Source organism: Burkholderia sp. SRS-25, assembly GCF_004343765.1.
Lineage (GTDB): Bacteria > Pseudomonadota > Gammaproteobacteria > Burkholderiales > Burkholderiaceae > Burkholderia > Burkholderia contaminans.
This window is the reverse complement of sequence record NZ_PTXM01000019.1, coordinates 1-55,659: the sequence shown is the minus strand read 5'-3', so window position 1 is coordinate 55,659 and position 55,659 is coordinate 1. Positions and strand designations below refer to the sequence as shown.

Below are 55,659 nucleotides of genomic sequence, written 5' to 3'. Positions count from 1 at the left end.
GGCCCAGCGAATGCGCCGCCGCTTCGCGAGCGGATGATCGTCGCGGCACACCAGCACGTACGGATCGCTCGTCAGCGGCACGTTGACCAGTTCGGGATGCTGATCGCCGGCGATGCCGATGCCGAACTCGGCTTCGCGATGCAGCACGGCCTGCAGTACGGACGCCGACGCGTGATCGAGGATCTTCACGCGATCGTGCGGCCGGTGCGCGGAGAACGCGCGCAGGATGCGGGGCAGGTATTGCACGCCGACCGTCGGCACGCATGCAATCGTGACGTCGCCACGCTGGCTCAGGCCGGTTTCGCGAATTTCGGTGAGCGCATCGGACAGCTCGTTCAGCAGCCGGCGCGCTTGCGGCAGGAAACGCCGGCCGATTTCGGTGAGTGTGGTGCGGCGCGTGGTGCGCTCGACGAGCGCGACACCGAGGAAGGTTTCGAGCTTGCGCAGCCGCTGCGTGATGGCTGTCTGTGTGATGTGCAGCGTGTCGGCTGCCTGCCGGAAGCTGCCGCCGTCGGCGATTGCGACGAAGGCCTGGACACCGAGCGTATCGATCTTCATCAGAAATTTGAATCAATCACGATATTAAATTCATTTTACTGAACTCCGTGACGATCGCAGAATGCGTTGCATCGACGGCCCCCGGCATCCCGTCCGCGAAGAAGATGGCCGTCCACGCCGACCAGGAGAAACGACATGACGACCCCACTCGATCGATACGCTGCCCAGTACGTGCAATTCGAGGACGAACGCACGCGGCCGATCCGCGATTTGCTGGCCGCTGTGCCGGACACGCCGATCCATACCGCGATCGACATCGGCTGCGGGCCCGGCAATTCGACCGAGGCGCTGATCGCGCGTGCGCCGCACGCAACGGTCCACGGGATCGATGCGTCGGCGGACATGATCGACGCCGCGCGCAAGCGCCTGCCGGACCTGCGATTCGATGTCGTCGATATTTCGACATGGGCCGATCCCGGCGGCTACGACCTGATTCTCGCGAATGCGGTACTGCAATGGGTGCCCGCGCACGACACGCTGTTTCCGTCGCTTGTCGGCCGGCTCGCGCCGGGCGGCCATCTTGCCGTGCAGATGCCCGACAACCTCGACGAACCCGCGCACCGGCTGATGCGCGAAGTCGCCGCGGCGGGGCCGTGGGCGGACAAGCTGAAGGGTGCGGCACGTACCGAGCGGTTCGATGCACGCTACTACCACGCGCTGCTGTCGCCGTTGTGCTCGCGGGTGGATGTGTGGCGCACGACTTACTACCACCCGCTGCGCGGCGGTGCCGACGCGGTCGTCGAGTGGTTCAAGGGCAGCGCGCTACGGCCGTTCCTCGCAGCGCTCGACGATGGCGAGCGCGCGGCGTTTCTCGTGCGGTATCGCGATGCGGTCGCCGGCCCGGGCGGCTATCCGGCGCTCGCTGACGGTACCGTGCTGCTGCCGTTCCCGCGCCTGTTCATCGTCGCGACGCGGGCGTGAAGCGGCAATGATTCGGCCATGACGCACGGGTGGCCGTGCGTCAGCGCGCCGGCCGCACCGATTCCGGGTCGACCGTGCGGATGCGTGCGGTCTGCCCGTCGCGCAGGTCCTTGTACCAGAACAGCGCCACTTCGCCGTCGTTCTCGTCGTCCGCGTACAGCAGACGATCATGTCCGCCCAGCACGAAGCCCGAGCGGGCATACGTGCTGCACGCGGCGATGTTGTTCGACTGCGTTTCCAGCCGCATGAAGCCGAACCCGTGGCTGCGCGCCCACGATTCGGCGGTCGCCATCAGCAACTGCCCGATGCCTTGCCGCCGACACTGGCGGTCGACGGCCAGCTCCGCGATCTCCGCCATCCCGTTCCAGCTCTGGCCGATGGCCACGAACCCGGCGAGCCGGCCGCCGGCCGTCGCACGAAAGAGCGCCGTCTTGCCGGTCGCCTCGTCCGCCCAGCCGGCCGGATCGAAGCCGTAGTTCTTGCGGCGTGCGGGCAGCGCACGTAGATCGAGCAAGTCCTGATACGGTGCGTTCAATTCCCAGGCGATGTCGAACGAGAAGTCGCATCGGTCCAGTTCGTCGGCGGGCAGCCCGCTCGTCTGTTCGATGCTGATGTGCTCGGCTCGGTCCATGTGTCGGTGTCCTGTCTTCTGCGGGATGCGTGGTGGTGTCCGTGATGCGATCGTCGGCCCGATGATATGCGCCGCATCGAGTGTGTTCCTGCTTCGATTTCTTGCACCTGCACAATTCGCCGCGCGCGAGACAGGCACAGACAGGCTGCGTCGCGCTCAGGCGATGAACCGGACAGTCGCGCAAACGTGTGCGGGGTTCGCGCGCCGGCTGAGGTGCTCGTTCAATCGCCTGATTATGCTGGATTTCGGCATTGGCGCCGTGCTCGCATGCGGCGCCGCATACACGAACATCCGGTTCCCGAACGATGTGCAGCTCGCATTCGGCATGAGTATCGCGAACATCGGCACGCAAGGGGGGCGCGACCTCGAGAGGGGCGGCGTCGGCGCGCGCGATGCGATGCGATCGCGGCGGCTCTCGTGTGGGCGAACCGGATGCGCGCGAAGTTCGTGCCGCTGTCGAGCGAAACGTCGAAAGCATTCGGGCGCAACGGGGGACGTCGCGCCCGAGTGCGCGTCGGCCCCGTGCGGGCGGCCGACGCGGTCCGGCTATGCCGTCAGATCGTGATCGTGACGGGGCCCGCGAGCGGCGTGTAGCCGTCGTCGAACAGGTACCACGCATCGTACTGCCCCGACGCCAGCGTGCTGTTGGCCGTGGACGAGAACAGCAACGAGCCCGTGCTCTTCGGCAGGTACGCCCACGACTTGTAGCTGCCCTTGGTGGGCTGCGCACCATGCGCAAAGATGCCTACCCAGTTCTTCGGGCTGTGGCTCCACGGCGGCGCGACGTAGTCGAACCGCAACGTGCCGAACGTCGAACCCTGCGATGCGAGCGACGCGACGAACTTCTTGCTGGTATTGCCGATCGCCGAATCCGTGAGCAGCGTGCCGGATTGCGTCTGCACGCAACCGGCCACCCGACGCAGGAAGTTCGGATCGTTCGCGTCGCGGATGCTGGCGTCATACCAGCCGCCGTCGCCGTACCACGTGACCGCTTGCGTCGCGCCGGCGGCGACGGTGAACGACTGCCTCGTGTTCATCCCGTAGGCGTTGTCGGTGAGCTGGAACGTGGTTGCGCTGGACCCCGCCGAGTTGTCGAGCGTGATCTGCACGTTGCCGTTCGCCACGTCGTAGCACAGGCTGATTTCGGCGGTCGATCCCGTGTTGCCGGACGAACCGATGCTGCCGCGGAACGTCTGCAGGAAACCGTTCGGCCCGTAGACCGAATAGTCGTAGCCGCCGCCGCTGTTCAGCGCGAGCGAATCCGACAGGTTCGCGCACGGGCCCGAGCCGGCCGCGATCGTGTAGTGGCGGGGGATCGTGCTCGTGCCGTCGACCCATGCCTGCAGGTGCACGCCCGCGGTGCCGGTGTTGGTCATCGTCAGCGCGAGCGCGCGGCCGGCGCGGTTGACCTTGCCTTGCACGAAGAACTCGTAGGGCAGCCGGCAGGCGGTGCTGCGGCCGGCCGCCTGCGCCGGCACCGCGGTGGTGGTCGGGTAGGGGATCAGGACGGCCGGGCCGTTCGGGTTCATGTTGCTCGCGGGCGGCTGGATCGCGGGAACCGCCTGGTCGGCGTTCGAGAAATCGAAGGCCGACGTCAGGTCGCCGCACACCGTGCGCCGCCACGGCGTGATGTTGGTTTCCTGCAGCCCGAAGCGTGCCTCCAGAAAGCGGATCACCGAGGTGTGATCGAACACCTGCGAATTGACCTTGCCGCCCTTCGACCACGGCGAGATCACGAACATCGGCACGCGCGGGCCGAGCCCGATCGGCACGTCGCCGCTGGCCGAGCCGTCCGATGCGGCGCCGTTGCCGGAGACGAATTCGGCGGCCGTCGAGACCGTCGACTGCCCGGTGCCGGCAGCGGAGCTGGCCGGGACGGCCGGCGGCACGTGATCGAACAGCCCGTCGTTCTCGTCGTACATGACGAGCAGCACCGTGCTGGCCCATACCGCCGGATTCGACGTCAGCGCATTGAGGACGTTGCTCACGTACCATTCGCCGCCGCTCGCGGCCCACGACGGATGCTCGCAGTACGCGTAGGGTGCGGCGATCCACGATACCTGCGGCAGCGTGCCGTTGGCGACGTCGGCCCGCAACTGGCTGAAGAGGTTCGTGTCGTATTCCTTGCCGCCGCCTGACGGGTCGATCTGCGTGCCGTTGAGCGCCGGCGCGAGCGGATCGCTTGCGCCGAGGTTCTGGTACTGCCTGAAGTTCAGGATGACGTTGTCGCCGTAATTGCCGTTCCACCAGAGATCGCTTTTGGAGCCGTTGTATTCGCCGTAGCCGTGGCCGGCATCCAGGCCGTTGCCCTTGTCCTGGTAGAACTTCCACGTGACGCCGGCCGTGTTCAGGCGCTCCGGCATCGTGGTCCAGCCGGTGCCCGTCATCGTGTTGTTCGTGTACGGCGAATAGCCGGTGACGTTGCCGCAGCACCCGGTCCACAGATACAGGCGGTTCGGGTCCGTCGGGCCGAGCATCGAGCAGTGGTACGCGTCGCACACCGTGAACGCGCTCGCCAGCGCGTAGTAGAACGGAATGTCGTTCTGCGTGAAGTAGTACATCGTGCCGCTGGTCTTCGCGGCGGTCCAGTTGTCATAGCGGCCGTTGTTCCAGGCGCTGTGCGTGGTGCCCCAGTCGTGAGGGAGGTCGCCGTAGTAGGTGTCGCCGTTCGCCGTGCCGGAGGGCGGGGACGGGTTGAACGGGAACACGTAGGACAGCATCCAGGGCTGCCGCCACACCGGATACCCGCTCGAAATCACGGCCGGCCGCGGATCGCCGAAGCCGCGCGCACCGCCCAGCATGCCGAGGTAGTGGTCGAACGAGCGGTTTTCCTGCATCAGGATCACGACGTGCTTCACGTCCTGGATCGTGCCGGTCACGGTGGCTGCCGGAATGGCCTGCGCGCGCGCGATGCTTTCCGGCAGCATGCCCGTGATCGCGGTGGCGCCGGCGAGCTTCAGCGCGTCGGCGATGAATTGACGTCGTGTCGTGGGTTTGTTTTGCATGATCGCTCTCTGTCGTGGATGGCTGGCGCGGGGGCCGGCGTCGGTCAGTGGCACGCGCTCGCGCAGTGCAGGACGGGCGTGGACGCCGAGCCTGGTGCGGCCGCGCGCGCGGCCGCCATGCTGGCTGCGGTGCCGGAGTCACCGTCGCCGCAGGCGGCCAGCGTGCACAGGAGTGCGATCATGAAAACGCCGCGCCAGTGCGGGAAGCGGCTTTCCGACCGAGACGAGTTGACGATATGCTTTCGATCCGATTCGAGTCGGATTCCTGAATGATCGAGACTGTTGCTGCGTGCTCCGTATTTCATTACCCCTCCAGACATGAAAAATGGACAGCAGAGAATATCGCCCGAATCAGAACAACTTCATGACAGGCCAGCCGCGCGTGCCTGCCACGTGCAACAGCTTCGCGTCGGGATTGGTGGCGACCGGATGCGTGACGTAATCCAGCAGCGGCACGTCGTTGATCGAATCGCTGTAGAAGTAGGTGCGCTCGAAATCGGACGGCGCATAGCCGAGTGATGCCAGCCACTCGGTGGTGCGCACGATCTTTCCTTCGCGGAAGCTCGGCACGCCCGTGCTGCGCCCGGTGAACGCGCCGCCGGGCGTACCGTCGTCGGTATCGAGCTCGATGCCGAGCAGGTGCTCTATGCCGAATTCCGCCGCGATCGGCCGCGTGACGAAGACGTTGGTCGCCGTCACGATGCAGCAGAGATCGCCGTTCTCGCGATGGCGGTCGACCAGCTCGCGCGCCTGCGGCGTGATCGCCGGGCGGATCACTTCGTCCATGAACCGTGCATGCCAGCGTTCGAGCACCTTGCGCGGATAGCGGGTGAGCGGCGCGAGCGTCACGGCGAGATACGCGTCCATGTCGAGCGTGCCGGCCGCATAGTGACCGTAGTGCTCGTCGATCAGCGCGACGTGCGCGTCGTCTTCCCGCCAGCCGACCCGCGTGATGAAGCGGCTCCAGGCCTGGTCGCTGTCGAGCGGCAGCAGCGTGTGGTCGAGGTCGAACAGCGCGAGGTTCTTGTGCATGGGTGGTTCCTTGTGTTGCGTGTTCATGCGCCGATGAGCTTCTCGATCGCGTCCTTCGCGTTCCTGCCGTCGATGGTGGTGACGCCGTCGAGCCACTTCGACAGTACGCCGGGGTTCTTCTTCGCCCATTCCTTCGCCACCGCGACCGGATCCGCGTGATTCATGATCGGCACCATCAGCTGGTTCTCCTCGTCGGTCGTGAACTTCAGGTTGGTCAGCAGCCGGCCGACGTTCGGGCAGCGTTCGAGATAGCCGGGCGTGACGAGCGTATAGACCTTCGCCGAGCCGTAGTTCGGGCCGAATACGCTGTCGCCGCCGTCGAGATAGGCGATCTTGAAGTTGATGTTCATCGGATGCGGCTCCCATGCGAGGAAGACGATCATCCGGTGCTCCTGCACCGCGCGCGTCACTTGCACGAGCATCCCCGCCTCGCTCGATTCGACCAGCTTGAAGCCGCCGAGCCCGAACTCGTTCTTGTCGATCATCCGCTGGACCAGCGCGTTGCCGTTGTTGCCGGCGCCGATCCCGTAGATCTTGCCGTCGAGCTGGTCGCGGAACTTCGCGATGTCGGCAAAACTCTTGAGGCCCTTGTCCGACGCGTATTGCGGCACGGCCAGCGTGTAGCGCGCGCCGACCAGGTTCGGCTGCGGCAGCTGGTGGACGGCGCCGGCATCGACGAACGGCTTCACCGTCGGCGTCATGCTCGGATCCCAGTAGCCGAGGAATGCGTCGATCTGCGCCTTCTTCACGCCGGCCAGCACGATCGGCGGCGACGCGATCGTCTTGGTCGCCTCGTAGCCGAGCCCGTCGAGCAGCATCATCGCGACACCCGTGGTGGCCGCGATGTCGCTCCAGCCGACATCGCCGAGCGTCACCTTCTTGCAGACGTCGCCTTCCGACGCGTGAGCGGGGGCCGTGGCCAGCGCGGCCAGCAGCGTGGCTGCCAGCATCCATGCCTTCTTCATCATGTGGGTCTCCTAAGCAAGTGTTCCGGATCGTGCTGCCTGAATGGTATGACGATTGGTCGTGCTGATCGGATGAAACAAACGAACCTGGGTCTGGCTTTGTAGTTTTGCGTACCGTATATTAGAAAGCACAAAATCGCAAGATCGCACAAAAATACAACTTGCCGGTTGCCGGATCGGGTGACGGGCAGGCGAGGGCAGGAAGAGTCGGGCGACGGCCCAGGCGGGCCGTGCTTCATCGGGTGAACAAGGCAAAGCAAGGAGACCTCGCATGATCAGTCAGCTGGAAATCGTGTCCCGCCTGTTGCTGGCGGCATTGCTCGGCAGCATCGTCGGCATCGAGCGCGAGCGCCTGTCGTGGGCGGCCGGATTGCGCACGCACATGCTGGTGGCGGTGGGCGCCGCGCTCGTGATGGTCGTGTCGGCGTTCGGTTTCGCGGATATCCAGGACGCGAAGAACGTGTCGCTGGACCCGTCGCGCGTCGCCGCGCAGGTGGTGTCGGGCATCGGCTTCCTCGGCGCCGGGTCGATCATGCTGCGCGGCGAGATCATCCGCGGCCTGACGACCGCGGCGAGCCTGTGGGTCGTGGCGGCGGTCGGGCTCGCCGTGGGCGGCGGCATGTACGTGGCCGCGATTGCCGCGACGGCGATCGTGCTCGCGATCCTGGCCGGCCTGAAGCCGATCGAGAAGCGCTTCTTCGCTGCGCGGCAGCGCTGGGGCGTGCGCATCCTCGCGAGCCGCGGCACCGTGAAGCTGACGTCGTTGCAGGCGATGCCCGGCATCGACCAGGCGCGCATCGTCCAGTTCATCATCGAACAGGACGACACCGCGCCGGACGACGACCGCATCCACGTGGTGTTTTCGAAGATGACGAGCAGCGAATTCCAGGCGGTCCGTCAGTCCCTGCAGACCCTCGTCGGCATAAAAAAGATGGAGGAAAGCGCAGCGTAGTCCGCCGTTCGAATAACATTGGCGTTCATTCCAAGGACATTCCATGTGGCAAGAAGAGCGATACCAGAGGATCCGGCTTCTGTTATCGAAGATGCAGCGCGTTTCCACCGACCGGATCATGGCCGACCTGAACGTGTCGCGGGAAACCGTGCGGCGCGATCTCGTCGATCTCGAGGCGCTCGGTGAATTGAAGCGCGTACACGGCGGTGCGGTGCAGGTGGGCGACGAAGCGCCGATCGCCGAGCGCGCGCAGACGCACGTGAAGGCGAAGCTGGCGATTGCCCGCGCAGCGGCCAGGCTGGTCACGGGCTCGCAGACGCTGTTCATCGACGCGGGCACGACCACGACGCTGCTGGCCGAGGAACTGGCGAAGCTGTCGGGCCTCACGATCGTCACGAACTCGATCGACGTCGCGCTGAAGATGCGGTCGAGCGACCCGGGGCAGGCGAGGAACGAGACGATCCTGCTCGGCGGGATGATCGGCAGCCGCGCGGCCGCGACCGTCGGTGACGGCACGGTTGCCGAGATCTTCCGCTATCGCGCCGACCTCGCGCTGCTGTCGCCGGTGGGCGTCGATGCCGTCCGCGGCGCGACCAACTACGACCGGATGGAAACCGAAGTGGCGCGCGCGATGGTCAGCAACGCGGCGGACGTCGCGATCCTGGCCGATTTCAGCAAGCTCGGCACGAACAGCCGGATCGGCTTCTGCGAGCCGGCGCGGATCGGCGCGCTGGTGACGGATGCGAAGGCGGAATCGGTCGACAGCTACAAGAGCCTCAAGAAAGTCATCAAGCGCATCGTGCTGGCGTAGCGTGACGCGCTGCAGGGCACGATCGGCCGCCGTTATGCCGCTCATGCGGCGCACATTCTGTCGGCGCGCTTTTTAGCGGCGCAATATATCCGCCGATACAACGCAGGCTTGCCCACCGGCGCACCGCTGCTGTTCTCGGGCGCCGATCTCCTGCCCGCGCCGCGCCACGTGAAGCGGCTGGCCGGCGTCGTCGCGCGTTGCACCGGCCATCGTGTATGCTTGCCCGCATCGTTCAAAGGGCGGGACAACATGAAGAAACCGGCACACCCCAAGCCTGAGGTGCGGTTCAGGATGCGTATCCAGCAAGCCGACACGATCGCGCTCGGGCCGGGCAAGGTCGCGCTGCTCGAAGCCGTGCGCGAGCACGGTTCGATTTCGGCGGCGGCGCGCAGCCTGAAGATGTCGTACCGGCGCGCGTGGTTGCTGATGGACGAACTGAACCGCTCGCTGAAATCGCCGGCGACGGTGTCCGAACATGGCGGGCAGAGCGGCGGCGGCAGCGTGCTCACACCGGTCGGCGAGGAGATCATCCGGCTGTATCGCGGGATCGAGGCGCGTGCTTACGCGGCCTGCGCCGACGACATCGCCGCGCTCACGAAAATGGTGCGGCGTTGAGGGCGGTCTGAACGTGTGTTCCCGAGCGGCTTCTTCAGGCTGACGACGGGTTTTCACCGACGCGCCGAAGGGCAGCGCGCAACGCCTGCTGCGATACGAACCAGGCCTTAGCCGTGCCGCAGGCAAAAGCGCGACGCGTCGCCCGTGGCGGCATCCGGCGGCATCACATCGCGCGCCTGCGCATCGAGCCGCCCGATCAGCTCGACGAAACTCGCGACGCTCGCCGTCCGCAGCGGGTAGTACGCGATGTGGTGGCGTTCGCAGATGCGCTTGAGCAGGTTCATCGAATCGTGGTCGATACAGTCGACCGGGAACACGACCATCCGTGCGCCCGGTAGCGCAGCGGCCAGCAGGCCCTTGCGATCCTCGATGCCGCCGTCATGCAGCGTCACCTCGCCGCCCGCCGTTTCGACGATCCGCTTGATCGCGCGATTCGAGCCCGGGCGCCCACCGACATACACCAGACGCGTACCCTGAAGGATCGACGGCGGATCGGCCGCGCGTTCGGCCGGATCGTCCGCGGACGCCTGCACCGCCTGTTCGATCGCGCTCGCTTCGGCGCGCAGCGTCTTCACCATCGCCATCAGTTCGTCGAGGCGCGCGCGCATCGCGCGGGCGCTCGCCTGTTCCGCGGCGATCCGCTGTTCGGCCGCCTCGCGGCGGCTCGTGTGCAGCGCGAGCCGTTCGTCGCGCGCGGCCAGTGCTTGGCGCAGTTCGTGGACTTCGTCACGCAGCACGCTTTCTGCCGCCACCGGCTGCGCGTTCCGGCGCGCGGCGAGGGCATCGAGTTCCTGACGCGCCGCGTCGCGCTGCACGCTCATTTCGTGCAGGCGCACCTGCTGCCGTTCGATCGTCGCGTGCAGCGCCGCATTCTCCTCCTCCAGCGCGACCAGCCGCCGGATATCGGCGCGATTGGCCGCGCCCACCAGGTGCGACAGCATGTGCAGGTCGCCGAACGCGGCCTGGCGCACGCCCATCGTCGTGCGCGGATGCGTCATCAGCGCCCAGTACGCGGGCGGAATGTCGCCGCTCTTCAGCGCTTCCTTCCAGCGCGCGAGGAGTTCGTCCGCATCCGTCGCGCTGTCGAACGCGCGGATCGCGCCGGCGTAGCGCTCGTCGAGCGCCTTATGCAAGGCCTTGGCGCCGGCCGTGCCGTCGATGGCGAGTTCGACGGCCGCGTGATGGATCTCCAGGTCGGTCGCGTGCTGGCGATCGAGGTTGGTGAATTTCGGCACGAGCTTGCGCAGTTCGTGCGTGGTCAGGCAGGTGCCGATGATCGAGCAGTGCAGGTTCGCATCGAGTTCGGACAGGCGCGCGCGTCGCTTCAGTTCGGTCAATTGCGCGCTCGACGGCGCGCAGCATGCGTCGATCCGCGTGCCGGCTGCCGCGGGCAGGTTACCGCCGGGCGACGAGAGATCCGCCGTGCGGGACAGGCGAAAGGGCGGAGCGTGCATGTTGACCTCTGTCCGGCAGGGTCGGGCCGGGGACGGATGCGCGAAAGATTGGCGAAATATACCACGGAATATAACGCACGAAATTCCCGGGGAAATCACGGAGCCAGGCCGCGCGGCGCGGTCAGCAGAGCGCGGTTGAGTCGTCGGTGAGCGGCAGTGCGGCGGGGGGCGAGTCTGAGGTTGGGGCTGTATGCGAAACGGGGAGCGATGCCGGCGCGTGATGCGCCATCACATATCGACGCACTGCCCGACGCACAGCACGTCGACGCGCTCCTGCGGCATGCTGCCGGGCACGACGAGGCGCGCGAGGGTCGCGCGCATCCGGCCCGAAGTCGTGAATGCCAATGCGCCTAGTGCCCTCGCGTAACCGCCGCCGGCAGCACCGCGGCCCGCGCGCCCGCCGTCTCGTTCACGGTCGCTCGGCCACCGTCGTGAAAGAACGCCTGCTCGGCGGCATTGTTCATCACGAGGATGCTGATGCGGCGATTGGTCGGCTCGTCCGCCACGTTCTTGTCGAGCGGCAGGACATCTGCAAGCCCGCGCACCTGGAGCAGCTTCTCCTCCCGCAGCCCGCCCGCGACCAGCGCGCGCCGCGCGGCGTTCGCGCGATCGCTGGACAGCTCCCAGTTCGAATAGCCGGTAGAGCCGCCGGAATACGGCGTCGAGTCGGTATGCCCCGCGATCGACACGCGGTTTTCGACATCGTCGAGCGCCGACCCGATCTGGGAGAGGATGGCGGTGGCATAGCTTTCGGGTTGCGCACTACCCGACGCGAACATCGGGCGCTTGAGCGAATCGACGATCTCGATGCGCAGGCCCTCGTTGGTGATCGCGATCCGGATCTGGTCCTGGTACGCGCGCAACGACGGGCTGTGTGCGATCGCCGCGGTCAGCTTCGCCTTCAGGCGTTCGAGCTTTTGCGTATCGACGATGCCGGCGAGTGCCGCGGGCGCGCTGGCCGGCACCGGTTGCGCCTGGGTGTCGATCGCCGGCGCCGGGTTCGTCATGTCGCGGCCGCCACCCTGCACGACGCTCGGGCGCGGCGCCTGCCCGTCTTTGCCGCCGGAGAGGAGGGTCGACAGCGGCGTGTTGAAGTAGTCCTCGATCCCCTGCTTGTCGTACTTGGACACCGAGCCGAGCAGCCACATCAGCAGGAAGAACGCCATCATCGCCGTGACGAAATCGGCGTACGCGATTTTCCAGGCGCCGCCGTGGTGGGCGTCGTGGTCGTCGCCTTTCTTGCGGCGCACGACGACGAGCGGTGCCTGTTTCGGCGGCTTGGAGCGACTGTCAGCCATGGCGCCTCCGTTACGCGGCCTTGGGCGACTTCGTCGCGCGCACGGCCTCGTCGAGCTCCTTGAAGCTCGGGCGATCGGCGGTGAACAGCACCTTGCGGCCGAATTCCACCGCCACCGCCGGTGCGTAGCCGCTCATCGACGCGAGCAGCACGGCCTTCACGCAGTGGAACGGCTTGGCCGCCGCGCGGCCCTTCGCATTGAGCAGATCCGCGAGCGGACCGACGAAGCCATACGCGAGCAGGATGCCGAGGAAGGTGCCGACGAGCGCGCCGGCGATCATCTTGCCGAGCACGGCGGGCGGCGCGCCGACCGAGCCCATCGTATGCACGACCCCCATCACCGCGGCGACGATGCCGAACGCGGGCAGGCCATCCGCCATCTTCTGGATCGCATTGGCCGCGACCGATGCCTCCGCGTGGTGCGTATGCAGTTCCTCGTCCATCAGGTCCTGCATCTCCAGCACGTTCACGTTGCCGCTCGACATCATCCGCAGATAGTCGACGATGAAATCGAGCAGGTGGTGGTCTTCCAGCACGTGCGAATACTTCTGGAACAGCGGGCTTTGCTCGGGCGCATCGACGTCGGCCTCGAGCGCCATCATGCCGTCCTTGCGCGCCTTCTGCAGCAGCTCGTACAGCAGCGCGATCAGTTCGACGTATTGCTGCTTCGTGTAGCCGCCGCCTTTGAAACAGGTGGGCAGGCTCTTGAGCGTCTTCTTCAGCGTCGTGACCGGATTGCTGACGACGAACGCACCGAGCGCCGCGCCGAAGATGCATAGGAGCTCGAATGGTTGAAGCAGGGCCGGCACATGGCCGCCCACGCCGACAAAACTGCCGATCACCGACCCGATGACGACGATCCACCCGATGGCTACAAACATGATTACCTCGTCCGCGACTTGTGCCGCTGCATCCGTTGTTCAAAAGCGAGCGGGGGCCTGGCAACCTCGCTCCATGCCCGCGATGGCGCCGATGCGCTGCAAGACGACGTCGATCGGCGGGTGTTGATGCAATAACGGCGATCGTCCGGACAACTGAACCCGTGATTCCACGCATCGCGCGCGAAGCCCGCGTTGCACACGTTTGCGCATGCCGATCTGCGCGATTTTCTTGATCGAAATCAAAAAATGCACGGCCGTCACGCGAGTTGCCGGCCGGACGAGACTCGGGAAAAGGTAATGAATACCGGAAGGTTGCCCGGCTGCCTGGGGCCTTTTTTCGGAAATCGGTAAAAACGGCACCGTGCAACGAGACACGGTGTCGCCAACGGCCTGGAAGGCCCCACTGGCCAGTCGGCGTCAGTCGATCGCGCGCATCGCGTGGCGCAGTTCCTGGTAGCTGCGCAGCCCTGCCACGCCGAGTTCGCGGCCGATCCCGCTGAGCCCGAAGCCGCCCCAGCACACGTGCGGGTAGATGAGCTGCGGCGCGTTGATCCACACGAGTCCCGCGCGCACGCGCTGCTGGAATTGCTTCGCGATGGCCGCATCGCGTGTGACGACGGTCGCGACGAGCCCGTAGCGCGTGTCGTTCGCGAGCGCGATCGCTTCGTCGTCGGTGCGGAACGATTTCACGCACGCAACGGGGCCGAATACTTCGTCGGTCCACAGCGGGTTGTCGGCGGCCGGCTCGGCGATCACGACGGGTGCCATGAAGAAACCGTCGCCGCCGGCATCCGCCACGCGGCCGCTGAACGCGACGCGTGCGCCCGCCTCGATGCCTTGCTGAAGCAACGCTTCGACGCGCGTACGCTGCGCGGCCGAGATCAGCGGCCCCATCGCGACCCGTGCCGCGGCCGGCGGCGCGACGACGAGCGCGCGCACGGCCGTCTCGAACGCGGCCATGAAGCTGCGGTACACGCTGTCGTGCACGAGGATGCGCGCGGTGGCCGAGCACATCTGGCCCGCGTTCGTGAAGGCGCCCGCGACCGCGAGCGACACCGCGACGTCGAGATCGGCGTCGTCGCGCACGATCAGCGACGACTTGCCGCCGAGTTCGAGCGTCACGCGTTTCATGTCGACGGCCGCGGCCTGCATGACCTTGCGGCCGGCCGCGGTGCTGCCGGTAAACGAGATCTTGTCGATCAGCGGATGCGCGGTCAGCGCCGCGCCGACGTCGGCGCCGCCGTTCACGACGTTGACGACGCCGGCCGGCACGCCGGCCTCGGCGACGATGTCGAGCAGTGCGTGCTCGGTCGGCGACGTGAGTTCGGATGGCTTCAGCACGACCGCGCAGCCCGCTGCGAGCGCGGGCGCGAGCTTCCATGCGGTCGTGACCATCGGGAAGTTCCACGGCATGACGAGCGCCGCGACGCCGACGGAATCGTGGAAGCGTTCGGCCGTGACGGCGTCGCTCGGCAGCGCGACCGGTTCGGCGGCGAAAAGCGCCGGATCTTCGCACAGCTTCGCGTAGTACGCGAACGTCGCGGCGACGTCGCCGACATCGGCGTCGGCCTCGAACGGCGGCTTGCCGCTCACCTGCATCTGCAGCGCCGCCAGGCGATCGCGCGAGGCTTCGACGCGCGCGGCGATCGTTGCGAGAACGCGGCCGCGTTCGGCGGGCGGCGTATCGCGCCAGCCGGCGAACGCATCGCGCGCGGCGCGCACCGCGGCATCGACGTGCGCGGCCGTCGCGAATTCCTGCCAGCCGATCTCGGCGCCGGTCGACGCGTCGAAGATCGGCGCGCCGGGCGCATCGGCCTGCGTGCGCACGGGCTGGCCGGCGATGTGCGCCGCGGGCAGCACGAACGTGGCGGTGGAACGGGAAAGCTCGGCGGTGGACATGAAGGTCATCCTGTCGGTCGGGTTAGCGGTAGGCGACACCCGGCATCACGCAGAGCATCTCGAACGCGAGATTCGCGCCGGTGAGCGCGGTGGTGCCGGTCGGATCGTATGGCGGCGCGACTTCGACGAGGTCCGCACCGACGATGTTCAGGCCCTTCATGCCGCGCACGATCTCGAGGCCCTGCTGGATGGTGAGGCCGCCGATTTCCGGCGTGCCGGTGCCGGGCGCGAACGACGGATCGAGGCCGTCGATGTCGAAGCTCAGGTAGACCGGCGTGTCGCCGACGCGTTCGCGCACCTGCGCCATCAGCGGCGCGAGCGACTTGTTCCAGCATGCTTCGGCCTGCACGACGGTGAAGCCCTGCTCGCGGCACCATTCGAAATCGTCCGCGTGGTAGCCGGTGCCGCGCAGGCCGATCTGCGTGACCTTGTCGCATTGCAGCAGCCCGTCTTCCACCGCGCGGCGGAACGGCGTGCCGTGCGCGATCTTCTCGCCGAACATCGTGTCGTTCACGTCCGCGTGCGCGTCGACGTGCACGACGGCGACCTTGCCGTACTTCTTGTGCAGTGCGCGCAGGATCGGCCACGCGATCGTGTGGTCGCCGCCGAGCGTGATCGGCCGGCAGCCGTTCGCGACGATCTCGTCGTACGCCTCCTCGATGCGGCGCACCGAGTCCTTCAGGTCGTACGGGTTGGTCGCGACGTCGCCGATGTCGGCCACTTGCAGTGAATCGAACGGGGCCGCGCGCGTGGCCATGTTGTACGGGCGCAGCAGCACGGATTCGGTGCGGATCTGGCGCGGGCCGAAGCGCGAGCCCGAGCGGTTCGACGTGCCGAGATCGAGCGGCACGCCGACGAAGCACACGTCGAGGCCGTCGGTCGTCGCGGCCTGCGGCAGCCGCATCATCGTGGCGATGCCGCCAAAGCGCGGCATTTCGTTGCCGCCCATCGGTTGATTCAGTTCGCGGGGCATGGGCCGTCTCCTTTTTTCGAGGTCAAGCGATCGGCCGATGGTAGAGGAGAACACGCGCGCGAAGATCTTGAAGTCGCAACGTTTACATCGACGGGCTTCGATGCAAGCGGCGCCGCCGCATCGACGCGGCGCAACCGAACGCGGCCGTGCGGCGCGGCCGGGTGTGTCAGCGCGGGATGCCCGGCGACGTGGCGCCGTCGTGCGCGCCGGCGGAAGGGAGCGCCGTGGTGGCCGCCCCCCACGCGGCGAGTTCGCGCTTCGTGCGCACGCCGAGCTTCGCGAATGCGCGCTTCACGTACGACTCGGCCGACGCGACCCGCACGCCGAGGATCTCGGCCGTCTCCGGCACGGTCTTGCCGGAGAGCAGGTGCTTGCAGGTTTCGTATTCGCGCTTCGACAGCTTCACGCCGTCGGCCGCGATCCGCGCATCGAATTGCGCGAGCGGATGGACTTCGGGCGTCGGGTGCGCGACGCGCCGCACGGCCGTGGTCGACGCATGCAGTTCGAGCAGCGGGAACAGCACATCGCTGATGCTGCGAAAGCGGTTCATCTCGGCGAGCGTGAACGGCGGCCGGTCGCGGCCGCGCTCCAGCGCGATCGAATGCTGCGAATAGCGCGTGCCGCGCGCGAGCACGCATTCGTGCCCGATCCGCACGTCGTCGAACAGCCGCTGGCGGAATTCGCCGGGCGGGATCGCCGCGATGTCGCGCACCACGAGCATCGTGCCCGTCTTGCCGCGCAGCCCCGCGAACAGCGGGTCGCTGTCGAGAAAGCGCTCGTAGTAGAGCGTCATCACGTCGGAGATTTCGGTGGATTCGGTGTCGATGCCGCTGCTGCCGATCCATTCGCATCGATAGCCGGTGGGCATCGAGCCGTCGACGCGCGAACGTTCGACGTGTGCGACGTCGAGCGGCACGACTTCATTGAGCAGTTGCGTGAGGCGCGGCACGAAGTGCGGCGTGCCGACCGTCTCGATCAGCTCGCCCAGCGCCTTGAACGACACGTTGAAGCGGTCGTTGTCGCGGTGGAAGGGGTTCACGTTGAGCAGCATGCGGTTCCCCGGGTGAAAAGCGGGCGGATTGTAGCGGTCACAACGAAAAACGTCATTAAGGGGAAACACCGTCGGTTGTCCTGCCGACCCGTTCGCCCCGGAAAACACAGCTTGTCCCCCCCGGAGGGGGGCATACCGGGGCAGTGTAAATGAGTAACTTTGTCTCTGCTTTTTTCAATCGAGAGACGAAAGATTCACATGACCAAACTGATCAAGGACATCCTGCCGCTCGGCGCAGGCATCGGCGAATTCACGAAGCTCGACTTCGGCATGGACGAAAGCGACTGGCGCGCGGCGGAAGGCAAGAGCGGCAACTACATCGTCGGCTGGTGGGAAGGGAAAGCCGGCTCGGTGGAGTTTCCGGAAACCGCGGCCGACGAGGCCGTGTGGCTCGTCGAGGGCCGGATCGCACTGACCGACGTCGAAGGCAACCGCAAGGAGTTCACGCCGGGCCAGGGCTACCTGCTGCCGGCCGGCTTCGCGGGCCGCTGGGAGACGATCGAGGACGCGAAGAAGTTCTACGTGCTGCTCGAGCAGTCGTGATGTCCGGGGCCGCCGCCGGGCGCGTCGTCCGTGCGACGCGCGCCCGGCGGCGGTTTCGCGTTTCGCGTGTGATGGCTGGGATCATGGAAATGGAAGTCAAGACAAGAGAGACTGCACCGGAGCAGGCGCACGCCATGCGTGGCGCACCGGTCGCACTGGGCGTCGAGGCGGCGCTCGCGAATACGAAGCTGTTCCCGTACTGGCTCGACAACCCTGCGGCGCCGGCCACCGAGCCGGAACTCGTCGGCGACGTGACGGCCGACCTGCTGATCGTCGGCGGCGGCTTCACGGGGCTGTGGGCCGCCGTGCAGGCGAAGGAACAGATGCCGCACCTGAACGTGGTGCTGATCGAGGCAGGCAAGGTGGCGCACGGCGCATCGGGCCGCGCGGGCGGGATCATCTCGACGTCGGTGATGCACGGGCTGCCGAACGCGGTGCGCGTGTTTCCGAACGACATCGCGCAGCTCGAGGCATTCGGCCATCACAACCTCGACGGTTTCGAGGACACGCTGAAGCGCTACGACATCGACGCCGACATCGAGTGGAACGGCGAGATGACGGTGGCGGTCGATCCCGAGCACATCGCGCACCTGAAGGGCGACTACGACCTGCATCGCGAGTACGGCCACGACGTCGTGCTGCTCAACCGCGAGGAAACGCTCGAGCAACTGAATTCGCCGCTGTTCGCGGGGGCGCTGTGGTCGCGCAATCGCAGCGGCATCGTGCATCCGGCGAAGCTCGCGTGGGGGCTGAAGCGCGCGGCGCTGAAGCTCGGCGTGAAGCTGTACGAGCACACGCCGCTCGTGACCGTGGCCGACGAAGGCAGCACGGTGTTCGTGACGACGCCGCAGGGCAGCGTGCGCGCACCGCGCGTGGTGTTCGGCAGCGGCACCGCGAAGGTCGGGATTCCCGACATCAACCGCCGCGTGATGCAGGTGCGCGACCACGTGCTCGCGACCGAGCCGCTCACCGACGAGCAGCTCGCGCGGATCGGCTGGAAGAACCGCCAGGGCGTGTACGACACGCGCACGCAGCTCAACTATTTCCGGCTGACGAAGCACAACAACATCATCTTCGGCGGGCTGGTGAGCTATCACTTCGACGGCGATCCGGAGCCGCATCAGGACGGCCAGCGCGAAACGTACTACCGGCTCGCGGAAGCGTTCTACCGCACGTTCCCGCAGCTGTGCGACGTGCGTTTCTCGCACGCGTGGGGCGGCCCGATCGACTACTGCTCGCGTGGTTCAGTGTTCGCGAAGCGCTATCTCGGCGACAAGGCCGTGTTCGTCGCCGGCTATACGGGCTTCGGCGTCGCGGCGAGCCGGTTCGGCGCGTTCATGGGGCTGAACATCCTGTTCGATCGCGACAGCCCCGAGCGCGAGCTCGACATCGCGAACCAGAGCCCGAGCTACATCCCGCCGGAGCCGATGCGCTGGGTCGCCGCGAAGATCACGTTCCATGCGTTCGACGGCGCGGATGCGGAAGGCGGCTGGAAGCGCGCATGGATCAGCGGCATCAAGGCGATGGGCTTTCCGATGTAAGCGGCGACGGGGCCGCTCCGCGTCGGGCCGCCCCGTCATGCAGGCACAACAAGACACGATCCCCAGAGGAGACGGTCCGCACCGCGGACACGGAGAGAGACACCAGATGAATGTAGTCAACCTGCAGGATGACGCGCGGCAGGAAAGCGCGCTGTTCGTCGTCGTGATGCTGCTGCTCGGCATGCTCGGGCCGACGGTCTTCCTCGGCTTGCCCGCGATCGTCGGGCAGGTCGAGCGTCATTGGGGCTTCGGCGAAGCGGCGCTCGGGCTGTCGAGCTTCGTCGAGGTGCTCGGCGAATCGACGGGCACGCTGCTCGTCGCGTTCGTGCTCGGCAGCCAGCCGGTGCGGTGGGTGCTCGCGGGTGCGGTGACGCTCGCGGCCGGCGCGAACCTCGGTACGCGTGCTTGCAGTGTCATCTGAATGACGGTGGGGACGCGCGCCGCTGCCGATGGCGACGCGCGTCCGGTTCGGTTCATCGGCGCAGGCGGCGGGCGTGGCGCGCGATGCGCGTCGGGCTCGCCGCCCGGGTAACGCGCACACGCGCAGCGGCTTGAAGCATGTTCTCGAATACCTCCGATCTCGATCTCCGGCTCATCCGGGTCTTTCTGGCCGTCGTCGACGCACGCGGCATCACGGCCGCCGAGGCGTCGCTCGGCGTGCGGCAGTCGACCATCAGCACGCAGCTGTCGGCGCTCGAAGCGCGCGTCGGCTTCAAGCTGTGCGACCGCGGGCGCGGCGGCTTTCGCCTGACGTCGAAGGGCGAACGCTTCGCGGCCACCGCGCGCACGCTCGTCGCAGCCACCTCCGAATTCGTCGCGCGCGTGCGCGACATCGACCGCAAGCTGGTCGGCACGCTGTCGATCGGCCTGATCGGCCAGGCGCCGCTCGTCGAGAACGCGCGCGTGGCCGACGCGATCGGCGCGTTCCGCAAGCGCGATCAGGCCGTCACGTTCGCGATGAAGGTCGCGTCGCCGCAGGAGCTCGAGGAGAGCCTCGTCAACAACCAGCTCGATCTCGCGATCGGCTATTTCTGGCATCGCGTGCCCGGGCTGCTCTACACGCCGCTCTTCACCGAGCAGCAGGTGATCTACTGCGGGCGCGGGCATCCGCTGTTCCATGCATCGCGGCCCGTGACCGCGGATGATTTGCAGCTTCACGACTGGGTGTGGCGCACGTATCCGGTGCCGGAGGAGCAGTATCCGCTGCCCGAGCGGCGCGTGACCGCGAGCGCGGACAGCATCGAGGCCGCGACGATCCTGATCCTGTCGGGCGGCCATCTCGGCTACCTGCCCGCGCACTATGCGGAGCCGTTCGAGCAGCGCGGGCTCGTGAAGGCCGTCGGCCGCACGACGTTCAGCTTCGACGTGCCGCTGCATCTCGCGATGAAGCGCAGCGCGAGCGACAAGCCGATCGTCGACGCGTTCTGCGAGGACCTGCTGCGCGCCTTCAACATCAAGGCGGCCGCGCTGGCCGCATAAGCCGGCGGCGCGCGCTCGGCAGTCGACCGGCACCCGGTCGAACAGCTCGCGGCGCGTGCGCACGCCGAGCTTCGCGAACGCGCGGCGGCGATGTGCGGGACGGCCGGCGATCAGGCCGTCGTGTGTTTTCATCCGGACCTGTCGATGCCCGACACCGCGCGCGGGGAAACACTGTTGACCGTTGGCGTCGATACCGACGCGTGCGCGCTCGATTATGTGGCAGGCAATCCGCACGACCTCGCGCGCGTCGGGGCTCGGCGGTTCTGACGCAACGTGCGGTTAGCGGTAGGGCCGGGCGGCACGTGCGTGCCGCCCTCGTGACGCTTATGCGTCGATGCGTTCGACCTTGCCGACGAGCAGCCCGTACGACACGCTGCCCGCAAGCGCCATCGCGGCGATGTAGGTGATCGCGCGCGAGAAGTCGGCGCCGTCCACCAGCAGCCCGATCACGATCGGCGTCGCGATCGCTGAAAGATTGCCGATCAGGTTGAACACGCCGCCCGTGAGGCCGAGCAGCCGCGCGGGCGCAAGCCCCGACACGAGCGACCACGTGATCGATGCGAAGCCGTTGCCGAAGAACGCGATCGTCATGAACGCGATCACCCAGCCCGTCGACGTCACGTAGTTCGCGCCGATGATGCTGGTCGAGATCAGCAGCCCCGAGATGATCGGCAGTTTGCGCGCGAAGCCCTGCGATGCGCCGCGGCGCATCAGCCAGTCCGACAGCACGCCCGAGCACAGTACGCCGACGAACGCGGCGAGGAACGGCAGCGACGCGAGGAAGCCGGACTTGATGAAATCCATCCCGCGATACTTGACGAGGTAGGTCGGGAACCACGTGAGGAAGAACCACAGCGTCGAGTTCAGCGCGAACTGGCCGAGATAGATGCCCCACAGCTTGCGCCGGCCGAGCACGACGCCGAGGTCGCGCCACGTCGACGGTGCGCGTTCGGTGCGCGCCGCGACGCGGTCTTCGAGATCCACGAGGCCGCCGCCGTCGCGGATCAGTGCGATCTCGGCCGCGTTGACGCCGCGAAACGCGCGCGGCTCGCGATACACCGCATACCAGATCGCGGCCCAGCCGATGCCGGCGAGGCCGGTCGCGACGAACACCATGTGCCAGCCGAGATGCACCTGAAGCCAGGCGAGCACCGGCGTGAGAAACGCGAGGCCGACGAACTGGCCCGACGTGTAGCCGCCGATCGCGCTTGCGCGTTCGCGGGTCGGGAACCAGGTCGTCACGACGCGATTGTTGATCGGATAGGCGGGCGCTTCGAGCGCACCGACTGCGAGGCGCAGCACGATCAGCCCGACGAACGAGCCCGCGAAACCGAGCAGCAGCGTCGCGGCGGACCACAGTGCAAGCGCGCCCGCATACAGCACGCGCGGCGACACCTTGTCGACGAGCCAGCCGCCTGGAATCTGCATCAGCGCGTAGGTCCAGCCGAACGCGGAGAACACGAGGCCCGCGCGCACCGGATCGATGTTCAGTTCCTTGAACAGCGCGGGCGCGGCGATCGACAGGTTGCTGCGGTCGAGATAGTTGATCACCACCGTGACGAACAGCAACGCGAGGATCAGCAGCCGCTTGCGGCTGGGCGCTGTAGTCTGCGCCGCGGCTGCGCGGGCGGCAGGATCGGATGCGATGCCGGCATGCGCGGGCAACTGTTCCGGCGGATTGGCGTGGGTGCGCGACGCGGAATGAGCCACGGTTGTCTCCTGTGTTCTGTGCCAGGCCGTCGCCCGCGAACGGGGCGGCCGAATCGAATGGCGTTGGGGCGAACGTTAGAGCCGTGGCGGGAAGCGCGTCAACATTTGGGCAGGCATCCCTATTAATGGGACGTGATGCGCTCAACATGTGGGAATGAGCGGCGATCACCTCGCAGCGTGCATCAGTTGGCTATCGCTTCCTTCGCGCTGACCCACCCCTGCACTGCACCGGCGTGCGGGTTGCGATAGCGCACCTTCAGCCACTGGAAATCGGCGCTCGTGTCGATCAGTTCGACCGTGTCGCCCGCGACGACGTAACGGCGCGTGGGTGCGTCGTTCATCGCGTCGTGCAGCGGCAGTCGCGCCGGGCGCACCTTGAACGTGACGGTGCCGCCGCCGTACGCGTCGGGGCGGCGCGACACGCGCTTGCCTTGCGCGTCGTAGGTCAGCAGCATCGACGACGGGCCGGAATCGGTGTCGAGCAGGTCGCGCAGGTCGTCGGGGATCGCTTCGCTGGACTGGTACAGATACAGCCTGCCGCCGGCGTCGTAGCGGTACGCATCGGTGTACCAGATCGGGCCGCCGCGGCACGAGCTGTAAAGCGTGCGTTCTTTCGGCTTCGCGGCCACGTTGATCAGGTCGTCGCAGTTGCCATGCGGCATGTTGCCCGCCGGCATGTGCAGCGGCTCGAACTGTTGGCGGGCCGGATCGTACAGGTAGATGCCGTAGTTGTCGTTGACCATGCCGAGTGTCGCGTGCATGGCGAGATCGCGGTGGCCGTCGAAGTTGTAGTCGTCCGACGAGAGGTGATAGCGGCCTTCCTCGTCGCTGGCGGTGACGTCGAGCGTTTGCGTCCTGCCGCTCGGCAGGAAGCGCACGGTGATGTGCGCGCTGTCCGCGCGTTCGACGCGGGCCGTGACGGTGTCGTCGACCTTGAACGCGAGCAGCGGCTTGGCTGCGTGCGCGGCGGGAGCGATCGATGCGCAGGCGGCGAGCAGCAGCGCGGTCGCGGCAACGCGGGGAAGCGGACGGAGTCGAGGGAAGCGCGTCATGAGCAGGCGTCGGAGCGAAGGTCGAGGGTGAACAGGCCAGCGACTGCTTAGCCGCGCGTGCTGTCGTCCTGAAAGCCGTTCTTGCCGACGAAGATCTCCTTCAGCGCGGCGCGCAGCGTGACCGGATCGTATTGACCGGGCGCGAGATGGATCACGTAGCGCGTCTGGCCGTCGAGACGCGCGGCGAGGGCGGGTTCGATCTCGACGTCGATCGCGTCGTCCGTCAGGCGCACCGACAGATCCTTGACGCGCACGTTGACCTGGTCGCGCACCATCACTTCGATCAGCGCGTCGTCCGGAAAGCGCGACAGCGCGAAGCAATAGTCCTGCTCGGCGTCGTGGCAATAGATGTTGGCGAAGCTTTCGTCGTCGTCGAGATCGGACGTCGCCGCGCCGATGGTGGCGTGAAGTTCCATGAACGGGGTTCCTGCGTAAAAGAGTTGGGGGTTATCGGGGCGAATGGAGTGCCGTGTCGATCGCGGCTGCCGCGCCGGGCGTTACGCCGGTATCGCACGATGCACCGGCATCGCGCGCCTTCAGCCACAGCCCGAATTCGCGCATTACGTCGACCACGGGCCGCAGCCGGTCGCCGTCGGCGGTTAGATCGTACTCGACCCGCACCGGCACTTCCGGATAGACGGTGCGCCGCACGAGCCCGGCGTCTTCGAGCGCGCGCAGGTCGAGCGTCAGCATCCGTTGCGAGATGCCGGGCATGTCGCGCCGCAGGTCGCTGAAGCGCCGCGGCCCGTCGAGCAGATACGACACCAGCAGCAGCCGCCAGCGGCCGCCGAGCAGGCGCATCGCTTCTTCAACGGAACATCCGGTCGCACTCGTTTTCATGTTGCCGAATCCTGGTCGGTAAATTTTTTGTGACTACGGCACAAACGACTGCCGTCTTCTCAGCGCTGCGCCGATGCGAGATATTAGCGCCCGCGTCGCGGCGAATCGATACATGGACAACTCAGGAAGGACACGCATGAAGCTCCATCACGCTCCGGGAAGCTGTTCCCAGGCCATCTGCATCGTGCTGCGCGAAGGCGGCATCGACGCGGAGGTCATCAAGGTCGACGCGCGCAAGCATGTCATTGAAGACGGACGCAATTACTACGATGTGACCGAACTCGGCTACGTGCCGCTGCTCGAACTCGACGACGGCACGCTGCTGCGCGAAGGGCCGGTGATCGCGCAGTATCTCGCGGATCTGCGTCCCGATGCGGGGCTCGCGCCCGCCTACGGCACGCTCGCACGCTATCGGCTGATGGAATGGCTCAACTTCCTCGGCACCGAGATCCACAAAGGCTTCATCCCGCTGCTGTATGCGGTGCAGGCCGGGAAATACGTCGACCCGGCGAGAGCGAAGCTCGACAGCCGTTTCGCCTGGATCGACCGTCAGCTCGAAGGCAAGACGTTCGTCACGGGCGACGCGTTCACGGTTGCCGATGCGTACCTGTTCGCGCTGACGGGCTGGGGCAAGGCCGACTGGATGCGATCGGTGTACCACGCGGATATCGACCTGACCCGGTATGCGCATCTGCGTGCGTGGTACGAGCGGGTGCGGGCGCGGCCGGCGGTGCAGCAGGTGCTGGAGGCCGACGGGCTCGCGCGGTAGCGTGTCGCGGCGGTGGCGGAGTCGGCGCATCCTTACGCTTCATCGACGCCCCGCCACACGGCAAAACCCCGCGCTATAATCCCCGCCATGAAATTCCTCCGGACGATCATCCTGCTGCTGCTCTGCGCGGTGCTGCCCATCAGCGGGCTGGCAGCCAGCGGCCTGACCGGGGAATGTCCGATGATGCAGCAGGGCATGTCGATGTCGATGGACATGGACGCCGGCATGTCAGCCGACATGCCGGGCTGCGATTCGATGAAGTCGTCTTCCGTCGACAAGTCCCACGCGAAAGCGAAGGGCATGGCCTGCAAGCTGACGGCGCAATGCCAGTTCGGCAGTCTCTATCATCCGGCCGCTCGCGCCGAAGTCAGTCGCCCCGCTGCATTCGCCAGCACCGTCGCGTTCCACTACGCGCAAATCCTCCCGGTCCGCGATCCGAACGGGTTGTGGCGCCCTCCACGCATCAGCTGATCCCGATCCGATAGGTTCGCCGCATTCGCGGTGAGGTTCGTCCTGTATCAGGACGTGGAATCCCTTTGGGGGTTCCGCCGTTGGGGTTCAACCATGTCATTCCATTTCGGCACGCCGCTTGCGCGGCGTGCGCGTCGGCGCGCGCCCATGCTTTGGGCGGCGCTGCTGGTGGCGGGCGCCGTTCACGCGCAGCCATCGCCTTTCACGCTGGACGCCGCGCTGCAGTCCGCCACCGATCATTCCGCTTCGATGCAGGCCGCGCAGGCGTCGGTGCACGCGAGCGCGGAGGCGGCCGTGAAGGCCGGCCAGCTGCCCGACCCGATGCTCAAGGCCGGCATCGACAACCTGCCGGTCAATGGCGGCCAGCGCTTCACCGTCGGCCAGGACTTCATGACGATGCGCCGCATCGGCATCGAGCAGGAGTGGGTATCCGGCGACAAGCGGCGCCTGCGCTCGGCGCTCGCCAACGAGCAGGTCGGGCGCGAGCGCGCCGGCTATCTCGCGCAGCTCGCGAGCGTGCGCCAGCAAACCGCGACGGCATGGCTGAACGCCGTCTACGCGAAGCAGGCGCTCGCGCTGCAGCAGGCGCTGCTCGATCACATGAACCATGAGCTTGAAGCGACGAAAGCGTCGTATCGCGGCGCGAAGGCGAGTGCGGCCGACGTCGTCCAGGCGCGGGCGATGCTCGCGCAGACGCAGGATCAACTGCTGAAAGCGCAGCAGGTCTACCAGACCGCGCTCATCGCGCTGTCGCGCTGGACCGCCGTGCCGGTTGGCGACGTCGCCGGCACACCGCCCGCGCCGGAGTCGTTCGTGTCGTCGCTGCCGCCGGACGAGCTGCGGCTGTCGCAACCGGCGCTGATCACTGCCGCCGACGATATCGCGGTTGCCGAAGCGGATACCGCCGTCGCGAACAGCGAACGCAGCCCGAACTGGACGTGGGAAGTCGCGTACCAGCAGCGTGGCGGCGTGTATTCGAACATGGTGTCCGTCGGCGTCACGATCCCGCTGCCGCTCAATCGCAAGAACCGCCAGAACCGCGACGTCGCCGAAAAGGCCGCGCTCGCGACGAAGGCGCGCCTGATGTACGAGGACACGCTGCGCCAGGTGCAGGCCGATATCCGCACGCAGTCCGCGACGCTTGCGAGCGGTCGTGCGCGCATCGCGAATCTCGGCGACGCATTGCTGCCCGCCGCCGACCAGCGCGTGCAACTGGCGAACGCGGCCTACCGTGCGGGCACCGGCTCGCTCGCCGATACGTTTGCTGCCCGCCGCGCGCAACTGGATGCGCAACTGCAGGTGCTCGAGCTCCGGCGCGAGGTCTCGCAGACCTGGGCGCAGCTCGAATACCAGGTCGTGCCGTCGACGCTGGCCGCCGCGCAATAAGGGAGAACGACATGACTAAGCAAACATTGGCCCGCGCGGCCGTGCTGGCGTTCGCCGGTGCCGTGCTGCTCGGCACGGGTTATTTCGTGGGCGCCCGCCATGCGGCGACGGTTGCGGCGGCAACGGACACCACCGCGTCGGCATCGCCCGGTAACGCCGACCCGAAGACCGGCCGCAAGGTGCTGTACTGGCACGACCCGATGGTGCCGAACCAGCACTTCGACAAACCGGGCAAGTCACCCTTCATGGACATGCAGTTGCAGCCCGTCTATGCGGACGAAGGCGGCGGCGCGTCCGGCATCCGGATCGATCCGGGCCTGCAGCAGAACCTCGGCATCCGCTACGCGACCGTGCGCAGGCAACAGACGGCGGCGGGATTCGATGCGGTGGGCACCACGCAGTTCGACGAATCGCGCGCGGATGTCGTCCAGTCGCGCGTGACCGGCTACATCGACCGTCTCTATGCGCGCGCACCGATGCAGCGCATCGCGAAAGGCGCGCCGGTCGCGTCGCTGTTCGTGCCCGACTGGCTCGCGCCACAGGAGGAATACCTCGCGCTCAAGCGCGGCAGGATGGACGCCAGCCTGCTCGATGCGTCGCGCGCACGGATGCGGGCGCTGTCGATTCCCGACGGCATGATCGCGAGCCTCGATCGCACCGGCCGCGCGCAGACGCACGTCGTGCTGAGCGCGCCGGAAACCGGCGTCGTCAGCGAATTGAACGTGCGCGACGGCGCGATGGTCGCACCCGGTCAGACGCTCGCGAAGATCGCCGGGCTGTCGACGCTGTGGCTCATCGTCGAGGTGCCGGAAGCGCTCGCGCTGAACGTGCAGCCGGGGATGGCGGTCGACGCGACGTTCGCGGGCGATGCGACACAGCATTTCACCGGACGCATCCGCGAAGTGCTGCCCGGCATCAGCGCGAGCAGCCGCACGCTGCAGGCGCGCGTGGAGATCGACAACGCGACGCTGAAGCTCACGCCCGGCATGCTGATGCGCGTGCGGGTCGCCGCGCGGCAGACCGTATCGCGCCTGCTCGTGCCGTCCGAAGCGGTGATCGCGACCGGCAAGCGCTCGGTCGTCATCGTGAAGAACGGCGATGGCCGGCTCCAGCCGGTGACGGTGACGACGGGCAACGACGTCGGCAGCGACACCGAAGTGCTCGGCGGACTGCGCGAAGGCGACACGGTCGTCGCATCGGGGCAGTTCCTGATCGATTCCGAGGCGAGCCTGAAAAGCGTGCTGCCGCGGCTGGAAAGCGGCGCCGGCGCGAGCGGGGCAGCGGCGACGCCTGCGTCGACGCCGACCGCGGCGGTGCCGATCTACGAAACCACCGGCAAGGTCGAACAGGTCACGGCCGACGACATCACGTTCTCGCATCAACCCGTTCCCGCGCTCGGCTGGGGCGCGATGACGATGGCGTTCGGCAAGCCGTCGGCCACCGCGTTCCCGGACGTGAAGCCGGGCCAGACGGTGCGCTTCGCGTTCACGCAGGGCGACGACGGCTACCGGCTGACGAAGGTCGAACCGCAGGGAGGCGAACGATGATCGCGCACATCATTCGCTGGTCCGTCCACAACCGGTTCCTCGTGCTGCTCGCCACCGTGCTGATTGCCGCATGGGGCGTTCATTCGCTGCGGCAGACGCCCCTCGATGCACTGCCCGACCTGTCGGATACGCAGGTGATCGTGAAGGCGTCGTATCCGGGCAAGGCGCCGCAGATCGTCGAGGATCAGGTGACCTATCCGTTGACGACCACGCTGCTCGGCGTGCCCGGTGCGAAAACCGTCCGCGCGTATTCGTCGTTCGGCGACGCGTTCGTCTATGTGCTGTTCGACGACCGCACCGATCCGTACTGGGCGCGTTCGCGCGTGCTCGAATACCTGAGCCAGGTGCAGAGCCGGCTGCCTGCCGGCGCGACGGTGTCGCTCGGGCCTGATGCGACCGGCGTCGGCTGGGTGTACGAGTACGCGCTCGTCGATCGCACCGGCCGTCACGATCTCGGGCAACTGCGCGCGCTCAACGACTGGTTCCTGAAGTTCGAGCTGAAGGCGGTACCGGACGTGTCGGAAGTCGCGAGCATCGGCGGCATGGTGCAGCAATACCAGGTCGTGCTCGATCCGGACAAGCTGCGCGCGTACGGCATCACGCAGGCGGAAGTCGCGACCGCGCTCGGCAACGCGAACCAGGCGTCCGGCGGTTCGGTCGTCGAGCTGGCCGAGTCGGAGTACATGGTGCGCTCGACCGGCTACCTGCGTACGCTCGACGACTTCCGGCACGTGGTGCTGCGCACGAACGACGCCGGCACGCCGGTGCTGCTCGGCGACGTTGCGCGCATCCAGGTCGGCCCGGCGATGCGGCGCGGGATCGCGGAACTGAACGGGCAGGGCGAGGTGACGGGCGGCGTCGTCGTGATGCGTTCGGGCAAGAACGCGCTGACCACGATCGATGCGGTGAAGGCGAAGCTGGCCGACCTGAAGCGTTCGCTGCCGCCCGGCGTCGAAATCGTCACGACCTACGACCGCTCGCAGCTGATCGAGCGCGCGGTGGGCAACCTGAAGGACAAGCTGATCGAGGAGTTCGTGATCGTCGGGCTCGTCTGCGCGGTGTTCCTGTTCCACCTGCGCAGCGCGTTCGTCGCGATCCTGTCGCTGCCGCTCGGCGTGCTGGCCGCGTTCATCGTGATGCGCTACCAGGGCGTGAACGCGAACCTGATGTCGCTCGGCGGGATCGCGATCGCGATCGGCGCGATGATCGACGCGGCGATCGTGATGATCGAGAACGCGCACAAGCATCTCGAAGCGTACGACCACGCGCATCCCGGCGAACCGATCACGCCGGCCCGACGGTGGGAACTCGTCGCGACGTCGGCCGCGGAAGTCGGGCCCGCGCTGTTCTTCTCGCTGTTGATCATCACGCTGTCGTTCATTCCGGTGTTTTCGCTGGAAGGGCAGGAAGGCAAGCTGTTCGCGCCGCTGGCGTTCACGAAGACCTACACGATCGCCGCCGCCGCGGGGCTGTCGGTGACGCTGGTGCCGGTGCTGATGGGTTATCTCGTGCGCGGCCGCATTCCGCACGAGCACGCGAACCCGATCAACCGCGTGCTGATCCGCGCGTACCGGCCGCTGCTCGAGGCGACGCTCAGGCGCCCGTGGGTTGCAATCGGCATCGCGGTCGTGGCGCTCGTGCTGACGGCGGTACCGCTGTCGAGGCTCGGCGGCGAATTCATGCCGCCGCTCGACGAAGGCGACCTGCTGTACATGCCGACCGCGCTGCCCGGCATTTCCGCCGACAAGGCGAGCGAACTGCTGCAGCAGACCGACCGGTTGATCAAGACCGTGCCCGAGGTCGACACGGTGTTCGGCAAGTCGGGCCGCGCCGATACCGCGACCGATCCCGCGCCGCTCGAGATGTTCGAGACGACGATCCGGTTCAAGCCGCGCAGCGCATGGCGGCCCGGCATGACGCCGGAGAAGCTCGTCGACGAACTCGATCGCACGGTGAAAGTGCCGGGGCTGTCGAACGTATGGGTGCCGCCGATCCGCAACCGGCTCGACATGCTGTCCACCGGGATCAAGACGCCGGTCGGCGTGAAGATTTCCGGGCCGGACCTGGCCGGGATCGATGCGATCGCGAAGCAGGTCGAGGCCGCGGTGAAGCCCGTGCCGGGCGTGACGTCCGCGCTCGCGGAGCGGCTGAACGGCGGCCGCTACATCGACGTCGACATCGACCGGCTCGCCGCCGCGCGCTACGGGCTGTCGGTGGCCGACGTCCAGTCGGTCGTGTCGACGGCGGTCGGCGGCGACGATGTCGGCGAGGTGATCGCGGGGCGCGAGCGCTTTCCGATCAACATCCGCTACCCGCGCGAGGTGCGCGATTCGGTCGAGAACCTGCGGCAACTGCCGGTCGTCACCGCGCGTGGCGCGCAGATCCGCCTGGGCGACGTCGCACGCATCACGATCGCCGACGGCCCGCCGATGATCCGCAGCGAGAACGCCCGACTGTCCGGCTACGTGTATGTCGACCTCCGCGGCACCGATCTGCAGAGCGCGGTGCGCGAGATGCAGCAGGCCGTCGCGCGGCAGGTCGCGTTGCCGCCCGGCTATTCGATCGCGTGGTCGGGGCAGTTCGAGTATCTCGAGCGTGCGGCGGCCAAGTTGCGCACCGTCGTGCCGGTGACGCTCGTGGTGATCTTCGTGCTGCTGTTCCTCACGTTCGGCTCGGCGGCCGATGCATTGCTGCTGATGTCGACGGTGCCGTTCGCGCTGGTCGGCGGCTTCTGGCTCGTGTGGGCGCTCGGCCACGCGGTGTCCGTCGCGACATCGGTAGGCTTCATCGCGCTGGCCGGCGTGGCCGCCGAGTTCGGCGTCGTGATGCTGCTGTACCTGAAGGGCGCGCTGCAGCGCCGGCTCGACGCCGGCGAACCGCTGACCGATGCGCTGCTGCTCGACGCGATCCGCGAAGGCGCGGTGCTGCGCGTGCGGCCCAAGGCGATGACGGTCGCCGTCGTGCTCGCCGGCCTCGTGCCGATCATGGTCGGGCACGGCGCCGGTTCCGAGGTGATGCAGCGTATCGCCGCGCCGATGGTCGGCGGCATGGTCACGGCGCCGCTGCTGTCGATGTTCGTCATTCCCGCCGCATGGCTCCTGCTGCAGCGCCGTCGTGCGCGAAGCATGGGCCATGCGCGGCATTCCGAAGCAGTTCCTCACGGCACGAACGTGCCATCCATCCCAACCGGAGAATCCCGATGAAGAAGTTGATTACCGTTACCGTTGCGACTGCCGCCGTTCTTGCTGTCGGCGCGTTCGCCACCCCCGTCTTTGCAGCCGGCGACATGGCGGGCATGGACATGTCCGCCATGAAGATGTCGTCGGGCGGCGCGGGCGAGTCGAATGCCGCGCTGACCGACGCCGAAGTGAAGAAGGTCGATGCCGCGAGCGGCAAGATCACGCTGAAGCACGGCGCGCTCGAGAACGTCGGGATGCCGCCGATGACGATGGCGTTCAAGGCGAAGGACGCAGCGATGCTCGAGCACGCGCATGCGGGCGACAAGGTCAAGGTGCGGATCGAGAAGGTCGACGGCACGTTGACGATCGTCAAGCTGGTGAAGGCGTCCTGACCTGACGATGTGCTGGTGCGTCGCCCGTCCGTGAGGCGGGCGGCTGCACCGGCGCCATGCGTGCGGGGCCGGACGCGGCTTCATTTCAACAATACTTGAAATATTGAAACGAAGCCGCTATCCTTCGCGCCATGGACTCCAATCTCGTCGTGCGCGCCCTGGGCGCGCTTGCTCATGAAGCGCGGCTGGCCATCTTTCGTGCGCTGGTCGTGGCCGGGCCCGAAGGGCTGCCGGCCGGCGCGATCGCCCAGCGGATCGGGCTGTCGCCATCGAGCCTGTCGTTTCATCTGAAGGATCTGTCGCACGCCGACCTGGTCACCGCGCGCCAGGACGGCCGGTTCATCTATTACGCGGCGAATTTCGAATCGATGAGCGGGCTCATCGGGTTCCTGACCGAGAACTGCTGCGCCGGCGCCGCCTGCGGCGTACCGGCAGCACCCGACTGTTGCGGAGGCAACGCATGACCGGCTCGAACATCGCGCGGCCGCCGGCCGCGGCGGCCCCGCCCGCCATCGGTTTCTTCGAGCGCTACCTGAGCGTGTGGGTCGCGCTGTGCATCGTGCTCGGCATCGCGCTGGGCCAGGCGCTGCCCGGGCTCTTTCAGCATATCGGCCGCATGGAATACGCGCAGGTCAACCTGCCCGTCGGGCTGTTGATCTGGGTGATGATCGTGCCGATGCTGGTCAAGGTCGATTTCGGCGCGTTGCACGAGGTTCGGCAGCACGTGCGGGGGATCGGCGTGACGCTCGTCGTGAACTGGCTCGTCAAGCCGTTTTCGATGGCGCTGCTCGGCTGGCTGTTCATCCGGCAGCTGTTCGCGCCGATGCTGCCCGCCGACCAGATCGACAGCTATATCGCCGGCCTGATCCTGCTGGCCGCCGCGCCGTGCACGGCGATGGTGTTCGTGTGGAGCCGGCTGACGGGCGGCGATCCGCTGTTCACGTTGTCGCAGGTCGCGCTGAACGACAGCATCATGGTGATCGCGTTCGCGCCGCTGGTCGGCCTGTTGCTGGGAATGTCCGCGATCACGGTGCCGTGGGCGACGCTGCTCACGTCCGTCGTGCTGTACATCGTCATCCCGGTGATCCTCGCGCAAGTGTGGCGCAGGCTGTTGCTCGCGAAGGGGCAGGCGGCGTTCGACCGCGCGATGGCGAAGATCGGCCCGTGGTCCATCGCCGCGCTGCTGGCCACGCTGGTGCTGCTGTTCGCGTTCCAGGGCGAGGCGATCCTGAAGCAGCCGCTGGTGATCGCGCTGCTCGCGGTGCCGATCCTGATCCAGGTGTTCTTCAACGCAGCGCTCGCGTACGGGCTCAATCGCCTCGTCGGCGAGAAGCACAGCATCGCGTGCCCGTCGGCGCTGATCGGCGCGTCCAATTTCTTCGAGCTGGCCGTGGCGGCCGCCATCAGCCTGTTCGGCTTCCACTCCGGCGCCGCGCTCGCGACCGTCGTCGGCGTGCTCATCGAAGTGCCGGTGATGCTGCTCGTCGTGCGCGTCGTCAACCGCTCGAAGGGCTGGTACGAGCGCGCGTGAAATCATTCAGGAATACGGAAATGACCGACATCACGATCTATCACAACCCCGATTGCGGCACGTCGCGCAACACGCTGGCGATGATTCGCAACTCGGGCGTCGAGCCTCGCGTCGTGCTTTACCTCGAAACGCCGCCGAGCCACGCAGCGCTGCGCGCGCTGATCGCGGCGATGGGTGTGCCGGTGCGCGACGTGCTGCGTCACAAGGGGACACCCTATGACGCACTCGATCTCGACAATCCGAAATGGAGCGACGACGACCTGATCGGCTTCATGGTCGCTCACCCGATCCTGATCAATCGCCCGATCGTCGTCACCCCGCTCGGCACGCGGCTGTGCCGTCCGTCCGAGCATGTGCTCGACATCCTGCCCGATCCGCAGCAAGGGCCGTTTGCGAAGGAAGACGGCGAAATCGTGATCGATGCGGAGGGCAGGCGTGTCTGAGCGACTGAACGATCTGCCGCAACTCGATGCCGCGCTCTTTCGTGTGCCGGACGCGAGCCGGCTGCAGCCCGCGCAGCCGTCGACGCATCCGCCTCGAATCGTCCTGCTCTATGGGTCATTGCGTACGCGCTCGTTCAGCCGGTTGCTGGTCGAGGAGGCGGCGCGGTTGCTGGCGGCGATGGGCGCCGAAACAAGGATCTTCAATCCGGCCGGCTTGCCGCTGCCTGACGATGCGCCCGACGACCACCCGAAGGTGGCCGAGTTGCGCGAGCTCGTGCAATGGTCGGAGGGCATGGTGTGGTGCTCCCCCGAGCGGCACGGCGCGATGACCGGCGTGATGAAAGCGCAGATCGACTGGATTCCGTTGTCGGTCGGTGCGGTGCGGCCGACGCAGGGCAAGACGCTGGCGGTCATGCAGGTCAGCGGCGGATCGCAATCGTTCAACGCGGTCAACCAGATGCGCGTGCTCGGACGCTGGATGCGCATGCTGACCATCCCGAACCAGTCGTCCGTCGCGAAAGCGTTCATGGAATTCGGCGACGACGACCGGATGAAGCCGTCCGCGTATTTCGATCGGGTCGTCGACGTCATGGAGGAACTGGTCAAGTTCACGCTGCTGACGCGCGACGTGGGCGCGTACCTGACGGACCGCTACAGCGAGCGCAAGGAAAGCGCCGAGCAACTGTCGCAGCGTGTGAACCAGGCGCGCATCTGAATCGCGTGCTGGCTGGCGGCGCGACGATGCTTCGTTCGCGCCGGGCAGCGGGATCGTGCCCGGCGTGTCCATCGAGCAAGTTCAGCGCGCCAGCGTCAGGACCAGATACCCCGCGTACCCCGCGCCGTTCGCCAGCAACGCCCAGATCGCGAGCCCGCGCGTGCGTGCATTGACACGGAGCCACGCCGCCGCCGCGAGCGTGATGATCACGCCGGTCAGCACTTCGGGGCGCGGCTCCCACGGTGTCAGCATGATGCCGATCGCCGGCAGCAGCGTGCCCTGGAACACCATCGCGCCGGTGATGTTGCCGAACGCGAGCGTGTCCTTCCTGCGGCGGATCCACAGCACGCTGTTGACCTTCTCAGGCAGTTCCGTCGCGATCGGCACGATGATCAGCGACAGCAGCAGCGCCGATACGCCGAGCACGTGCGACACGCCTTCCACGCCGTGAATGAAGCCCTTCGCCCCACCGACCAGCAGCACGACGCCGAGGAGCAATTGCAGCCCGATCGTCGCGAGGTTGGTCGGCACACCCAGGCGCGACAGGAACATCGTGTGCGGCGCCGCGGTGCCGTGCCCGGCATCGACGAGCTGGTTCGACGCCCGGAACGTCATCACGACATACATCGCGTAGATACCGACCAGCATCGCCGCGAGCAGCGCACGCGCTGCCCAGTTGTGATGCGGGACGAACATCGCGGCGGTGGCCAGCGAAAACGCGGCGAGAAAGTAGTTCATGTCGCGCACGAAGCCCGTGCGCTCGGGCGCGATCGTGCCGCGCAGCCCGCGCGAGCGGATCACGGCGAGCGTCATCAGGAACGTGGTGAGCGTCGCGAGCATCAGCGGTGCGCCGAGAATCGCGCCGACGCCGATCTCCTCGTTCACGGCCTGGTTCGCCGTGCCGCCGGCGAGCGCAAGCAGCGGCACCATCGTTTCGGGCAACGCGGTGCCGACGGCGGCGAACAGCGAACCGGTGACACCTTCGGAAATCTTCAGGCGCTCGCCGAGATGTTCGAGTGCATTGGTGAAGACCTCGGCGGCGACGAGGATGACGATCAGCATGAACGCCAGTTCTAGGAACATGAAAGTCATGCGGCGCCTCCGCAGGCATGGGCGCGGACGGCGGCGAAATGCGGGGAGAAGGCGGCGGGGAACATGGGGACTCCGTGGTCGGACGCTGACAAACCATGGCGCATCCGCCGACGTCCGACCAGGAACGACGCGATGCGCCAATGGTCTCGCCAGGCCGATCAGGCTGAACGCGCCACGGCCGCAGGCCGAGTGTGTTGACGCGTTCGCTTTCCGGGGACGGAAAGCAGGCTACTCCCCAAAGACGAAGGGCAGTCTAGACGAGCGGGTGGCTTTCGACAAGCCTTCATCTCGAAAAAACATACCCCTTCCCCCTATAGGGGCAGCCTTCCGGATATATACTCCCCCTCCCTATCCAGGAGTCTGTCGGCGATGAGCCATACCGTTCGTGAAAAACAGAAGCTGCTGAACCGCGTGCGGCGCATCAAGGGCCAGGTCGAGGCGATCGAGCGCGCGCTCGGCGAAGAGCGCGGCTGCAACGAGGTGCTGCAATTGATCACGAGTTGCCGCGGTGCGATGAACGGGCTGCTGGCCGTCGTGCTGGAAGACCACATCCGCGAGCACATGGTCGATGCACATGGGCCGGATGAGCACGAAGGCAGCGCGACCGAGCAGCTGATCGACGTGGTGCACAGCTATTTCAAGTAATCGGGGCGGAACATGAGCAATTTCATCGATGACGCGTTCGGCGCGGGGCACGACCATATCTTCCTCGGCGCCGCGCACGAGCAGAACGAGCGGCGGACGTGGATGGTGATCGGCCTGTGCTCGGCGATGATGGTGATCGAGATCGTCGGCGGCACGCTGTTCGGGTCGCTCGCGCTCGTCGCCGACGGGCTGCACATGTCGACGCATGCGGGCGCGATGCTGATCGCCGCGCTGGCCTATACCTATGCGCGCCGGCATGCCGACGATCCGCGCTTCGTGTTCGGCACCGGCAAGCTGGGCGACCTGGCCGGGTTCACGAGCGCAATCGTGCTCGCGATGATCGCGATCCTGATCGGCTACGAGGCCGTCGCGCGATTCCTGTCGCCGGTGCCGATCCATTTCGGCGAGGCGATTCCGATCGCGGTGCTCGGCCTCGCGGTCAACCTGGCGAGCGTGTGGCTGCTGAGCGGTGACCACCACGGCCACCACCACGGGCATGGCCACGGACACGGACACGGGCATGGCCACGCGCACGACGATCACGCGGACGAAGCCATGCGGGTCTTCTCGCAAGCCGGCGTGTTCGACGTATCGGTGTTCGAGGACGGTGTGCCGCCGGTGTTCCGGATCGCGCCGGCAACCGGCGAGTCGAGCGTCGACGGGGTTTCCGCATCGATCACGACCGTCCGTGCCGACCAGTCGCGACAGCAATTCACGATGGTTGCGCGGAACGGCTTCCTGGAATCGCGCGAGACCATTCCCGAGCCCCATGCGTTCGATGCGATCGTGACGCTGAACGGCAACGAGCATGCGCTGACGTTCGTCGAACACGATCATCACGAAGGCGTGCACGCCGCCGCGGCCCGCGATCACAACATCCGGTCCGCCTATGTTCACGTGATCGCCGATGCCGCCGTGTCGGTACTGGCCATCGTCGGGCTGCTGCTCGCCCGTACGTTCGGCTGGGTCTGGATGGATCCGCTCGCGGGCATCATCGGCGCACTCGTCATCGCGAACTGGGCGTACGGGCTGATGCGCGATACGGGCGGGATCCTGCTCGACGTCAACGTCGATCGCAAGCTGGCGGAGCGTGTGCGCCAGGCGATCGAGGCGCTCGGCGACAAGGTCAACGATCTTCACGTGTGGCGGGTCGGGCCCGGGCACATGAGCGCGATCGTGTCGGTCGAAACACGCGACGCCGCGCGTGACGCGCGTTTCTACCATGCGCTCGTCGCGCGCTTCGACGGCGTTTCCCACGTGACCGTCGAAGTGATGGCGCCGGCGAAGGCGGCCTGATCGTGGCCGTGAAATCGCCATGCGTCGAGCTGTGCGCGTTCGACGGCCGCACCGGATTCTGCGTGGGCTGCCTGCGCACGCGGGACGAGGCGCGCGACTGGAAGAAGATGACCGACCATCGCCGGCACCAGATACTGAACGACCGCACGCGCCGGCAGGCGAAGATCCGGCGCGAGACGGCGGAATAGGGCGGCACAAGGCGGCACAAGACGGCATAAGGCCGGCGTGCGACAACCGGTGCGTGCGGTTTCGTCACGGGGCGCAGTAGTATGACGAGCACCGGCATCCAGCGTCGGGAAGCCTGAACCGGGAGCACCCCATGCAAACCGAAACGTCGCCCCGCATTCTTCGCCAGATTCCACGCAGTGTCTGGGTGCTCGGGTGCGTCAGCCTGCTGATGGACGTGTCGTCGGAGATCATCCACAGCCTGTTGCCGATGTTCCTGATGGTGGGGCTCGGCGCGAGCGCGACCGCGATCGGCGTCATCGAGGGGATCGCCGAGGCGACGGCGCCGGTCGTCAAGGTGTTTTCCGGCACGCTGAGCGACTACCTGCGCAATCGCAAATGGCTGGCCGTCGCCGGATACGGGCTCGGCGCGCTCAGCAAGCCGCTGTTCGCGATCGCGCCGACGATCGGCGTCGTCGTGACTGCACGGATCGTCGACCGGATCGGCAAGGGAATACGTGGCGCGCCGCGCGACGCGCTCGTGGCCGACATCACGCCGGTTCACTTGCGCGGTGCAGCCTATGGGCTGCGGCAGGCGCTCGACACCGTGGGCGCGTTCCTCGGGCCGCTGCTGGCCGTCGTCATCATGCTGGTGTGGCACGACGACTTCCGCCTCGCGTTCTGGCTGGCCGTGATCCCCGGGGTGCTGGCCGTGGCGCTGCTCGCGTTCGGTATCGACGAGCCGGCGCGCGCGCCGGGCGACGCGCGCGTCAATCCGATTCGCCGCGATGTCGTCGCGCAACTCGGCGCCCGCTACTGGTGGGTCGTCGCCATCGGCGCCGTATTCGCACTGGCGCGCTTCAGCGAGGCGTTTCTGGTGCTGCGCGCGATGGGCAGCGGGGTGTCCGTCGCGCTCGTGCCGCTCGTGATGGTGGCGATGAACGTCGTGTACGCGTGGTCGGCCTACCCGTTCGGCAAGCTCGCCGACACGACGAGCCACGCGAAACTGATGGTGGCCGGCCTCGTCCTGCTGATCGCGGCCGATATCGTGCTGGCACACGGCACGCACTGGGGAATCGTACTCGTCGGCGTCGCGCTGTGGGGGCTCCATATGGGGATGACGCAAGGGCTGCTCGCGACGATGGTCGCGCAGGCCGCGCCGGCCGATCTGAGAGGGACGGCGTTCGGCGTGTTCAACCTGGTCAGCGGCGTCGTGACGCTCGTATCGAGCGTCGTCGCAGGATTCCTGTGGGATCGGGTGGGCGCCGCGGCGACGTTCTATGCAGGGGCCGCGTTCAGCGCGGCGACCATCGTGTTGCTCGTCTGCGTGCGCACGTCATTCGGCGCCGGCCAGGCGCGCTAGCGCGCAATCTGGCGCGCCGTGCCGCGCGGAAAGTAAAGCGCGAACGTCGTGCGCCCGTCGCGGCTCGCGACCTCGACCTTGCCGCGATGCAGCTCCATGATCGACTTCACGATCGCGAGCCCGAGCCCCGCGTTGCGTGCCGCGCCGTGCCGCGACGAATCGATGCGGTAGAAGCGCTCGAAGATCTTGTCGACCTGTTCGGGCGGAATCGCGGCGCCGCGATTCGTGACTTCGACCACTGCGTAGCTGCCTTGCATGGAAACGGCCAGCTCGATCGTCGATTCGGCTTCCGCATGTTCGAGTGCGTTCGACGCGAGGTTGCTGACGGCACGCCGGAACAGGGTCGCATCGGCGACGACCGGCGCTTCGCCGTGCACGTCGATGCGCACGCCGGCTTCGTCGGCCAGTGCCTGGAAATACGATGCGAGCCGCCGCAGTTCGCTGCCGGCGTCGAGCTCGGTGGCCTTCAGGTGCTGCCGTGCGTTATCGGTGCGCGCGAGGAACAGCATGTTCTCGATCATCCGCTGCAACCGTTCGCATTCCTCGATGTTCGAATCGATCAGCGCTTCGTATTCCTCGGTCGTGCGCGCGCGCGACAGCGTGACCTGCGACGAGCTGATCACGTTGGCGAGCGGCGTGCGCATGTCGTGCGCGAGATCGGACGAGAACTGCGACAGCCGCACGAACGCGCGTTCGAGGCGGTCGAGCATCCGGTTGACCGACGTCGCGAGTTCACGCAGCTCGACCGGGCCGCCGCGCGCGTCGAGCCGTGCGTTCAGGTTGTGCGCCTCGATGCGCGACGTCTGCCGGCCGAGGCTCTCGACCGGGCGCAGGCCGCGCGACGCGACCGCGTAGCCGAGCGCGCCGACCAGCAGCGCGCCCGCGGCCGCGGCGAGCCAGATGTCGACGCGATAGCTTTCGAGCAGCGACTGGCGATCGGTCGCCGTGCGGGCGAGCGCGACCTGGATCGCGTCGCCGGACGGCAGCGTGGCGCGCGCATATACGCAGCGCGACGTGCCGATGCCGGGCGGCACGCACGTGAACGGGATGCCGGTCGCACTGGCCGGATGCGGCGCCGCGATCACCGACGCCAGCGTATTGCCGGCTTCGTCGGAATGCTCGACGAGCGCGTGGTTCTGCGCATCGTAGATGCCGAGATACACGCCCGGGTGCGACAGCAGCACCTCATGAAACACGGCCGGATCGGCACGCAGCGCGGCGATCGAGCCGCTCGCGTGTGCGAGCTGCAGGAACTGGTTGAGCTTGCCGGAGATCTCGATGTCGTCGCGCCGCGTCAGCTCGGCGGACAGCGAGCGATACAGGTACGCGCCGGTCAGCGCGAACACGAGCGCGGCGACGACGGCGAACGCGAGCGTCAGCCGCCGCAGCAGCGAATACGAGGCCGGGTGCTGCGTCACGAACGATCCTCGAGCACGTAGCCCATGCCGCGGATCGTGTGGATCAGCTTCTTCTCATACGCGTTGTCGATCTTCGAGCGCAGGCGCTTGATCGCCGCGTCGACGACGTTCGTGTCGCTGTCGAAATTCATGTCCCAGATCTGCGACGTGATGAAGGTGCGCGTCAGCACTTCACCCTCGCGCTCGGCGAGCAGCTGCAGCAGCGCGAATTCCTGCGCGGTCAGGTCGATGCGAGTGTCGGCGCGGCGCACGCGGCGGCGGATCAGGTCGACTTCGAGATCGGCGACATGCAGGATGTCGCGCGCATTGCGCGGCGCGCGCCGCAGCAGCGAGCGGATGCGCGCCAGGAACTCGGCATACGCGAACGGCTTGAGCAGGTAGTCGTCGGCGCCCAGTTCGAGCCCGGCGACCTTGTCCTCGATCGCCTCGCGCGCCGTGAGCAGCAGCACGGGCGTCTGCTTCTGCGCGCGCAGCCGCTTGAGCACCTCGAAGCCGTCCAGTTCCGGCAGCATCACGTCGAGCACGATGAGATCGAAATCCTCGTGCAGCGCGAGGAACAGCCCGTCCTTGCCGTTTTCCGCGACGTCGACCGTGTAGCTCGCCTCCATCAGCCCCTTCCGGAGGTACGACGCCATCTTGGGTTCGTCTTCGACTATCAGTATCCGCATGGTGAGGCAGGCCGTCCGTGATTCATCCGTGATTCCAGCCGGTCAGTGTAACGCGTGAGCTTAGGGCGCCGCGCGTGCACGAAGCATGACCGCCGGATGACGGAATTGTCATGAAACCCTGGTCATGTTTCGGCCATGTCGTCGTCACCGCGGCGACGATAAGCTGCGGCCGTCGTGTCCCCGGAGCGCGCCGTCGTGGCGCTGCGCCGGCCCATCCGGTCGTTGCCTGCGTGATTCCGCATCCATGTCGTACTGGCGCAAATTCCTCGTCGTCGTGCTGCTGGCGCTGTGCCTGCCGATCCAGTCGTTCGCGGCTGTGTCGATGGCGTGTGCGGGCGCGGATGTGGTCGTGACAATGCCGCACGTGGAAGACGGCGCGCGCGCTGATGACAGGGTCGCGCCGCATGCGATGTCGAGCGCGCATGGTGGCCAGCATGAAGACGAGCACACGCAGGACGACCGTGTGCGACACGCGCAGCCGTGTTCCGCATGCGGGGCCTGCTGCGTCGGTACCGGCATGGCGGACTTCCCCGCGACGCCCGTTGCGTCGGGTATCGGTATCGCGCTCGCCTCTTTCGCGCCGACGCCGGTCGTCGTGTCATTCCTGACCGGCGGCATCGACCGGCCGCCGCGCCGGCTGCTCGTCTAGTCCGTGCCCGTGGCCCGATCGGCCGCGCTCTGCAATCCGCTCCGGCGGCGGCATCACGCCCGCCGGACGACTCACGACGAAACCTGTTCATGCAATTGACTACTGCGGCGCTGCTCGGCGCGGCGGCCCTCATGCCGTCGCTCGCGCTTGCGCAAACCCCGTTGCCCGATCCCGCGGACGCCGCCGCCGCGGTGCCGGATATCACCGTGACATCCGTATTCGACAGCTACCGGCCGTATCGGGACGACGAAGGCCCCGGCTGGAAACAACTGAACCGCGACGTGATGGAACGGCCCGCGAAAGGACGGTCGACGGGCGGCGCGGCCGGAAGCGGCGCTGCCCATTCGAAGCACGGAGGCGCCGCGCCATGACGATGCTTGCGATATCGCCGAGGATCGGTGCGGCCGTGGCCGTGCTGGCCTTCCTCGCGGGCTGCACGACGTTCTCGAAGGACGGTGGCTTCGATGCTGTGTCGTCCGCCGCGTCGGAACGCATCGGGAAAGACGCGGTCGTGGTCAGGACCGACGCCGACCGCGAAGCCGTCGACAAGCGCACGAAGGAGCTGCTTTCAAAGCCGCTGTCGATGGACGACGCGGTGCAGGTCGCGCTGCTGAACAACCGTGGGCTGCAGGCTTCGTATGCGGAGCTGGGGCTGTCGGAAGCCGATCTCGTCCAGGCCGGCCGGTTGCCGAACCCGCGCTTCGCGTTCAGCCGCACCCGCGCGGGCGACGGCGAGCTGACGCTCGGCCGCACGTTCTCGGCGAACGTGTTCGCGCTGCTGACGATGCCGCTCGCGACGAACATCGAACGCCGCCGCTTCGAGCAGACCAAGCTCGAGACGGCCGACGCGATGCTGAAGGTCGCAGCCGACGCACGTCGCGCGTACGTCGAGGCCGTCGCTGCCGAGCAGGCCGCGAACTATGCGCAGCAGGTGCGTGATGCCGGGAGCGCGGCCGCCGAACTCGCGTTGCGCATGCGGCAGGCCGGCAACTTCAGCCGCCTCGATTACGCGCGCGAACAGGCGTTCCATGCCGATGCGGTTGCGCAGCACGCGAAGGCACGCCAGCAGGCCGTCGCCGCGCGCGAGAAGCTCACGCGTGCGATGGGCCTGTGGGGCGAACGCACGCGGTATGCGCTGCCCGGGCGCCTGCCAGACCTGCCGAAAGCGCGGCCGAACCTGCCCGATCTCGAACGGTTCGCGATGAGCAACCGCTTCGACATCCAGGCCGCGAAGCTGCAGACGCAGGGCGTCGCGTCGTCGCTCGGGCTGAGCAAGGCGACGCGCTTCGTCAATGCGGTCGACCTCGGTTACGTGAACAACTACGAGACCGGCAAGGGTCACGAGCACGGCTACGAGATCAGCGTCGAGATCCCGCTGTTCGACTGGGGCGGCGCGAAGGTTGCGCGCGCCGAGGCCGTCTACATGCAGTCGGCGAACCGGCTCGCGAAGACGGCGATCGACGCACGCTCCGAAGTGCGCGAATCGTATGCGGCATACGTGACGAGCTACGACGTCGCGACCCACTATCGCGACGAAGTCGTGCCGCTGCGCAAGACGATCTCCGACGAACTGCTGCTGCGCTACAACGGGATGCTCGCGAGCGTGTTCGAACTGCTCGCCGATGCGCGCGAACAGGTCGGCGCGGTCAATGGCTACATCGATGCGCTGAAGGACTACTGGCTCGCCGAAACCGATCTGCAGATGGCCGTCGGAGGCCGGCTGCCGTCCGACGGTTCCACGCCGCGCGCGACGCAACCCGCCCAACCCGAACCCGCTTCAAACGCCGACGCTGCGCCGCAGCCGGCATCCACCCCCGCGGCGCAACCGGCGCCCGCGACGCAACCGCATCCGGAAGGTCATTGACATGGTGTCCCGTCGACAATTTCTCAGCGGCTCGGGCGCCGCGCTGCTGGGCGCCGCAATGGTCAGCAAGGCCGGCGCCGCGTCGCTGCCCGAAGCGCCCACGATGGCGAAAGCGGCGACGCAGCCGCCGCTCGTGCCGCCGAACGGCCGCCCCTACACGCCCGTCGCGACGCTGAACGGCTGGACGCTGCCGTGGCGGATGAAGAACGGCTGGAAGGAGTTCCACCTGACGGCCGAGCCCGTCGTGCGCGAGATGGCGCCCGGCATGAACGCGAACCTGTGGGGCTACAACGGCCAGTCGCCGGGCCCGACGATCGAGGCCGTCGAAGGCGACAAGGTGCGCATCTTCGTGACCAACCGGCTGCCCGAGCACACGACGATCCACTGGCACGGGCTGCGGCTGCCGAACGGGATGGACGGCGTCGGCGGCCTCACGCAGCCGCATATCCCGCCCGGCAAGACCTTCGTCTACGAGTTCCAGCTGGAAGCGCACGGCACGTTCATGTATCACCCGCACGCCGACGAGATGGTGCAGATGGCGATGGGGATGATGGGCATGTTCATCGTGCACCCGAAGGATCGCGGCACGATGCCGGTCGATCGCGATTTCGTGTTCCTGCTCGCCGCGTACGACATCGATCCGGGCAGCTACACGCCTCGCGTGAACGAGATGACGGACTTCAACATGTGGACCTTCAACTCGCGCGTGTTCCCGGGCATCGATCCGCTGCCGGTGCGTGCGGGGGACCGCGTGCGGATTCGATTCGGCAACCTGACGATGACGAACCATCCGATCCACCTGCACGGCTACAGCTTCGAAGTCGCGGGCACCGACGGCGGATGGATTCCGCCGGCCGCGCGCTGGCCGGAAGTGACGGCCGATGTCGCGGTGGGCCAGATGCGCGCGATCGAGTTCACCGCCGATCGCCCGGGCGACTGGGCGTTCCACTGCCACAAGTCGCATCACACGATGAATGCGATGGGCCACCAGGTGCCGAACCTGATCGGCGTGCCGCAGAAGGATCTCGCGCAGCGCATCGGCAAGCTCGTGCCCGACTACATGGCGATGGGCAGCACGGGCGGCGCGATGGGCGGCATGGAGATGCCGTTGCCCGACAACACGTTGCCGATGATGACGGGCACGGGCCCGTTCGGGCCGCTGGAGATGGGCGGCATGTTCACGGTCTGCAAGGTGCGGCAGGGGCTCGGCCGCAACGACTATCGCGATCCGGGCTGGTTCCGGCATCCGAAGGGGACCGTCGCGTACGAGTACACCGGCGAACTGCCGGACGGCTGAGTAGCAGCATACGGCGGCTGCGTGAGTGCAGCCGCCGGTTTCGTTTCATTTATTCGGGAGTCGACACGATGAAGAAGGGACTGGTTTTGATGGCAACGGGTTGTGCAGTGGCGTTTTCCGCGGCGTCATACGCGGGCGGCGACATGGCCGGCATGGACATGAGCGGCGGCGCGAAGCAGGCAGCCGCGGCGCAACAGGGCATGTCGCACGGCGAAATCCGCAAGGTCGACACGGCCGCCGGCAAGCTGACGATCAAGCACGGCCCGCTGGACAACCTCGGGATGGGCGCGATGACGATGGTGTTCAAGGTGAAGGACCCGGCGATGCTGTCGCAAGTGAAAGCGGGCGACAAGATCGATTTCGTCGCGGAAGACGTGGACGGTGCGCTGACCGTCGTCGAACTGAAGAAGCCGTGACGCGGAGCGTGCACATGAAGATGACGAACCTCACGCGGTTGGCCGCGATCGCTGCGACCGGCGCGATGCTCGCTGCGGCACCGCTCGCGGCATCCGCGCACGGCAAGCTGGAAAGTGCCGCGCCGGCGACGGGCAGCACGGTCGACATCGCGCCCGACACGGTGCGGCTCACCTTCAACGAAGACCTCGAACCGGCGTTCAGTTCGGTGAAGGTATCGGATGCGAACGGCAACGCCGTCACGCAGGACAAGGCGAAGGTCGATGCGGCGAACCCGCGCGTGATGGCGCTCGCGATGCCGAAGCTCGCGCCCGGCGCGTACACGGTGCAGTGGGCGGCGATGACGGCCGACGCGCATCGCACGAAGGGCACCTATACGTTCCGGGTGAAGGGGTGAACGACGGCCTCGTCGGTCTCCTGCGGCTCGTGTCGGTGGCGATCCAGAACGCCGGGTTCGCCGTCGTCGTCGGCGCGCTGCTCGGCCGCCACTGGCTCGCGCGCGGCGCATCCGCGTGGCAGCGCGGCATCGGGCGGCGGCTCGTCGCGACGCTGCGCATCGCGTCCGTCGTATCGCTGGTCGCGAGCATCACCGCGTTCTGGGCGCACTGCGCGCTGATGAGCGAGGTGTCGTTGCTCGACGCGGGGCCGGCCGTCTGCTCGATGCTGGCGGGCACCGGGTTCGGTCATGCGTGGCTGGCCGGCGCGGGGTTCATGCTCATCGTGGTGGTGCTGTCGTTCGTCCGGCGCGGGAACGACACGCGTTTGCCGTTCGCGATGTGGGCCGCGCTCGCGAGCGTCGCACTCGCGCGCAGCAACGGCGGGCATCCGGTGGATGCCGGATTGTTCAGCGTGCCGGTGTGGATCGACTGGCTGCATCTGCTGGCGATCAGCGCATGGGTCGGGCTCGTGCTCGTGACGGCAGTCGGCGTGATGCCGCGGCTCGTCGGCATGCCCGCAAGCGAGCGCAGGACCGGCGCATCGTTCGTGCAGTCGCTGTCCGATGCGTCGACCTGCGCATTGATCGTGCTGTTCGCGACCGGCGCGTACAACGGCTGGCGCGGCGTCGATACGCCCGCCAATCTGCTTGCGTCGGCGTACGGGCAGCTCCTGCTGTTGAAACTCGCGCTCGTGCTGATCGCGGCAGCGCTCGGCGGACACAACCGCTTCTTCGGAATGCCGACGTTGCTGGCCGCGCTGAACGATCCGGCCGCCTCGATGCCGGCCAGCGCGTTGAAACGGTTCGGCACAGTGCTGAGGATCGAGGCGGTCGTGCTCGGCGGCGTGCTGATGGTCGCGGCGGTGCTCGTGTCGAGCGCGTTGCCGGGCACTGTGTAGCGGGGCGGCGCGACGCAGCGGCAGCGAAGGCCCGCGGGGGAGTCGCCTCGTTCACGGCGGATTTTCATCAGACGATTTCCCCGCTTTTTCAGGTGCAAACGTGCGCTCGACGGCGATCGCAGCGCGATCACGACAATTACATCAACCTGTCTCACGATTACCAAAAACTGTCATTGAGCGCCGCTAAGCTTTCGCCACCCTCACAACCGGGATTCCCCGTCATGCGCTCGACAATCCGCCTCTTCACCCCGCTATTGCTGCTCCCGACGCTCGCCGCGCCGGTTCTCGCCGCCACTGCCGCGCCCGTCAGCCCGAACTGCGGCGGCAGCACGACGCCGATCGCCGATATCCAGGGGCCGGGCGCGCCGTCGCCGCTCGCCGGCCAGAACGTATCGATCGAAGCGGTCGTCACCGCCGATTTCGGCGGCACGGACGGCTTCGGCGGCTTCTTCGTCCAGCAGGCCGACGCGCAGCGCCGCAACCAGCCGGGCGTGTCCGAAGGGTTGTTCGTCTACGCGCCGAAGGTGCGTGCGACAGCGGGCGACCTTGTGCATGTGACGGGCAAGGTCGAGGAGAAATACGGCCAGACGCAGCTCACGCAGTCGGGGGCGATCGCGGTGTGCGCGAACAACCAGAGCGTCACGCCCGTGACGCTCACGCTGCCGGTCGACAGCTCGAACGCGTTCGCCGCGTATGAAGGGATGCGGGTGCGCCTGCCGCAGACGCTGAACGTCACCGACAACTACGAACTCGGCCGCTACGGCAGCGTGATGCTCAGCAACGGCCGCCTGCGCACGCCGACGAGCGTCGTGCCGCCCGCCCAGGCGCAAACGCAGATCGATGCGAACGCACGCAACCGCCTGATCCTCGACGACGGCTCGAACAAGCAGAACCCCGCGACCGTGCCGTACCCGGCGCCGGGCCTGTCGGCCGTGAACACGCTGCGCGCGGGCTACACGGTGCGCGACGTCGAAGGCGTGCTCGAAGTGCGCTACGGCGCATGGCGCGTGCAGCCGCTGCCGGGCGCCGCCGTGCCGGCATTCGACGCGCGCACGAACCCGCGCACCCAAGCACCGGCGCGCGATCCGAAATCGAACCTGCGCGTGGCGTCGTTCAACGTCCTGAACTACTTCAACGGCAACGGTCTCGGCGGCGGTTTCGACGACCCGAACAATCGCGGCGCGAAGAACTTCCAGGAATTCCAGCGCCAGGAAGCGAAGATCGTCAGTGCGCTGAAGGCGATCGACGCCGACGTGATCGGCCTGATGGAAATCCAGAACAACGGCTACGGCGAACTGAGCGCGGTGCGCCAGCTCGCGGCGAAGCTCGGCAACCAGTGGCGCGTCGTCGATCCGGGCGTGTCGCGTCTCGGCGGCGATGCGATCACGGTCGCGATGATCTACGACAGCCGCAAGGTCGAACCGGTCGGCCGCGCGGCCACGCTCGCGATCGACGACAAGAACCGCCAGCCGCTCGCGCAGTCGTTCCGGCTGATCAACGGCAACAAGCAGTCACTGACGGTGGCCGTGAACCACCTGAAGTCGAAGAACTGCCCGGACGCCGCGAACGACGATCTCGACCAGGGCGACGGCCAGGGCTGCTGGAACCCGACGCGCACGCGCGCGGCGGCGAAGGTGGCCGACTGGCTTGCCGGCAACCCGACGGGCGTCGCGGGCCAGGGCGTGCTGCTGATCGGCGACTTCAACAGCTACACGTACGAAGACCCGATCCGCACGCTCGAATCGCGCGGCTACCGCAACCTCGTCGCGCGCTGGATCGGCGCGAATGCGTACAGCTACGTGTACAACGGCGAAGCCGGCTACCTCGATCACGCGCTCGCGACGCTGCCGCTCGCCTCGCATGTGAAGGCCGTGCACGAATGGCACATCAACGCGGACGAGCCGCTCGCGCTGCAGTACACGCTCGCGTACAAGTCGGCGGAGCAGCAGAAGACGTTCTACGCGCCGGATGCGTATCGTTCGTCGGATCACGATCCGGTGCTGATCGATATCGCGCTGCCGGGCGGCGGGAAGTAACGGCGGATTGAAAGCAGAAGAAGCGCGGCGTGCGGCGAGGCTGCATGTCGCGCTTCATCGCGACCGGAAGGGCTGGCAGGAAAAAGCGTAAATAATTCCGCTGTTTTTTGAGAACTCGAGAAATCGGTATTTTATGGATGGCGCGATGCGGATAAGCGCAGCGATTGAAGAATGATTGAAGTGACTTGAATCATTGAATGGCAGTCCATGCCTGCCGTCACGCTGAATTAATCGATTCCGGATAATTAAAATGAAAGAATAATTCCGGCGATCTGAAGGCTTTCGAGGTGCAACATCAACACCGGTAAAGGATTGCCGGTTGTGCGACAAAAGCGGCGGATTCGACGGATTAGTGTCGATCGAGCGCGCAATGCACGCATAATCCCGTTTTCTTTCAATTGCCAGACACTGTCCGCCGTTAGCATCATTGCGGGATTTTTAATATCCGAATGATCTTTGACAACGCGGCGCAGCACCGCCTATTTTTGTGTTGTCGTAAATTTGGGTCATATAAAAGTTGTCCAGACTGCAGGGGGCGTCCGAGCACCATTCTCGCCAGCAGTTTGCTGTGTCTGTATCAAGTTCAGTCTCTTAGAAGTCCAATCCCCAACCGCCGACTGCCGACCGTGCAACGCGAGTGGCGGGTCGGCCTGCGCGTTTCGCAGGCGTTGGCGGCCTTTGTGATGCGGTATCCGAACCAAAGGACAGAGATGAAACCAGACAGGAGCTGTACCGGCAGCCGCCGTGGCCGTCACGGCCGGTTGGCCGGGCTAGGTGCATTGACCGTCATGACACTGGCGCTCGCGGCATGCGGCGGCGACGATTCGTCGTCCGTCGGTGCGTCGAGCCTCGCGCAGGCCACCGCCAGCCAGCAGGCCAGTGCGCAACAAGCGGCCGGACAGACGCCGGCCAACCAGCCGTACGTCGACCCGGTCGCGTATTCGATGAATGCGACCGACGGCCTGGCCCCGGGGCAGGTGTCCGAGAAAACCGCCGTCATGCATTACCAGTGGAAAAACGGCGGCACGACCGTCAACTACACGACGACCACCGGCCACCTGACCGCGCAGGATGCGAACGGCAATGCGGAAGCGTCGATGTCGTATGTCGCGTACACCGCGCCGAGCACGAACGGCAAGCCGCGCCCGGTCACGTTCGTCTATAACGGCGGCCCCGGCTCGTCGTCGATCTGGCTGCGGCTCGGCTCGTTCGCGCCGACCCGCGTGGCCACGCCCGATCCGCTGTTCGGCAGCAACTGGCCGAACTATCCGCTCGTCGACAACGCCGAAAGCCTGATCGACACCACCGACCTCGTGTTCATCGACCCGCCCGGCACCGGGCTGTCGGAAGCCGTGTTGCCGAACACCAACCAGAAGTACTGGGGTTCCGATGCGGACGTGAACATCATGCGCGACTTCATCCAGCGCTACCTGAACGTCAACAGCCGCAGCACGTCGCCGATCTACCTGTACGGCGAGTCGTACGGCACGCCGCGTACCGACATGCTCGCGCTGGCGCTCGAATCGGCCGGCGTGCACCTGACGGGCATCGTGCTGCAGTCGGCGATCCTGAACTACTTCGCGGATGCGGTGGAAGCCGTGGCGATCACGCAGTCGACGGAGGGGCTGCTGCTCGAGACCGATACCGTGGCCGGCTACCTGCCGGGCTATGCGGCGGTCGCGGCGTACTTCAACCAGGTTTCGCCGGCGCCGGTGAACCAGGATCTGTACGCATTCCAGACGGAACTGTTCACGACGCTGATCTACAACCAGCTGCAGAAGTACTCGCAGTCGTGGGTGTTGAGCCAGCTCGGCATTCCTGATGCGCTCGGCACGCCGGTGTTCCCGAGCGACGCGACGCTCAGGCTGTGGTCGATCCCGTCGAGCCTCACGCAGCAGGCGCTGCGCGGCTACTTCAACGCGAATCCGTTCGGCACGAGCCTGCTGCCCGGCACGACGATCGGCCGGTATGACGGACGCGTGTCGTTGCCGAATTCCGATCCGCGCCTGCAGAACGACGGCGACCCGTCCGACATCCTGATTTCGCAGCCGTTCACGAACGCGCTCGCGACGCAGATGCCGGATTACCTCGGCTACACCGCTCCGAACGCGACGTACCTGCCGCTGAACGACAACATCATCGGCGTCTGGGACTTCACGCACGACGGCCAGCCGATGCCAGACACGATCCCCGATCTGCTCGGTGCGCTGCAGCTCAACCCGAAGCTTCGCGTGCTCGCGGAGAACGGCTTCCACGATCTCGCGACGCCGTTCTTCAACACCGAGAAGCAACTCGCGCGGCTGCAGACGGTGAAGGGCCTGAATCCGAAGCTGCAGGTGAACTTCTTCCAGGGCGGCCACATGATCTACCTGGACGACGTCGCCCGTCCGCAAATGAAGCGGGACCTGAAGACGTTCTACAAGGGGGCGCGGATTCCGACGGCGCTGACGCTGCACACGCTGCCGCCGCCGTGGCCGGATGAAAACCCGCCGAGCGTCCCGACCGGCAGCGTTCCGGGCGCGACCGCCGGGACGACGCTGGCTGCGGCCCCGTGAGCGACCCTGAGCGACGGACTCCTTGTCAAAGGAACCCTCTATTCATCCATTGAATGCGAGTGATCATGTCCCTAATCAAATTGATGCGGCGTATGTCTCCGTTGATCGTCCTCGGTGCCGTGACGAGCAGTGCCTACGCGTTGCCGCCGCAGGCGGTGGCGCCGGTGAAGCTGCCGCACGGCGGGCGGGGTGTCGACGGTCCGTTCTTTCCGGCCACGAAAGCGGCGCCGGTGTTGCCGTCGACCGGCGCGACGCTGCAGCAGCAGGCGCAGCAGCGTGTCGATGCGCGGCTCGGCGCCAATACGGTGCTGAGCAACGGTGCGGCCGTGACGAAGGCGCAGGCGCAGAGCAGCGGTCTCGGCTTCGTGTCGAAGCACTTCGACGAGATCGATGCGAAGCACACCGGCCGCGTGACGATGAGCGATGTGCGGCAGTTCATCCAGCAGCGGCAGGTGCAGGCACAGCAGGAACAGCAGGACGAGTGACGTAGCAGGCAGGGCGGCGGCCGGTGCGGACTCCTTCGCACCGGCCGCCGGAAGGTGAACGACAGGGCGAACGACGGGCGCTAGATGGCCTGGCGCGCGTACCGCTTCGCGGTGGCCGACGGCAGTTCGCCGAACATCGCGCGATAGTCCTGCGCAAAACTGCTCAGGTGCCAGAAGCCCCACTTGGTGGCCGCGGACGTCACGGAGCCGCCGAGCCGAAGCTCGCGGCGCACGTGGTTCAGCCGCACGGCCCGCAGGTACGCGATCGGGTTCAGGTTCAACGTATCCTGGAACGCGTATTGCGCGGTGCGCCGGCTGACGCCGAGTTCCACGCACAGCTCGGCGATCGACAGCGGGCAGGTCGACGCGTCCTGCAGCCGCTCCCGCACCGCATTGACCAGCGACCAGTATTTCGTCGGGCGCACGATCTGCGCGCCGGCGTCCGGCGTGGCGGCCGTCATCACTTCCGAGATCGCGTACAGCACGGTGCGCTCGAGCAATTCGATCCTGTCCTGCGTCGTCGCGTCGTCGATGCGAGTGGTCTTTACGGCGGCGGCCAGTGTCTGGCGCAGCAGGTCGCGCAGATGATCGGCCACACCGGTCGCCATCGGGATCACCGGCGCGTGGGGTTGCGCGCGCAGCGACGCGGCCACCGTGCGCAGCGCCTGCGTCGACAGTTTCTCCGGCTCGATCTCGACGTTCACGAGCAGATGGCGGTCGGGCGAATAGAACTCGAACTGCGGCTGGCTGGAAAACACGTGCAGGCTGTCGCGCCCGCTCTTCTCGCCGCACAGGCGCGCATGGCCTTCCAGTTCCAGCGGCACGGCCACGGCGATCCGCTCCGTCGGCACCGCGCCTTGCTGCAGGATGACCTTGTCGAGATCCTCGACCAGCAGCTTGATGCCGCCCAGCGACATGATCGACGACGAACCATGAAACCGCCCGCCCGAGATCTGCGTGTAGTTCATGTTCCAGCCGTCGAACGAGCGCGCCTGTTCCTCCACGTCGGTGAACGCGCAGAACGTGACCGTTCGCGCGAACAGCGCGTTGCCGGAGAAATCGCTCGGGTGGGCAGACGGCGTCATCGAGGGCGGGAAGGGGCGGCCGGATCGATTCATTGTAGCCGCTCGCCACGCCGGTCAAAAAGCGCCGGACGAGTGTCACCTCGTCAAAACCCTGACTTGCCGAAATCCGATAGTGGAAAACCTTTCGGCACCCTATCTTTGGCACCAATACGACGCTGGAGAGACGGTGATGGAACTTCCCCGTGGCGGATTCTGGAGAAACTGGGTCGGCAATCAGTCGTGCGTGGCCGCGCACCTGGCATCGCCGGCGAGTGAGGACGAGATCGCGGCGCTGGTGCATGCCGCGACGCGGCAAGGCAAGCACGTGCGGTGCGCGGGGTCGGGGCACTCGTTCACGCCCGTGGTGGCCACCAGCGGCCTGCTGCTGTCACTGCAGGATTACCAGGGCATCGTCGATGTCGACGAAGCGCGCAAGCGCGTGACCGTGAAGGCCGGCACGAAGATCAATGCGGTGACGCGCCACCTGAAGGAACTCGGCCTGTCGCTCGTCAACCAGGGCGACATCGATTCGCAGGCGATTGCCGGTGCGCTGGCCACCGGCACGCACGGCACGGGTGCGACGCTGAGCAACCTGTCGTCGCAGGTCGTCGGGATGCGCATCGTGCGCCCGGACGGCTCGATCATGAAGGTCAGCGACCGGCAGGATCTCGACCTGCTGCATGCGACGCAGGTGAACATCGGGATGTTCGGCGTGGTGTCGGAGATCACGCTGCAGGTGACCGATGCGTTCTGGTTGCACGACCGCGTGTGGCGCGAGGACTTCGACGCGCTGATGGAGCAATACGACGACCTGGCCGCGAAGCACCGGCACTTCGGCTTCTTCTGGTGCCCGACCTCCGCCAGCCGCGATCTCTACTGCCTGCCCGACACCACGAAGGTGTCGAATTCGAAGAAGGACTACGACGTGTGCGAGATCAAGGTGATGGATGTCACCGATGCGCGCACGTTCCACGAAGGCGAGCACGAAAAGATCGCCTATAGCTCGGAGGTGTACGCGATCCACTACGTGCCGAATTTCCACGAGCTCGAGTACGCGGTGCCCGCGCACCACGGCAAGGAAGCGCTGCGCCGCGTGCGCGAGCTCATCCTCACGAAACACCGCGACTGCATTTTCCCGGTCGAGTATCGCTTCACGAAGGGGGATCCGGCGTGGATCAGCCCGTTCAACCACCAGGACAGCGTCACCATCTCATGCTCGGGCGGGCCGAACGGTGTCGACTACTGGCCGTTCCTGAAGGACGTCGACACGATCCTGCGCGACTACGGCTCGCGTCCTCACTGGGGCAAGCTGCATTTCACGAACCGCGAGGATGTCGATCGCTGGTTCCCCAAGGCCGAAGCGTTCCGCGCGCTGCGCCGCAGCGTGGACCCCGAAGGCACCTTCCTCAACGATCACCTGCGGACGCTGTTCAGTTGAGCAGACCGAACGAACCAGACTGGAGAACGAAGCATGAATGTCAAGATTGACGGCCGCCTGGCCGGCAAGGTCGCGATCGTGAGCGGCGGCGCCGGCGGCTGCGGCGGCGCGGCGTCGGAACTGTTCGCCGCCCAGGGCGCGAAGGTCGCGATCGTCGACCGCGACGGCGACGCAGCCGAAACGCTTGCGTCCCGGCTGCGCGACGCAGGCCTGCAGGCGATCGGCCTCGGCGCCGACGTGTCGAAACAGGCGGAAGTCCAGCGAGCCGTGAGCGCCGCGCGCGAGCAGTACGGCAATGCGGACATTCTGTTCAATCACGCCGGCACGCTGATCGTCAAACCGTTCCTCGACATCGAGGAGTCGGAATGGGACTGGCTGATGGGCGTGAACGTGAAGAGCATGTTCCTGATGACGAAGGCGGTGCTGCCGCAGATGCTGGAGAAGGGGCGCGGCAGCATCGTCTGCACGTCGTCGATTTCGGCCGTGTGCGCGACACCGGGCGAAGTGCTGTACGACGCGACCAAGGGCGCGTGCCACATGTTCGCGCGGGCGATTGCGGTCGAGTACCGCGACCGCGGCATTCGTTGCAACGCGCTCGCGCCGGGGTTCATCCGTACGCCGCACGGGATGCGCGAACTTCGGGATCTGCAGGCGATGGGTGTCGACGCGACCGAGGCGGCGATCGCCGTGCAGCAAGGCCGCCTGTGCGAACCGTCGGAAGTGGCGGCCGCCGCGCTGTTCCTCGCGTCCGACGAGTCGAGTTTCGTCAACGGCACGCACCTGTTCGTCGACAACTGCTTCTCCGCCGTCTGACGATCGATTCTCGCAAGAAGCGGAAGGGCAGGCGCCGAGCCTGCCCGGCCGGCACGTTCCGTCGAAGGTGTCGCAGCGATGCGGCCCTTCGATTTTTTTTTGCGTGCGTGGCGCGCGGTGTGTCCTAGCGGAATGTCGGAATCCTTCTAGCTGAACGGACGCGCGTCTGATGGAATGCGAAAGCCGAAACACCATGCAGCCGGCAAGCCGCGGTCAGTCATTCACTCTCAACTGGTCAATCATCATGTTCAATCGCACCACCAGCACCGTTGCCAACGTCGATCCGGAACTTTTTGCCGCGATCGAGCAGGAAAACCGCCGCCAGGAAGATCACATCGAGCTGATCGCGTCGGAAAACTACACGAGCCCGGCGGTGATGGCCGCACAGGGTTCGCAACTCACGAACAAGTACGCGGAAG

Annotated in this window: 56 protein-coding genes, 1 pseudogene and 1 riboswitch (1 of these 58 only partly in view); of the genes and pseudogenes, 36 read left to right on the top strand and 21 right to left on the bottom strand. The window is 66.9% G+C overall.

Going from position 1 to position 55,659, the window contains the following annotated elements:
- Nucleotides 1–558 carry the 5' portion of a LysR family transcriptional regulator gene (locus C5O79_RS25775; protein WP_046549103.1) on the bottom strand. The gene continues 333 nt to the left of window position 1, outside the view, so 558 of the gene's 891 nt are visible here — the first part of the coding sequence; its start codon is at nucleotides 556–558; the stop codon falls past the left edge of the window.
- A gap of 135 nt (nucleotides 559–693) precedes the next feature.
- On the opposite strand from C5O79_RS25775, the gene tam reads away from it, so the two are divergent.
- Nucleotides 694–1,479 carry a trans-aconitate 2-methyltransferase gene (gene tam, locus C5O79_RS25770; protein ID WP_122474745.1) on the top strand — a complete coding sequence of 262 codons (786 nt, stop codon included), beginning with the start codon at nucleotides 694–696 and terminating at the stop codon, nucleotides 1,477–1,479.
- 40 nt (nucleotides 1,480–1,519) lie between these two features.
- Here the strand turns inward: tam and C5O79_RS25765 are convergent, their stop codons facing one another.
- The 5 genes from C5O79_RS25765 to C5O79_RS25740 all read right to left on the bottom strand — a co-directional run bounded on the left by C5O79_RS25765 (nucleotide 1,520) and on the right by C5O79_RS25740 (nucleotide 7,112).
- Nucleotides 1,520–2,110, bottom strand: coding sequence for a GNAT family N-acetyltransferase (locus C5O79_RS25765; protein ID WP_122474746.1), 591 nt, complete (start codon nucleotides 2,108–2,110; stop codon nucleotides 1,520–1,522).
- Nucleotides 2,111–2,664: 554 nt separating this feature from the next.
- Nucleotides 2,665–5,115 carry a phospholipase C, phosphocholine-specific gene (locus tag C5O79_RS25755; RefSeq protein WP_122474747.1) on the bottom strand — a complete coding sequence of 817 codons (2,451 nt, stop codon included), beginning with the start codon at nucleotides 5,113–5,115 and terminating at the stop codon, nucleotides 2,665–2,667.
- Between the two features lie 44 nt (nucleotides 5,116–5,159).
- Nucleotides 5,160–5,297, bottom strand: a complete 138-nt coding sequence (locus C5O79_RS38650) for a hypothetical protein (protein ID WP_223274263.1) — start codon at nucleotides 5,295–5,297, stop codon at nucleotides 5,160–5,162.
- A 169-nt stretch (nucleotides 5,298–5,466) separates the two neighbouring features.
- Nucleotides 5,467–6,147, bottom strand: coding sequence for an HAD family hydrolase (locus C5O79_RS25745; protein WP_122477280.1), 681 nt, complete (start codon nucleotides 6,145–6,147; stop codon nucleotides 5,467–5,469).
- A gap of 23 nt (nucleotides 6,148–6,170) precedes the next feature.
- Nucleotides 6,171–7,112, bottom strand: coding sequence for a choline ABC transporter substrate-binding protein (locus C5O79_RS25740; protein ID WP_226148318.1), 942 nt, complete (start codon nucleotides 7,110–7,112; stop codon nucleotides 6,171–6,173).
- Nucleotides 7,113–7,383: 271 nt separating this feature from the next.
- Here C5O79_RS25740 and C5O79_RS25735 point away from each other — a divergent pair, with 271 nt between their 5' ends.
- The 3 genes from C5O79_RS25735 to C5O79_RS25725 all read left to right on the top strand — a co-directional run bounded on the left by C5O79_RS25735 (nucleotide 7,384) and on the right by C5O79_RS25725 (nucleotide 9,490).
- On the top strand, nucleotides 7,384–8,064 hold the full coding sequence (locus C5O79_RS25735) for an MgtC/SapB family protein (protein ID WP_046549110.1): 681 nt from the start codon (nucleotides 7,384–7,386) through the stop codon (nucleotides 8,062–8,064).
- A 43-nt stretch (nucleotides 8,065–8,107) separates the two neighbouring features.
- A complete protein-coding gene (locus tag C5O79_RS25730) occupies nucleotides 8,108–8,875 on the top strand; it encodes a DeoR/GlpR family DNA-binding transcription regulator (RefSeq protein WP_046549111.1) in 768 nt (255 codons plus the stop codon).
- A 291-nt stretch (nucleotides 8,876–9,166) separates the two neighbouring features.
- Entirely contained in the window at nucleotides 9,167–9,490 is a 324-nt protein-coding gene (locus C5O79_RS25725) for a LysR family transcriptional regulator (protein WP_034188511.1), read from the top strand.
- 107 nt (nucleotides 9,491–9,597) lie between these two features.
- Here C5O79_RS25725 and C5O79_RS25720 read toward each other — a convergent pair whose 3' ends face one another.
- From C5O79_RS25720 to C5O79_RS25690, 7 genes are all read right to left on the bottom strand, one after another.
- A complete protein-coding gene (locus tag C5O79_RS25720; RefSeq protein ID WP_124495150.1) occupies nucleotides 9,598–10,944 on the bottom strand; it encodes a DUF2325 domain-containing protein in 1,347 nt (448 codons plus the stop codon).
- A 350-nt stretch (nucleotides 10,945–11,294) separates the two neighbouring features.
- On the bottom strand, nucleotides 11,295–12,242 hold the full coding sequence (gene motB / locus C5O79_RS25715; protein ID WP_047851926.1) for a flagellar motor protein MotB: 948 nt from the start codon (nucleotides 12,240–12,242) through the stop codon (nucleotides 11,295–11,297).
- A gap of 10 nt (nucleotides 12,243–12,252) precedes the next feature.
- Nucleotides 12,253–13,122 carry a flagellar motor stator protein MotA gene (gene motA, locus C5O79_RS25710; RefSeq protein ID WP_039353960.1) on the bottom strand — a complete coding sequence of 290 codons (870 nt, stop codon included), beginning with the start codon at nucleotides 13,120–13,122 and terminating at the stop codon, nucleotides 12,253–12,255.
- A gap of 39 nt (nucleotides 13,123–13,161) precedes the next feature.
- Nucleotides 13,162–13,383 carry a hypothetical protein gene (locus C5O79_RS25705; RefSeq protein WP_131931846.1) on the bottom strand — a complete coding sequence of 74 codons (222 nt, stop codon included), beginning with the start codon at nucleotides 13,381–13,383 and terminating at the stop codon, nucleotides 13,162–13,164.
- Nucleotides 13,384–13,539: 156 nt separating this feature from the next.
- Nucleotides 13,540–15,021 carry an aldehyde dehydrogenase family protein gene (locus tag C5O79_RS25700; RefSeq protein ID WP_131931844.1) on the bottom strand — a complete coding sequence of 494 codons (1,482 nt, stop codon included), beginning with the start codon at nucleotides 15,019–15,021 and terminating at the stop codon, nucleotides 13,540–13,542.
- A gap of 22 nt (nucleotides 15,022–15,043) precedes the next feature.
- Nucleotides 15,044–15,994 carry an agmatinase gene (speB, locus tag C5O79_RS25695; protein ID WP_131931842.1) on the bottom strand — a complete coding sequence of 317 codons (951 nt, stop codon included), beginning with the start codon at nucleotides 15,992–15,994 and terminating at the stop codon, nucleotides 15,044–15,046.
- Nucleotides 15,995–16,160: 166 nt separating this feature from the next.
- Entirely contained in the window at nucleotides 16,161–17,045 is an 885-nt protein-coding gene (locus tag C5O79_RS25690; RefSeq protein ID WP_046549115.1) for a helix-turn-helix transcriptional regulator, read from the bottom strand.
- Between the two features lie 198 nt (nucleotides 17,046–17,243).
- Here C5O79_RS25690 and C5O79_RS25685 point away from each other — a divergent pair, with 198 nt between their 5' ends.
- From C5O79_RS25685 to C5O79_RS38845, 5 genes are all read left to right on the top strand, one after another.
- Complete coding sequence (locus C5O79_RS25685; RefSeq protein WP_046549116.1) at nucleotides 17,244–17,588, top strand: cupin domain-containing protein; 345 nt, start codon at nucleotides 17,244–17,246, stop codon at nucleotides 17,586–17,588.
- 83 nt (nucleotides 17,589–17,671) lie between these two features.
- Nucleotides 17,672–19,129 carry an FAD-dependent oxidoreductase gene (locus tag C5O79_RS25680; RefSeq protein ID WP_122474751.1) on the top strand — a complete coding sequence of 486 codons (1,458 nt, stop codon included), beginning with the start codon at nucleotides 17,672–17,674 and terminating at the stop codon, nucleotides 19,127–19,129.
- A gap of 106 nt (nucleotides 19,130–19,235) precedes the next feature.
- Nucleotides 19,236–19,550, top strand: a complete 315-nt coding sequence (locus C5O79_RS25675) for a hypothetical protein (RefSeq protein ID WP_236862362.1) — start codon at nucleotides 19,236–19,238, stop codon at nucleotides 19,548–19,550.
- A 137-nt stretch (nucleotides 19,551–19,687) separates the two neighbouring features.
- Nucleotides 19,688–20,608, top strand: coding sequence for a LysR family transcriptional regulator (locus C5O79_RS25670; protein WP_039353976.1), 921 nt, complete (start codon nucleotides 19,688–19,690; stop codon nucleotides 20,606–20,608).
- A gap of 144 nt (nucleotides 20,609–20,752) precedes the next feature.
- Nucleotides 20,753–20,875 carry a hypothetical protein gene (locus tag C5O79_RS38845; RefSeq protein ID WP_257791823.1) on the top strand — a complete coding sequence of 41 codons (123 nt, stop codon included), beginning with the start codon at nucleotides 20,753–20,755 and terminating at the stop codon, nucleotides 20,873–20,875.
- Nucleotides 20,876–20,932: 57 nt separating this feature from the next.
- Here the strand turns inward: C5O79_RS38845 and C5O79_RS25660 are convergent, their stop codons facing one another.
- The 4 genes from C5O79_RS25660 to C5O79_RS25645 form a co-directional block, all read right to left on the bottom strand.
- Nucleotides 20,933–22,318, bottom strand: coding sequence for an MFS transporter (locus C5O79_RS25660; protein ID WP_046549120.1), 1,386 nt, complete (start codon nucleotides 22,316–22,318; stop codon nucleotides 20,933–20,935).
- 182 nt (nucleotides 22,319–22,500) lie between these two features.
- Nucleotides 22,501–23,370, bottom strand: a complete 870-nt coding sequence (locus tag C5O79_RS25655; protein ID WP_122474752.1) for a hypothetical protein — start codon at nucleotides 23,368–23,370, stop codon at nucleotides 22,501–22,503.
- A gap of 47 nt (nucleotides 23,371–23,417) precedes the next feature.
- Nucleotides 23,418–23,786 (bottom strand): hypothetical protein, encoded by a 369-nt coding sequence (locus C5O79_RS25650; protein WP_122474753.1) that lies wholly within the window; start codon nucleotides 23,784–23,786, stop codon nucleotides 23,418–23,420.
- Nucleotides 23,787–23,817: 31 nt separating this feature from the next.
- Nucleotides 23,818–24,210, bottom strand: coding sequence for a helix-turn-helix domain-containing protein (locus tag C5O79_RS25645; RefSeq protein ID WP_122474754.1), 393 nt, complete (start codon nucleotides 24,208–24,210; stop codon nucleotides 23,818–23,820).
- Between the two features lie 136 nt (nucleotides 24,211–24,346).
- Between C5O79_RS25645 and gstA the strand changes: the two genes are divergently transcribed.
- From gstA to arsH, 10 genes are all read left to right on the top strand, one after another.
- Nucleotides 24,347–24,979, top strand: a complete 633-nt coding sequence (gstA, locus tag C5O79_RS25640) for a glutathione transferase GstA (RefSeq protein ID WP_122474755.1) — start codon at nucleotides 24,347–24,349, stop codon at nucleotides 24,977–24,979.
- An 87-nt stretch (nucleotides 24,980–25,066) separates the two neighbouring features.
- A complete protein-coding gene (locus C5O79_RS25635; RefSeq protein ID WP_046549125.1) occupies nucleotides 25,067–25,450 on the top strand; it encodes a hypothetical protein in 384 nt (127 codons plus the stop codon).
- A 93-nt stretch (nucleotides 25,451–25,543) separates the two neighbouring features.
- Complete coding sequence (locus tag C5O79_RS25630; RefSeq protein ID WP_122474756.1) at nucleotides 25,544–26,836, top strand: TolC family protein; 1,293 nt, start codon at nucleotides 25,544–25,546, stop codon at nucleotides 26,834–26,836.
- An 11-nt stretch (nucleotides 26,837–26,847) separates the two neighbouring features.
- Nucleotides 26,848–28,383, top strand: a complete 1,536-nt coding sequence (locus tag C5O79_RS25625) for an efflux RND transporter periplasmic adaptor subunit (protein ID WP_122474757.1) — start codon at nucleotides 26,848–26,850, stop codon at nucleotides 28,381–28,383.
- Nucleotides 28,380–31,586 (top strand): efflux RND transporter permease subunit, encoded by a 3,207-nt coding sequence (locus C5O79_RS25620; protein WP_122474758.1) that lies wholly within the window; start codon nucleotides 28,380–28,382, stop codon nucleotides 31,584–31,586. Before C5O79_RS25625 ends, C5O79_RS25620 begins: the two co-directional genes overlap by 4 nt.
- Entirely contained in the window at nucleotides 31,583–31,954 is a 372-nt protein-coding gene (locus C5O79_RS25615) for a copper-binding protein (protein WP_046549129.1), read from the top strand. Before C5O79_RS25620 ends, C5O79_RS25615 begins: the two co-directional genes overlap by 4 nt.
- A 131-nt stretch (nucleotides 31,955–32,085) precedes the next feature.
- Nucleotides 32,086–32,418: a metalloregulator ArsR/SmtB family transcription factor gene (locus tag C5O79_RS25610; RefSeq protein ID WP_047851913.1), complete on the top strand. Its 333-nt coding sequence runs from the start codon at nucleotides 32,086–32,088 to the stop codon at nucleotides 32,416–32,418.
- Nucleotides 32,415–33,485: an ACR3 family arsenite efflux transporter gene (gene arsB, locus C5O79_RS25605; RefSeq protein WP_122474759.1), complete on the top strand. Its 1,071-nt coding sequence runs from the start codon at nucleotides 32,415–32,417 to the stop codon at nucleotides 33,483–33,485. Before C5O79_RS25610 ends, arsB begins: the two co-directional genes overlap by 4 nt.
- 20 nt (nucleotides 33,486–33,505) lie before the next feature.
- Nucleotides 33,506–33,928, top strand: coding sequence for an arsenate reductase (glutaredoxin) (arsC, locus tag C5O79_RS25600; RefSeq protein ID WP_122474760.1), 423 nt, complete (start codon nucleotides 33,506–33,508; stop codon nucleotides 33,926–33,928).
- Nucleotides 33,921–34,643 (top strand): arsenical resistance protein ArsH, encoded by a 723-nt coding sequence (gene arsH, locus C5O79_RS25595; RefSeq protein ID WP_046549133.1) that lies wholly within the window; start codon nucleotides 33,921–33,923, stop codon nucleotides 34,641–34,643. Before arsC ends, arsH begins: the two co-directional genes overlap by 8 nt.
- A gap of 81 nt (nucleotides 34,644–34,724) precedes the next feature.
- Here arsH and C5O79_RS25590 read toward each other — a convergent pair whose 3' ends face one another.
- Entirely contained in the window at nucleotides 34,725–35,735 is a 1,011-nt protein-coding gene (locus tag C5O79_RS25590; protein ID WP_122474761.1) for a sodium:calcium antiporter, read from the bottom strand.
- A gap of 74 nt (nucleotides 35,736–35,809) precedes the next feature.
- Nucleotides 35,810–35,984, bottom strand: a riboswitch (yybP-ykoY riboswitch).
- Between the two features lie 120 nt (nucleotides 35,985–36,104).
- On the opposite strand from C5O79_RS25590, the gene C5O79_RS25585 reads away from it, so the two are divergent.
- The 4 genes from C5O79_RS25585 (at nucleotide 36,105) to C5O79_RS25570 (ending at nucleotide 39,204) form a co-directional block, all read left to right on the top strand.
- Nucleotides 36,105–36,380, top strand: a complete 276-nt coding sequence (locus C5O79_RS25585) for a metal/formaldehyde-sensitive transcriptional repressor (RefSeq protein WP_039354022.1) — start codon at nucleotides 36,105–36,107, stop codon at nucleotides 36,378–36,380.
- Nucleotides 36,381–36,392: 12 nt separating this feature from the next.
- Nucleotides 36,393–37,676, top strand: a complete 1,284-nt coding sequence (gene dmeF / locus C5O79_RS25580; RefSeq protein WP_122474762.1) for a CDF family Co(II)/Ni(II) efflux transporter DmeF — start codon at nucleotides 36,393–36,395, stop codon at nucleotides 37,674–37,676.
- Between the two features lie 2 nt (nucleotides 37,677–37,678).
- Nucleotides 37,679–37,864, top strand: a complete 186-nt coding sequence (locus tag C5O79_RS25575) for a DUF1289 domain-containing protein (protein ID WP_083417650.1) — start codon at nucleotides 37,679–37,681, stop codon at nucleotides 37,862–37,864.
- Nucleotides 37,865–37,995: 131 nt separating this feature from the next.
- Nucleotides 37,996–39,204, top strand: coding sequence for an MFS transporter (locus tag C5O79_RS25570; protein WP_122474763.1), 1,209 nt, complete (start codon nucleotides 37,996–37,998; stop codon nucleotides 39,202–39,204).
- Here the strand turns inward: C5O79_RS25570 and C5O79_RS25565 are convergent.
- Together C5O79_RS25565 and C5O79_RS25560 are read right to left on the bottom strand one after the other, a co-directional pair.
- Nucleotides 39,201–40,622 carry a heavy metal sensor histidine kinase gene (locus C5O79_RS25565; protein ID WP_122474764.1) on the bottom strand — a complete coding sequence of 474 codons (1,422 nt, stop codon included), beginning with the start codon at nucleotides 40,620–40,622 and terminating at the stop codon, nucleotides 39,201–39,203. The two genes, C5O79_RS25570 and C5O79_RS25565, sit on opposite strands and share 4 nt — an antisense overlap.
- A complete protein-coding gene (locus C5O79_RS25560; protein ID WP_122474765.1) occupies nucleotides 40,619–41,290 on the bottom strand; it encodes a heavy metal response regulator transcription factor in 672 nt (223 codons plus the stop codon). The genes C5O79_RS25565 and C5O79_RS25560 overlap by 4 nt, the downstream gene beginning before the upstream one ends.
- 244 nt (nucleotides 41,291–41,534) lie before the next feature.
- Between C5O79_RS25560 and C5O79_RS25555 the strand changes: the two genes are divergently transcribed.
- The 10 genes from C5O79_RS25555 (at nucleotide 41,535) to C5O79_RS25500 (ending at nucleotide 51,925) form a co-directional block, all read left to right on the top strand.
- Nucleotides 41,535–41,939: a hypothetical protein gene (locus C5O79_RS25555; protein ID WP_122474766.1), complete on the top strand. Its 405-nt coding sequence runs from the start codon at nucleotides 41,535–41,537 to the stop codon at nucleotides 41,937–41,939.
- Between the two features lie 89 nt (nucleotides 41,940–42,028).
- The gene (locus tag C5O79_RS25550) at nucleotides 42,029–42,310 is read left to right on the top strand and encodes a hypothetical protein (protein ID WP_122474767.1); all 282 of its coding nucleotides are present in this window, start codon (nucleotides 42,029–42,031) and stop codon (nucleotides 42,308–42,310) included.
- Entirely contained in the window at nucleotides 42,307–43,803 is a 1,497-nt protein-coding gene (locus tag C5O79_RS25545; RefSeq protein ID WP_122474768.1) for a TolC family protein, read from the top strand. The genes C5O79_RS25550 and C5O79_RS25545 overlap by 4 nt, the downstream gene beginning before the upstream one ends.
- Before the next feature lies 1 nt (nucleotide 43,804).
- Nucleotides 43,805–45,100, top strand: a complete 1,296-nt coding sequence (locus tag C5O79_RS25540) for a copper oxidase (protein ID WP_039354046.1) — start codon at nucleotides 43,805–43,807, stop codon at nucleotides 45,098–45,100.
- Between the two features lie 68 nt (nucleotides 45,101–45,168).
- On the top strand, nucleotides 45,169–45,516 hold the full coding sequence (locus C5O79_RS25535; protein WP_046549143.1) for a copper-binding protein: 348 nt from the start codon (nucleotides 45,169–45,171) through the stop codon (nucleotides 45,514–45,516).
- Between the two features lie 14 nt (nucleotides 45,517–45,530).
- Nucleotides 45,531–45,911: a copper homeostasis periplasmic binding protein CopC gene (gene copC / locus C5O79_RS25530; RefSeq protein ID WP_047852633.1), complete on the top strand. Its 381-nt coding sequence runs from the start codon at nucleotides 45,531–45,533 to the stop codon at nucleotides 45,909–45,911.
- The gene (locus tag C5O79_RS25525) at nucleotides 45,908–46,849 is read left to right on the top strand and encodes a CopD family protein (protein WP_122474769.1); all 942 of its coding nucleotides are present in this window, start codon (nucleotides 45,908–45,910) and stop codon (nucleotides 46,847–46,849) included. Before copC ends, C5O79_RS25525 begins: the two co-directional genes overlap by 4 nt.
- Nucleotides 46,850–47,070: 221 nt before the next feature.
- Nucleotides 47,071–48,885 (top strand): ExeM/NucH family extracellular endonuclease, encoded by a 1,815-nt coding sequence (locus C5O79_RS25520; protein ID WP_122474770.1) that lies wholly within the window; start codon nucleotides 47,071–47,073, stop codon nucleotides 48,883–48,885.
- Between the two features lie 710 nt (nucleotides 48,886–49,595).
- The gene (locus tag C5O79_RS25505) at nucleotides 49,596–51,440 is read left to right on the top strand and encodes a peptidase S10 (protein ID WP_122474771.1); all 1,845 of its coding nucleotides are present in this window, start codon (nucleotides 49,596–49,598) and stop codon (nucleotides 51,438–51,440) included.
- 53 nt (nucleotides 51,441–51,493) lie between these two features.
- The gene (locus C5O79_RS25500; RefSeq protein WP_046196717.1) at nucleotides 51,494–51,925 is read left to right on the top strand and encodes a hypothetical protein; all 432 of its coding nucleotides are present in this window, start codon (nucleotides 51,494–51,496) and stop codon (nucleotides 51,923–51,925) included.
- A gap of 80 nt (nucleotides 51,926–52,005) precedes the next feature.
- On the opposite strand, the gene C5O79_RS25495 is transcribed toward C5O79_RS25500, so the two are convergent.
- Entirely contained in the window at nucleotides 52,006–53,010 is a 1,005-nt protein-coding gene (locus tag C5O79_RS25495; protein WP_047851900.1) for a helix-turn-helix domain-containing protein, read from the bottom strand.
- Nucleotides 53,011–53,179: 169 nt separating this feature from the next.
- Here C5O79_RS25495 and C5O79_RS25490 point away from each other — a divergent pair, with 169 nt between their 5' ends.
- The 3 genes and pseudogenes from C5O79_RS25490 to glyA all read left to right on the top strand — a co-directional run.
- Entirely contained in the window at nucleotides 53,180–54,427 is a 1,248-nt protein-coding gene (locus C5O79_RS25490) for a D-arabinono-1,4-lactone oxidase (RefSeq protein ID WP_122474772.1), read from the top strand.
- 33 nt (nucleotides 54,428–54,460) lie between these two features.
- On the top strand, nucleotides 54,461–55,240 hold the full coding sequence (locus C5O79_RS25485; RefSeq protein ID WP_047851898.1) for an SDR family NAD(P)-dependent oxidoreductase: 780 nt from the start codon (nucleotides 54,461–54,463) through the stop codon (nucleotides 55,238–55,240).
- A gap of 244 nt (nucleotides 55,241–55,484) precedes the next feature.
- Nucleotides 55,485–55,659 (top strand): annotated as a pseudogene (glyA, locus tag C5O79_RS25480) (serine hydroxymethyltransferase); the annotation flags it as partial.

Coding starts and splice junctions, on each gene's coding strand:
- tam (WP_122474745.1), top strand. CDS start 694: ATGACGACCCCACTCGATCGATACGCTGCCCAGTACGTGCAATTCGAG.
- C5O79_RS25765 (WP_122474746.1), bottom strand. CDS start 2,110: ATGGACCGAGCCGAGCACATCAGCATCGAACAGACGAGCGGGCTGCCC.
- C5O79_RS25755 (WP_122474747.1), bottom strand. CDS start 5,115: ATGCAAAACAAACCCACGACACGACGTCAATTCATCGCCGACGCGCTG.
- C5O79_RS38650 (WP_223274263.1), bottom strand. CDS start 5,297: ATGATCGCACTCCTGTGCACGCTGGCCGCCTGCGGCGACGGTGACTCC.
- C5O79_RS25745 (WP_122477280.1), bottom strand. CDS start 6,147: ATGCACAAGAACCTCGCGCTGTTCGACCTCGACCACACGCTGCTGCCG.
- C5O79_RS25740 (WP_226148318.1), bottom strand. CDS start 7,112: ATGAAGAAGGCATGGATGCTGGCAGCCACGCTGCTGGCCGCGCTGGCC.
- C5O79_RS25735 (WP_046549110.1), top strand. CDS start 7,384: ATGATCAGTCAGCTGGAAATCGTGTCCCGCCTGTTGCTGGCGGCATTG.
- C5O79_RS25730 (WP_046549111.1), top strand. CDS start 8,108: ATGTGGCAAGAAGAGCGATACCAGAGGATCCGGCTTCTGTTATCGAAG.
- C5O79_RS25725 (WP_034188511.1), top strand. CDS start 9,167: ATGCGTATCCAGCAAGCCGACACGATCGCGCTCGGGCCGGGCAAGGTC.
- C5O79_RS25720 (WP_124495150.1), bottom strand. CDS start 10,944: ATGCACGCTCCGCCCTTTCGCCTGTCCCGCACGGCGGATCTCTCGTCG.
- motB (WP_047851926.1), bottom strand. CDS start 12,242: ATGGCTGACAGTCGCTCCAAGCCGCCGAAACAGGCACCGCTCGTCGTC.
- motA (WP_039353960.1), bottom strand. CDS start 13,122: ATGTTTGTAGCCATCGGGTGGATCGTCGTCATCGGGTCGGTGATCGGC.
- C5O79_RS25700 (WP_131931844.1), bottom strand. CDS start 15,021: ATGTCCACCGCCGAGCTTTCCCGTTCCACCGCCACGTTCGTGCTGCCC.
- speB (WP_131931842.1), bottom strand. CDS start 15,994: ATGCCCCGCGAACTGAATCAACCGATGGGCGGCAACGAAATGCCGCGC.
- C5O79_RS25690 (WP_046549115.1), bottom strand. CDS start 17,045: ATGCTGCTCAACGTGAACCCCTTCCACCGCGACAACGACCGCTTCAAC.
- C5O79_RS25685 (WP_046549116.1), top strand. CDS start 17,244: ATGACCAAACTGATCAAGGACATCCTGCCGCTCGGCGCAGGCATCGGC.
- C5O79_RS25680 (WP_122474751.1), top strand. CDS start 17,672: ATGGAAATGGAAGTCAAGACAAGAGAGACTGCACCGGAGCAGGCGCAC.
- C5O79_RS25675 (WP_236862362.1), top strand. CDS start 19,236: ATGAATGTAGTCAACCTGCAGGATGACGCGCGGCAGGAAAGCGCGCTG.
- C5O79_RS25670 (WP_039353976.1), top strand. CDS start 19,688: ATGTTCTCGAATACCTCCGATCTCGATCTCCGGCTCATCCGGGTCTTT.
- C5O79_RS38845 (WP_257791823.1), top strand. CDS start 20,753: ATGCCCGACACCGCGCGCGGGGAAACACTGTTGACCGTTGGCGTCGAT.
- C5O79_RS25655 (WP_122474752.1), bottom strand. CDS start 23,370: ATGACGCGCTTCCCTCGACTCCGTCCGCTTCCCCGCGTTGCCGCGACC.
- C5O79_RS25650 (WP_122474753.1), bottom strand. CDS start 23,786: ATGGAACTTCACGCCACCATCGGCGCGGCGACGTCCGATCTCGACGAC.
- C5O79_RS25645 (WP_122474754.1), bottom strand. CDS start 24,210: ATGAAAACGAGTGCGACCGGATGTTCCGTTGAAGAAGCGATGCGCCTG.
- gstA (WP_122474755.1), top strand. CDS start 24,347: ATGAAGCTCCATCACGCTCCGGGAAGCTGTTCCCAGGCCATCTGCATC.
- C5O79_RS25635 (WP_046549125.1), top strand. CDS start 25,067: ATGAAATTCCTCCGGACGATCATCCTGCTGCTGCTCTGCGCGGTGCTG.
- C5O79_RS25630 (WP_122474756.1), top strand. CDS start 25,544: ATGTCATTCCATTTCGGCACGCCGCTTGCGCGGCGTGCGCGTCGGCGC.
- C5O79_RS25625 (WP_122474757.1), top strand. CDS start 26,848: ATGACTAAGCAAACATTGGCCCGCGCGGCCGTGCTGGCGTTCGCCGGT.
- C5O79_RS25620 (WP_122474758.1), top strand. CDS start 28,380: ATGATCGCGCACATCATTCGCTGGTCCGTCCACAACCGGTTCCTCGTG.
- C5O79_RS25615 (WP_046549129.1), top strand. CDS start 31,583: ATGAAGAAGTTGATTACCGTTACCGTTGCGACTGCCGCCGTTCTTGCT.
- C5O79_RS25610 (WP_047851913.1), top strand. CDS start 32,086: ATGGACTCCAATCTCGTCGTGCGCGCCCTGGGCGCGCTTGCTCATGAA.
- arsB (WP_122474759.1), top strand. CDS start 32,415: ATGACCGGCTCGAACATCGCGCGGCCGCCGGCCGCGGCGGCCCCGCCC.
- arsC (WP_122474760.1), top strand. CDS start 33,506: ATGACCGACATCACGATCTATCACAACCCCGATTGCGGCACGTCGCGC.
- C5O79_RS25590 (WP_122474761.1), bottom strand. CDS start 35,735: ATGACTTTCATGTTCCTAGAACTGGCGTTCATGCTGATCGTCATCCTC.
- C5O79_RS25585 (WP_039354022.1), top strand. CDS start 36,105: ATGAGCCATACCGTTCGTGAAAAACAGAAGCTGCTGAACCGCGTGCGG.
- dmeF (WP_122474762.1), top strand. CDS start 36,393: ATGAGCAATTTCATCGATGACGCGTTCGGCGCGGGGCACGACCATATC.
- C5O79_RS25570 (WP_122474763.1), top strand. CDS start 37,996: ATGCAAACCGAAACGTCGCCCCGCATTCTTCGCCAGATTCCACGCAGT.
- C5O79_RS25560 (WP_122474765.1), bottom strand. CDS start 41,290: ATGCGGATACTGATAGTCGAAGACGAACCCAAGATGGCGTCGTACCTC.
- C5O79_RS25555 (WP_122474766.1), top strand. CDS start 41,535: ATGTCGTACTGGCGCAAATTCCTCGTCGTCGTGCTGCTGGCGCTGTGC.
- C5O79_RS25550 (WP_122474767.1), top strand. CDS start 42,029: ATGCAATTGACTACTGCGGCGCTGCTCGGCGCGGCGGCCCTCATGCCG.
- C5O79_RS25545 (WP_122474768.1), top strand. CDS start 42,307: ATGACGATGCTTGCGATATCGCCGAGGATCGGTGCGGCCGTGGCCGTG.
- C5O79_RS25540 (WP_039354046.1), top strand. CDS start 43,805: ATGGTGTCCCGTCGACAATTTCTCAGCGGCTCGGGCGCCGCGCTGCTG.
- C5O79_RS25535 (WP_046549143.1), top strand. CDS start 45,169: ATGAAGAAGGGACTGGTTTTGATGGCAACGGGTTGTGCAGTGGCGTTT.
- copC (WP_047852633.1), top strand. CDS start 45,531: ATGAAGATGACGAACCTCACGCGGTTGGCCGCGATCGCTGCGACCGGC.
- C5O79_RS25520 (WP_122474770.1), top strand. CDS start 47,071: ATGCGCTCGACAATCCGCCTCTTCACCCCGCTATTGCTGCTCCCGACG.
- C5O79_RS25505 (WP_122474771.1), top strand. CDS start 49,596: ATGAAACCAGACAGGAGCTGTACCGGCAGCCGCCGTGGCCGTCACGGC.
- C5O79_RS25500 (WP_046196717.1), top strand. CDS start 51,494: ATGCGAGTGATCATGTCCCTAATCAAATTGATGCGGCGTATGTCTCCG.
- C5O79_RS25495 (WP_047851900.1), bottom strand. CDS start 53,010: ATGACGCCGTCTGCCCACCCGAGCGATTTCTCCGGCAACGCGCTGTTC.
- C5O79_RS25490 (WP_122474772.1), top strand. CDS start 53,180: ATGGAACTTCCCCGTGGCGGATTCTGGAGAAACTGGGTCGGCAATCAG.
- C5O79_RS25485 (WP_047851898.1), top strand. CDS start 54,461: ATGAATGTCAAGATTGACGGCCGCCTGGCCGGCAAGGTCGCGATCGTG.